The sequence below is a fragment of the Micromonospora sp. NPDC005254 genome, assembly GCF_042872525.1.
GTDB lineage: Bacteria > Actinomycetota > Actinomycetes > Mycobacteriales > Micromonosporaceae > Micromonospora.
On the sequence record NZ_JBIAKM010000006.1, the window covers coordinates 316,813 to 374,483 of the forward strand.

General features: G+C 70.2%; 40 protein-coding genes (2 of these 40 only partly in view). 20 read left to right on the plus strand and 20 right to left on the minus strand.

The annotated features are described in order from the left end of the window. Positions 1-70, plus strand: partial view of a hypothetical protein gene (locus tag ACFYPR_RS20495; RefSeq protein WP_354862326.1) — the final stretch only. It extends 275 nt beyond the left edge of the window; 70 of the gene's 345 nt are visible here — the last part of the coding sequence; its start codon lies off the left edge, out of view; the stop codon is at positions 68-70. A 75-nt stretch (positions 71-145) separates the two neighbouring features. On the opposite strand, the gene ACFYPR_RS20500 is transcribed toward ACFYPR_RS20495, so the two are convergent. From ACFYPR_RS20500 to ACFYPR_RS20515, 4 genes are all read right to left on the minus strand, one after another. Further along, on the minus strand, positions 146-1,471 hold the full coding sequence (locus ACFYPR_RS20500) for a glycoside hydrolase family 18 protein (protein WP_354862328.1): 1,326 nt from the start codon (positions 1,469-1,471) through the stop codon (positions 146-148). A gap of 120 nt (positions 1,472-1,591) precedes the next feature. Continuing rightward, complete coding sequence (locus ACFYPR_RS20505; protein ID WP_354862330.1) at positions 1,592-2,011, minus strand: PPOX class F420-dependent oxidoreductase; 420 nt, start codon at positions 2,009-2,011, stop codon at positions 1,592-1,594. A 101-nt stretch (positions 2,012-2,112) separates the two neighbouring features. Next, the gene (locus tag ACFYPR_RS20510) at positions 2,113-2,568 is read right to left on the minus strand and encodes a pyridoxamine 5'-phosphate oxidase family protein (RefSeq protein ID WP_354862331.1); all 456 of its coding nucleotides are present in this window, start codon (positions 2,566-2,568) and stop codon (positions 2,113-2,115) included. A gap of 148 nt (positions 2,569-2,716) precedes the next feature. Further along, positions 2,717-3,127, minus strand: coding sequence for a VOC family protein (locus ACFYPR_RS20515; protein WP_354862333.1), 411 nt, complete (start codon positions 3,125-3,127; stop codon positions 2,717-2,719). 120 nt (positions 3,128-3,247) lie between these two features. Between ACFYPR_RS20515 and ACFYPR_RS20520 the strand changes: the two genes are divergently transcribed. The 3 genes from ACFYPR_RS20520 (at position 3,248) to ACFYPR_RS20530 (ending at position 6,957) form a co-directional block, all read left to right on the plus strand. Beyond that, positions 3,248-4,141, plus strand: a complete 894-nt coding sequence (locus ACFYPR_RS20520; protein ID WP_354862334.1) for an NAD(P)-dependent oxidoreductase — start codon at positions 3,248-3,250, stop codon at positions 4,139-4,141. Between the two features lie 48 nt (positions 4,142-4,189). After that, positions 4,190-5,581, plus strand: coding sequence for a hypothetical protein (locus tag ACFYPR_RS20525; RefSeq protein WP_387261609.1), 1,392 nt, complete (start codon positions 4,190-4,192; stop codon positions 5,579-5,581). A gap of 479 nt (positions 5,582-6,060) precedes the next feature. Further along, positions 6,061-6,957 (plus strand): acetyltransferase, encoded by an 897-nt coding sequence (locus tag ACFYPR_RS20530; RefSeq protein WP_387261612.1) that lies wholly within the window; start codon positions 6,061-6,063, stop codon positions 6,955-6,957. Positions 6,958-7,041: 84 nt separating this feature from the next. Here the strand turns inward: ACFYPR_RS20530 and ACFYPR_RS20535 are convergent, their stop codons facing one another. The 5 genes from ACFYPR_RS20535 to ACFYPR_RS20555 form a co-directional block, all read right to left on the minus strand. After that, positions 7,042-7,740 (minus strand): DUF305 domain-containing protein, encoded by a 699-nt coding sequence (locus ACFYPR_RS20535; RefSeq protein ID WP_387261614.1) that lies wholly within the window; start codon positions 7,738-7,740, stop codon positions 7,042-7,044. 71 nt (positions 7,741-7,811) lie between these two features. Next, positions 7,812-8,705: a DUF1996 domain-containing protein gene (locus tag ACFYPR_RS20540; RefSeq protein WP_363939784.1), complete on the minus strand. Its 894-nt coding sequence runs from the start codon at positions 8,703-8,705 to the stop codon at positions 7,812-7,814. A gap of 235 nt (positions 8,706-8,940) precedes the next feature. After that, on the minus strand, positions 8,941-10,824 hold the full coding sequence (locus ACFYPR_RS20545) for a Xaa-Pro dipeptidyl-peptidase (RefSeq protein WP_387261617.1): 1,884 nt from the start codon (positions 10,822-10,824) through the stop codon (positions 8,941-8,943). A 125-nt stretch (positions 10,825-10,949) separates the two neighbouring features. Continuing rightward, a complete protein-coding gene (locus ACFYPR_RS20550) occupies positions 10,950-11,435 on the minus strand; it encodes a DUF2231 domain-containing protein (RefSeq protein WP_387261620.1) in 486 nt (161 codons plus the stop codon). An 87-nt stretch (positions 11,436-11,522) separates the two neighbouring features. Beyond that, entirely contained in the window at positions 11,523-12,539 is a 1,017-nt protein-coding gene (locus tag ACFYPR_RS20555) for an SEC-C metal-binding domain-containing protein (protein ID WP_387261622.1), read from the minus strand. A gap of 117 nt (positions 12,540-12,656) precedes the next feature. Here ACFYPR_RS20555 and ACFYPR_RS20560 point away from each other — a divergent pair, with 117 nt between their 5' ends. After that, positions 12,657-14,726, plus strand: coding sequence for a phosphocholine-specific phospholipase C (locus tag ACFYPR_RS20560; RefSeq protein ID WP_387261625.1), 2,070 nt, complete (start codon positions 12,657-12,659; stop codon positions 14,724-14,726). A 187-nt stretch (positions 14,727-14,913) separates the two neighbouring features. Here ACFYPR_RS20560 and ACFYPR_RS20565 read toward each other — a convergent pair whose 3' ends face one another. The 6 genes from ACFYPR_RS20565 to ACFYPR_RS20590 all read right to left on the minus strand — a co-directional run bounded on the left by ACFYPR_RS20565 (position 14,914) and on the right by ACFYPR_RS20590 (position 20,614). Further along, positions 14,914-15,405, minus strand: coding sequence for a DUF2231 domain-containing protein (locus ACFYPR_RS20565; RefSeq protein WP_387261627.1), 492 nt, complete (start codon positions 15,403-15,405; stop codon positions 14,914-14,916). 107 nt (positions 15,406-15,512) lie between these two features. Continuing rightward, the gene (locus tag ACFYPR_RS20570; RefSeq protein ID WP_354856917.1) at positions 15,513-16,703 is read right to left on the minus strand and encodes a HAMP domain-containing sensor histidine kinase; all 1,191 of its coding nucleotides are present in this window, start codon (positions 16,701-16,703) and stop codon (positions 15,513-15,515) included. A gap of 4 nt (positions 16,704-16,707) precedes the next feature. Continuing rightward, positions 16,708-17,376 carry a response regulator transcription factor gene (locus tag ACFYPR_RS20575; protein WP_355138632.1) on the minus strand — a complete coding sequence of 223 codons (669 nt, stop codon included), beginning with the start codon at positions 17,374-17,376 and terminating at the stop codon, positions 16,708-16,710. A gap of 41 nt (positions 17,377-17,417) precedes the next feature. Beyond that, on the minus strand, positions 17,418-18,254 hold the full coding sequence (locus ACFYPR_RS20580; RefSeq protein ID WP_387261631.1) for an aldo/keto reductase: 837 nt from the start codon (positions 18,252-18,254) through the stop codon (positions 17,418-17,420). Further along, positions 18,251-20,074: a glycoside hydrolase family 15 protein gene (locus tag ACFYPR_RS20585; RefSeq protein WP_387261634.1), complete on the minus strand. Its 1,824-nt coding sequence runs from the start codon at positions 20,072-20,074 to the stop codon at positions 18,251-18,253. The genes ACFYPR_RS20580 and ACFYPR_RS20585 overlap by 4 nt, the downstream gene beginning before the upstream one ends. Before the next feature lie 63 nt (positions 20,075-20,137). Next, the gene (locus ACFYPR_RS20590) at positions 20,138-20,614 is read right to left on the minus strand and encodes a hypothetical protein (protein WP_354856911.1); all 477 of its coding nucleotides are present in this window, start codon (positions 20,612-20,614) and stop codon (positions 20,138-20,140) included. A gap of 268 nt (positions 20,615-20,882) precedes the next feature. Here ACFYPR_RS20590 and ACFYPR_RS20595 point away from each other — a divergent pair, with 268 nt between their 5' ends. Both ACFYPR_RS20595 and ACFYPR_RS20600 read left to right on the plus strand, forming a co-directional pair. Continuing rightward, complete coding sequence (locus tag ACFYPR_RS20595) at positions 20,883-21,395, plus strand: sigma-70 family RNA polymerase sigma factor (protein ID WP_363940566.1); 513 nt, start codon at positions 20,883-20,885, stop codon at positions 21,393-21,395. Then, positions 21,382-22,149: a hypothetical protein gene (locus tag ACFYPR_RS20600; protein ID WP_387261638.1), complete on the plus strand. Its 768-nt coding sequence runs from the start codon at positions 21,382-21,384 to the stop codon at positions 22,147-22,149. Before ACFYPR_RS20595 ends, ACFYPR_RS20600 begins: the two co-directional genes overlap by 14 nt. 111 nt (positions 22,150-22,260) lie before the next feature. Here ACFYPR_RS20600 and ACFYPR_RS20605 read toward each other — a convergent pair whose 3' ends face one another. The 5 genes from ACFYPR_RS20605 to ACFYPR_RS20625 all read right to left on the minus strand — a co-directional run bounded on the left by ACFYPR_RS20605 (position 22,261) and on the right by ACFYPR_RS20625 (position 27,670). Beyond that, positions 22,261-22,668: a hypothetical protein gene (locus tag ACFYPR_RS20605; RefSeq protein WP_355138642.1), complete on the minus strand. Its 408-nt coding sequence runs from the start codon at positions 22,666-22,668 to the stop codon at positions 22,261-22,263. Then, on the minus strand, positions 22,665-25,115 hold the full coding sequence (locus ACFYPR_RS20610) for an AAA family ATPase (protein WP_387261642.1): 2,451 nt from the start codon (positions 25,113-25,115) through the stop codon (positions 22,665-22,667). The genes ACFYPR_RS20605 and ACFYPR_RS20610 overlap by 4 nt, the downstream gene beginning before the upstream one ends. Positions 25,116-25,204: 89 nt before the next feature. Further along, complete coding sequence (locus tag ACFYPR_RS20615) at positions 25,205-26,023, minus strand: ribonuclease HI (protein WP_387261643.1); 819 nt, start codon at positions 26,021-26,023, stop codon at positions 25,205-25,207. 91 nt (positions 26,024-26,114) lie between these two features. Beyond that, positions 26,115-27,059, minus strand: a complete 945-nt coding sequence (locus tag ACFYPR_RS20620; protein ID WP_387261646.1) for a hypothetical protein — start codon at positions 27,057-27,059, stop codon at positions 26,115-26,117. 86 nt (positions 27,060-27,145) lie between these two features. After that, a complete protein-coding gene (locus tag ACFYPR_RS20625) occupies positions 27,146-27,670 on the minus strand; it encodes a DUF4352 domain-containing protein (protein WP_387261649.1) in 525 nt (174 codons plus the stop codon). Positions 27,671-27,754: 84 nt separating this feature from the next. On the opposite strand from ACFYPR_RS20625, the gene ACFYPR_RS20630 reads away from it, so the two are divergent. From ACFYPR_RS20630 to ACFYPR_RS20690, 13 genes are all read left to right on the plus strand, one after another. Continuing rightward, positions 27,755-29,695: an N-6 DNA methylase gene (locus tag ACFYPR_RS20630; RefSeq protein ID WP_387261650.1), complete on the plus strand. Its 1,941-nt coding sequence runs from the start codon at positions 27,755-27,757 to the stop codon at positions 29,693-29,695. Then, the gene (locus ACFYPR_RS20635; RefSeq protein ID WP_387261653.1) at positions 29,692-30,585 is read left to right on the plus strand and encodes a hypothetical protein; all 894 of its coding nucleotides are present in this window, start codon (positions 29,692-29,694) and stop codon (positions 30,583-30,585) included. The genes ACFYPR_RS20630 and ACFYPR_RS20635 overlap by 4 nt, the downstream gene beginning before the upstream one ends. A 175-nt stretch (positions 30,586-30,760) precedes the next feature. Further along, a complete protein-coding gene (gene drmD / locus ACFYPR_RS20640) occupies positions 30,761-33,886 on the plus strand; it encodes a DISARM system SNF2-like helicase DrmD (RefSeq protein WP_387261655.1) in 3,126 nt (1,041 codons plus the stop codon). Then, positions 33,883-37,926 carry an Eco57I restriction-modification methylase domain-containing protein gene (locus ACFYPR_RS20645; protein WP_387261657.1) on the plus strand — a complete coding sequence of 1,348 codons (4,044 nt, stop codon included), beginning with the start codon at positions 33,883-33,885 and terminating at the stop codon, positions 37,924-37,926. Before drmD ends, ACFYPR_RS20645 begins: the two co-directional genes overlap by 4 nt. Continuing rightward, entirely contained in the window at positions 37,926-41,762 is a 3,837-nt protein-coding gene (gene drmA / locus ACFYPR_RS20650) for a DISARM system helicase DrmA (RefSeq protein ID WP_387261659.1), read from the plus strand. Before ACFYPR_RS20645 ends, drmA begins: the two co-directional genes overlap by 1 nt. Continuing rightward, positions 41,762-43,660, plus strand: a complete 1,899-nt coding sequence (gene drmB / locus ACFYPR_RS20655; protein WP_387261662.1) for a DrmB family protein — start codon at positions 41,762-41,764, stop codon at positions 43,658-43,660. Before drmA ends, drmB begins: the two co-directional genes overlap by 1 nt. After that, positions 43,657-44,439 (plus strand): DISARM system phospholipase D-like protein DrmC, encoded by a 783-nt coding sequence (gene drmC, locus ACFYPR_RS20660; protein ID WP_387261665.1) that lies wholly within the window; start codon positions 43,657-43,659, stop codon positions 44,437-44,439. The genes drmB and drmC overlap by 4 nt, the downstream gene beginning before the upstream one ends. Before the next feature lie 2 nt (positions 44,440-44,441). Further along, positions 44,442-46,409 (plus strand): N-6 DNA methylase, encoded by a 1,968-nt coding sequence (locus ACFYPR_RS20665; protein WP_387261668.1) that lies wholly within the window; start codon positions 44,442-44,444, stop codon positions 46,407-46,409. Positions 46,410-46,457: 48 nt separating this feature from the next. Beyond that, positions 46,458-48,044: a protein kinase gene (locus ACFYPR_RS20670; RefSeq protein ID WP_387261883.1), complete on the plus strand. Its 1,587-nt coding sequence runs from the start codon at positions 46,458-46,460 to the stop codon at positions 48,042-48,044. An 86-nt stretch (positions 48,045-48,130) separates the two neighbouring features. After that, positions 48,131-51,856, plus strand: coding sequence for an AAA family ATPase (locus tag ACFYPR_RS20675; RefSeq protein ID WP_387261671.1), 3,726 nt, complete (start codon positions 48,131-48,133; stop codon positions 51,854-51,856). A gap of 94 nt (positions 51,857-51,950) precedes the next feature. Beyond that, a complete protein-coding gene (locus tag ACFYPR_RS20680; protein ID WP_387261672.1) occupies positions 51,951-54,494 on the plus strand; it encodes a DUF262 domain-containing protein in 2,544 nt (847 codons plus the stop codon). A gap of 123 nt (positions 54,495-54,617) precedes the next feature. Then, positions 54,618-56,774, plus strand: coding sequence for a UvrD-helicase domain-containing protein (locus ACFYPR_RS20685; RefSeq protein ID WP_387261675.1), 2,157 nt, complete (start codon positions 54,618-54,620; stop codon positions 56,772-56,774). Positions 56,775-57,278: 504 nt separating this feature from the next. Continuing rightward, positions 57,279-57,671, plus strand: partial view of a hypothetical protein gene (locus ACFYPR_RS20690; RefSeq protein ID WP_387261678.1) — the 5' portion only. The gene runs 1,737 nt beyond the window's last position; only the first 393 of its 2,130 coding nucleotides appear in the window; the start codon lies at positions 57,279-57,281; its stop codon lies beyond the right edge, outside the window.

Genomic DNA, 57,671 nt, shown 5'->3' on the forward strand with positions numbered 1-57,671 from the left:
CATGGCTCAGGTGACCGCTCTCATCGAGGCCGCGGTGCGGTCGGTGACGCCCCAGGAGCAGCGCCCGTGATCACGTGATGCTCAGCAGTTGTCGGTGACCCGATTCAACTGGTGGCCATCACGTGATCACGGGCGTCGGGTACGCCTACCGGGTGGTCAGGCCGAGGCCGATCGTCTTGGTCAGCGTGGCGTTGTCGTCGTCGCCGTCGAGTGACCAGACCATCGCGCCGGCCAGGCCGGCCCGCCGGATGTAGAGCATCTTCTGCAGTACGACGCCCGGGTCGTCGTACGTCCAGAAGGTCGTACCGTCGAAGAGCCAGGCGTGCCCGGCGCGCAGGTCGCGGTGCACGGTGTAGCCGTTGCCGGCCAGGGTCTTGAGCTGCTTGTAGTCCTCGTACCCGGCCTCGAAGGTCGCCGGTGCGGGCCCGGCGGCCGGCTGGAACAGCCCGTTGCCGCCGCCGGTGACGCCGGCCCAGCCGCGACCGTAGTAGGGGATGCCCAGGACCAGCTTGCCGCGCGGCGCCCCACGGTCGAGCCAGCCGTCGATGGCCACCTCGACGGAGAAGTCCGGGTTGTCCGGCGAGCCTGCCGGCACGCGCAGCGCGGACTGCTGGTTGGTCACCGCGTCCCAGCCGCCGTGGAAGTCGTACCCCTGCACGGTGGCGAAGTCCAGGTACTTGAAGATCTTGCGGCCCTCGTAGCCGGCGTCCATCGTGGCCGGGTTGGCCGGCAGGAAGGCGGTCAGCGGGTGGTGCGCGCGGGTCGTGCGGCCGTACGCGTCGAGCTGCCGGCGGAACTCGGCCAGCAGCTTGGTGAAGTTCTCCCGGTCCTGGGGGCGGATGACGTTGCCGGGCTCGCCGTCCCAGTTCGGCCACTCCCAGTCGAGGTCGACGCCGTCGAAGACGCCCGCCGCGGCACCCGGGCTGCCCGGGAGGTTGCCCTTGAGGTACAGGTCGATGCAGGACGCGACAAACGCCTTGCGGGAGGCGTCGGTGCGGGCGGCGTTGGAGAAGTACGTCGACCAGCTCCACCCGCCCAGCGAGATCAGCACCTGGAGACCGGGGTGCTTGGCCTTCAGCTTGGCGAGCTGGCCGAAGTTGCCGTTGAGCGCCTGGCCGGGGGCGTCGGCGACGCCGTCGACGCTCTCCTGCGCGGACACCGGCCGTTGGTAGTCGGCCCAGGCGTCGCCCTCGCCCGGCCCGCCGTCCACATAGCAGCGGCCGTCCTCGCTGACGTTGCCGAAGGCGTAGTTGAGGTGGGTGAGGCGGCTCGCCGCACCGGAGGCGTCGAGCTTCTTGACCGTGAAGGCCCGGCCGTAGATGCCCCACTGGGTGAAGTAGCCGACCCGGTGGTAGCCGGGCTGGCGGTCGGGCCTGGCGCCGGCGCTCGCCGCGGCGGGCGGGGCGGCGGTGAGCAGCAGGGTCGCCAGGGCGACGACGGCGGTGAGGCGGCGGTGACGCAATTGTCGCATCGGCACTCCCACGAGGGATCAAGCAGAATTAGTAAAGACACTTATCTGATTGATGAAGTTAAGCCGATCACGCTCTGCGGTCAAGAGCCGTCCGTCCGCCGCCGTCCCCGCGGCGGACGGTCAGCCGACCTGGCTGTTGTCCTTGAGCGACCCCCAGCCGTGCCAGCGGTCGATCTCGATCAGGGCGCTGACCCGACCACGATCACGCCGGGGATAGGGATTGCCCGTGTAGTGCCGGGACAGCCGGTCGATGTCCGTGAAATCCTCGTCGGCGCGCAACTCGGCGACGTGCCCGATGATGCTGACGTGGGTGTACCAGCCGGCCTCGTCCAGCACCGTGAGGGAGACCCGAGGATCGTTGCGGACGTGCTCCAACCGGCGGCGGCTCTCGTCCATGTTGACCAGGATCCGGCCGTCCTCCCAGAGGTACCAGGTCGCGGCGGACACCGGCTGACCATCACTGCGAAGCGTGGTGATGACGGCCGGGTTCGGCTTCTGCAGCATCTCGACCGCGGCCTCGGGAAGCGGTGGCTTGGACATGAATGCTCCTTTTCGCATGAGCGGTTACCCCTGCACGGTACGCACCCGCCCGGCCCCCGCACGGCAGGACGCGGATCGCGGCGTGCGGGAGGCCGAGGGGCTCAGTCGAGCCAACGGCCGTCGCGCATGAGGAGGCGTCCCCGCAGCTCGTTGGCCTCCCGCCAGGCCAGGATGCGCCGCGGCCGGATCACGAAGTACTGGTAGGGCTCGGCGATTCCGCTCGGGTCGAAGCCGGTCCTGGTGGCGAACGCCGTACGCCTGTCGTGGCCGAGGTCGGCGGTGTCCACCGGCTCGGCGGCACCCTCGACGATGACGACGTCGCGCGTCGTGCCCAGGCTGAGTCGCACCCGGCCATCCCCCACCAGGTTGCGGCCGGTGACCGAGGCGCGCGGCGTCGAGATGAGAAACACGCTGCCGTCCCAGAGGTAGGAGAGCGGGACGAGGTGCACGCCGTCCGGGGAGCCCGACGTGGCGACCCAGAGGTCGACGTCGTTCTCCAGTCTCCTGCGCGTGTCTCTCAGCCGCTCCTCACGCCCCCGCGGTGGCGTGCTCGCCATATCTTCCCCCGTCCACCTCGTGACCTCTGATCGGTTCGGTCGCCCCCGCCGCGACCAACGGCACGTCCGGCGCGTGACGTAGTCGGGCGAGGTCGTCCAGGCGCTGCTCCTCGGCGCGTGCGCGTCCCCAGGCGGCGAGACACATGGCTCAGCGCAGTTCCTGGATGCGGACCATGTTGCCGGCCGGATCGCGGAAGGCGCAGTCGCGGATGCCGTACGGCTGCTCGGTCGGCTCCTGGACGACCTCGGCGTCGCGGGCCTGTACCTTCTCGAAGGTGCCGTCCAGGTCCCGGGTGGCCAGCAGGATCCACCCGTAGGTGCCCTTGGCCATCATCTCGGCGATGGTGCGCCGCTCGTCCTCGGTGATGCCGGGGTCCGCGGCCGGCGGGGCCAGCAGGATGGACGTGCCGGGCTGGTCGACAGGGCCGACGGTGATCCACCGCATGGTCCCCTGACCGACGTCGCTGCGGACCTCGAAGCCGAGGACGTCGCGGTAGAAGGCCACGGAGGCGTCCGGGTCGACGTGCGGAAGAACTGTCGTGTGAATGGTGATGTCCATGCTGGCCATGCTAAGTAGGGCCCTCGGCCGGTACTTCTCGATTCCTGATCGATGCGGCGGGTGGCGGGCGCGGGCGCACCCGCGTGTGGGGTGTCCCGGCCGGCCGGAGAGGATGGGGCCATGACCGATCCCGTACTGCCCGGACGCGTTGTCGTCACCGGCGCCACCGGCAAGCTCGGCCGTGCCGTGGTCGCCCACCTGCGCGGCGTGGGCGTCGACGTGCTGGCGGTGGACCGCGTGGGCGGGCGCGATCCCCGCGACGTCGACGGCGAGTTCCTCCTCGTCGACCTGACCGACTACGGGCAGGTGGTGGAGGCGTTCACCGGAGGCGCCGACGAGCACCCCGGCGGCGTCGAGGCGGTCGTGCACCTGGCCGCGGTCCCGGCGCCCGGGCTGATGCCCAACGCGACGACGTTCGCGAACAACTCCGCCGCGACGTACAACGTCTTCGCCGCCGCCCGGGCGGCCGGCATCAAGCGGGTGGTGTGGGCGTCCAGCGAGACCGTGCTCGGGCTGCCGTTCGACACCCCGCCGCCGTACGCGCCGGTCGACGAGGAGTACGCGCCGCGACCGGAGTCGACGTACTCGCTGAACAAGGCCCTCGAGGAGGAGATGGCGCGGCACTTCTGCCGGTGGGACCCGGAGCTGGTCATGGTGGGTCTGCGGTTCTCCAACGTGATGGACGTCGAGGACTACCTGCCGTTCCCCTCCTTCGACGCCGATCCGCGGTCGCGGCGCTGGAACCTGTGGGGCTACATCGACGCCCGCGACGGCGCCCAGGCGGTCGAGCGGGCGCTCGCGTACGACCGGCCCGGCGCGGACGTGTTCATCATCGCCAACGCCGACACCGTCATGAGCAGGTCGAGCGCCAGCCTGATGGCCGAGGTCTACCCGGGTGTCGAGATCCGCAAGGAGCTCGGCGAGCACGAAACCCTGCTCAGCATCGACAAGGCGCGGCGGGTGCTGGGCTACGAGCCCCGGCATTCGTGGCGCGACCACGTCGACCAGTTGTAGGCCGCCTCGGAGCGAAACCAGGTTGTGCCGTACGCCCAGAATGTATGCGTGACCCTCGATATTGATCACGTGTACGTGCCGGTCAAGTTCGACCTCGGCGGCACGGTGCAGGACGTGGAACCGGCGCTCCCGCTGCTGGCCGCACTGGGCGCCACCTCGGTCGACGTCGTCCAGCACGAGGAGACCCGGGCCTACAACATCTCCTACCTGGCCACCCACCCGCCGGTGCTGCAGATCTCCCTCGGCACGTCGGCGGTGCGCATCGGCCGTACGACGTGGGCGACCAGCACCCAGATCGTGATCTACCCGGCGCTCGGCGTGATCTCGGTGGATCTGCGGTTCGCCGCGCCGGAGCCGGCGGTCAGCACCGAGGACATCTGCCGGTTCTACGACGACCTCGTGCGCGAGAACACCCTCGACTACTTCCGGCACCTGCGCGACCTGGACACCTTCCCGCCGAACCTGGCCGGGCACCTCAGCATGATCGAGGCCGAGCCCCGGGAGCACGGTGGGCTGACGGTGTCCGCCCACGTCCAGGCGGTCCGCGCCATCCTGCGCGAGTCGGCCGGCTTCGAGCCCCGGGAACGCCGCTACCCGTTCCAGAACATGCGCCAGTTCTTCGTCCTGCGCGGTTCCGAGCGGGCCGAGAACGAACCGCTCGTGGAGTCGCTGCTGCGGCTCTCCGCCCTGCCGGTGACCCCGGGCACGGCTGCCGACGACGGGCCGCTGCGCCTGCCCGGCCTGCTGGTCCGCACCACCGGCTGGTCCACCGTGGCGGTCCTGCACGACGGGGTGGAGGGCGCGTCGGCGGCGGCCCGCATGGTCCAGGACATGTACGGCCAGATCCACGCCCAGTGGTTCTTCTGCCAACTGTGGGTGGGGGTGGACCCGAACGACCGCGACGAACTCGTCGGGCCGGGTCACTCGCTCGGCGCGCGCATCACCCAACTGGCGCGGGTGCAGTTGCAACTGAGCCGAGGGCTGGCCGAGGTCGGCAACGTCGACCTCATGTACCGCGATCCCATGCGCATCGCGGTGGCCACGTTCCTCATCGACGGGCTGCGGGTTCCCCGGCATCTCCAGGCCGCCCGGCAGCGTCTCGAACTGCTGCGCAGCAATCTGAGCCAGCTCTTCGGGTTGCAGACGGCGCTGTTCCAGCAGCGCCTCCAGTGGCTGTTCTCGGTCACCGCGGTCGCCGGCGTCGCGGCGCTGCTGCCGGAGATGCTCCAGATCGACAGCATGCGCTGGCGGATCGTGACCATCGCCCTGTTCGGCGCGTTGGCGCTGTTCTGCTGGCTGCTGATCCGGCTGCTCGGCCGTGCGGGCCTCCGCACGGACCGGCGGGCCCGGACGACCCGGACGAGGCGGCGGACCGCCCGACCGAGGCGGTGGAGGCCCTGGGGGCGCGGCGTCGACCGCCCTCCGGGCGATCTGGCATAACCATCGGGCGTACCGACAGACCGGGATAAAGTCCCCTCAGCGGGTACGAGACGGGACCGGCTCGGCGAGGGGGTGCGGCCATGGCCGTGGTGTCCTCTGGTCGCTCGCGCTCGCCGTTGAGCTCGTCGGCGCGGCCTCCCACTGGCCGGTGCCGCGTATCGGCCGTGCGCCGCTCGCCAACCTGGTCACGGTCTCCGAGCGTCCTTCTCCCGCCGGTCGCCGTGACCGCCGTGGCGGCACTGATCCTGGCCGGGATCGCCGTCGCCGACGGGCGGGTCCACCAACGCGGCGCGGAGACCAACCCGACGCTGTGAGCCGGGCCCGAAGAACGTTGTGCGGCTGCTGGCGCTTCGCGTATGTTGGCGGGCACGCCGTCGAGCCGAGAGGAGGTCAGAACAATGTCCGATGTTCTGCGCCCCCTCCGCGTATCGGCGTCCACGCGGATCTGACCCGGGGCGCTCGCTTTCCGGAGGTTCGCCATGACCAGTCTGGTCATCCGCCCGCTCGTCGCGGGCGAGGAAAACCTGTTCGACTCCATGACCGATCCGCTGCCCCAACTGCGGCAGATCGGGTACGCCGACGGCATCACCGGCGGCGGCTACCGGCCCGAGAACACCTGGATCGCCCTGCGCGACGGCCGGGTGGTCGGGCGGGCGGCCTGGCTCCTCCCGCCCGGGGCGGTGGGCGCTCCCTGGCTGGAGCGGTTCGACCTGGCCGCCGAGCCGGAGGTCGGCGCCGCGTTGCTGCACGCTGCCCACGAGGCGCTGGGCGGCCCCGGTCGGTACTACGCGGCTCTGCCCGCGCACTGGCGGCGTCGACCCGAGGTGCTGGCCGTGGTCACCGCGCCGATGGACGCGGCCCGACTCGCCGGCCTGGTCGAGGTGGGTGAGCGGCTGCGGTGCTCGTGGACGAGCACGCCGCTGCCGGCGACCTCCGGCCGGTACACGTTCCGGCCGCCCGTCGACGCTGCTGAGATCAACGCCCTGGTCGCCCGGGTCGCCGTGCCGGACGTGCTGACCGGCGCGGAGATCGCGCGTGCCGTCGGCGGCGTCGACCTGGCCACCGATCCGCTGGCCTGGCTGGGGGAGTCGACCGACCAGTGGCGCGTCGGGGTGCAGGCCGGGCAGCCGGTGGGTCTGGTCGGCACGGCCGGCGACGCCTGCTACCCACTGCTGGCGTACCTCGGCCTGCTCGACGACGCGGCGCGCGGTGAGCTGCTGGCCGAGGCGGTCCGGGTGCTCGCCGCCGGAGGCGCCCGGGAGGTGATCGCCGACGTGGACGCCCACCGCGTCGCGGTGCTCGCGGAGTTGGAGCGCACCGGGTTCCGGCAGCTCCGCGCGCGCGTGCTGTTCGCGCCGCCGGCCGAGAAGGCGTAGCCACTCGGGGGTGCGCCCCGCGTCACCCGGGGCGCACCCCGCACCGGCGGCACCGTCGGGGCGGACCGGACCGAGACCGTGCCCTCACCGCACGCCCGCCGATCCACCGGTGATCAAGAGGTTCGCGTCACGACACGCCGGTGGAATGACGCGAACCTCTTGATCACCTAGGCGGGGCGGGGCGGGGGAGGAGGAGGCGGGGGTGAGGGTGTTCAGGTTTGTTTGGTGGGTGGTGTTGGACTGGATCACTGTGGTGGCCAGTGTGGTGGTGGCCGGGTGGACGCCGCCCTTCTGCTCGGCGGTGGCGACCCGGACCGTCTGCGTGAGGTACGCGCGCAGGTGCGCGGCCAGCAGGCGGTGGAACGTCTTCCCGGTGGCCGACCGCAGCGCGGCCAGCTCGTCGGCGGTGACCATGCCCGGCATGTCGTGGCCCTCGTGCGGGTTGGTCGTCGGCGCTCCCGCCTCGACGAGCAGTTGCCGGGACCGGGTCAGGTCGGCACGGTTGCTGGCCCGCACCTCGGCGGCCAGGCGTCGCCAGGCGGGGTCGGTGGTCCGGGTTGGCACCAGGTCCAGCACCGGGAGCAGCCGGTCCGTCAACGCCGCCGTCAGTTGCAGCCAGGCGATGTCGGTGGGGCTGAAGGAGCCTGCCGATCCGACGTTCGACGGTGTGGACGCGGCCGGCGCGACAGTGGGTGGCCCGGCGCTGTGCGCGGTGCCGGGAGACCCGCCGGCGCAGCCGGCGACGAGCACCGCCGCCGTGAGCAGAGCGGCGCGAGCCCGCATGCGGCCTCCTTTCGCCCGCGGCGGGCGGGCCCGGCGTGACCGGACCCGCCCCTCCGTACGACGGTGTCGGCTCAGATCGGCCGGCCGTCGTGCCCGCACTTGATGACCGGCCGGATGCAGTCCTGGACCCGGCGGGCCATCTCCGCGGTCGGCCAGGCGTTGAAGAAGTCGCCGTGCATGGTGTAGCCCGGCCCGGAGGCCAGCCGGAAGTGCGACGGGTCGCCGTTGACCGGGTACCGCAGCACCTGCCGCAACTTCGGCACGTGCACCGGGTGGGTGCTCGGGCAGGCCTGGTTCACCGGGTACGCCAGGTGGCTCTTGTGGTCCGGGGAGTCCAGGTCCCGACCGTTCCAGCACTGCGGGAAGTCCAGGTACGACTCCAGCATCGTGCCGGCCGGGCAGTTGACGAAGTCCTTCGACGGCGGCACCTGCCCGGCGTGCAGGCAGGACCAGCGGGCGATGCTGTCGTTCGGCCCGGTGGCCTTCGCGTTGCCCGCGACGAGTCGCAGGCCCTGCGGGATCGGTTGGGTGTTGGCGACGACGTCGGCGCGGACCCCTTCACCGAGGTAGTAGAACGTGGCGATGGCCGGCTCTACCGCCACGTTGTCCCGGTAGAGGGTCGGCACCCAGTACGACGAGACGTCCACCGCCGGGTTGCAGGTGCTGGTGGACTTGACCAGGTCGGGAAGCGTGGTGTTGCCGTTCGTCACCGTGCTGCCGAAGAAGCTGTGCATGTGTGAGGCCCCGGGCAGCCCGGGAAAGACGATCGGGTCGTCGGGCAGCCGGTGGCTGTACGCGCAGTCGGCGGGGAACTCGGCGACCCGGATGACGTTGGCGACCGGGGCGGCGTCGGCCCGGTCGGTGGTCCAGGCCAGGTACGTGCCGAGGAGCGTCAGCAGGGCGCCGATCGCCGTGGCGAGGCGTAGCCGGCGGGGGACGTGGGAGAGGGGTGCGGCCCTGTCCATCTCGTGACTCCTGTCGGGGACGGGTCAGGGACAGCTCCGACGCCGCCGCCGAAAGACGTCGGAGAGTGTCCTGGCCGAAAGGGGGTGGTGGCCCGTGAACCGGGGCGAGAGAGCGCTCTCACCACATCAGACTGTTCCCCACGTCGACGGTTGTCAATACGTGCGCAGTTGGTGGAAAACGCGGCGGGAGGGGCAGCCTGACACCTCGGACTGCCCCTCCCGTGGAACGAGGACGTCAGAAACCGAGGACGGCCCGCCCGCCGACCACGGGCAGCCGCACCTCACTGTCGTTCGGCGCGACCCGCAACTCGGTGCCGCCCAACGGCAGCAGCGTGTACTCCTGGTCGCTGGAGAAGACGACCACCCCGATCCGGTGGCCCGCCGGGAAGATGTAGTCCTTCGGCTCCATGGTCCAGCGGTAGTCGTACAGCTTGCCCTGCTTGACCGGCTCGGTGCGCGCGGCGCTCTTGCGGTTCTGCGGGTCCATCCAGCCGCGGGTCACCACGGTCGGCGCGGCGGTCGACCCGGCCGGGCCGTAGTCCACCAGGTACGCGGTGAGGTTCGCGTCCGGCTTGTTGTCGATCGCCATCCGCAGCCGCATCTCCGGGCGCCCCGAGATGCGCACGTTCTGCGTCAGCGCGGGGGAGCGGTACGCGAGCCGGTTGGCGCTGGCCGTGTCCGGATCGGCCACCAGGGTGTCCGGGTGGATGGTCCGTCCCTCGTCGACGAAGCTCTGCTCGACCTTGGCCTTCGGCGGCTTGCCCGTGGTCAGAGCGCCCGGCGCGGTGGCGTCGGTCGCCGCGAACCGCAACCCGACCTCACGCGCGGCGGGGTCGGGCCAGTTGGCGTACGTGGTGTAGGCCCGGTCCTCGCGCTGGAGCACCGCGGTCGGCTCGTCCATGATGCCGTTGCGCACGTTCCACAGCCAGAAGTCGAACCAGCGGTTCTCGGTCTGCTTGTAGGTCCAGGTGTGGCCGTCCGGCAGGGTCACCGAGGCGCTGCTACCCGGACCGCCGTGCCCACCCTGGTGCAGCCAGATCTTGCGCGGCACGTCGCGCTTCGCGAGCTCGTCCCACCAGCCGGCGAAGTGCTCGGTCTTCACGTTCCAGTCGTTGAGGCCGTGCACGACGAAGACGCTGGCCCTGACGTCGCGGGCGTCCAGGTAGTCGCGGTCCTGCCAGAACTTGGAGTAGTCACCGGTGACCCGGTCCTGCTCGGCGGTGATCGTCGCGAGCTCGTCGGCGCAGGGCCCCTCGGCGCGCGCCTGCCCGGCGGTGTACTGGGCCAGGATGTCGAGGTCCTCGCCCTGGAACGTGCCGGGCGCGACCACCAGACCGTTGGCCCGGTAGTAGTCGTACCAGCTGCTGATCGCCGAGACCGGCACGATGGTCTTCAGGCCCTTGACCCCGGTGGTGGCCACCTGGTTGGGCAGCGTCCCGTTGTAGGAGACGCCGGTCATGCCGACCGCGCCGGTGGTCCACCCGGCGGTGACCGGTGCGCCGTTCACGTCGTACGCCTTGGCCCGCCCGTTGAGCCAGTCGATGACGGCCTTGGTGCCGAGCGTCTCGGCCTGGTCGCCGCTGGTCGGGCAGCCGTCCGAGTCGCCGGTGCCGACACTCTGGCCGAGCACCACCGCGTACCCACGCGGCACGTAGTAGTCGTCCAGCGAACCGGGCAGGTTGGCCTTCGCCTGCGCCCGCTGGGCTTCCACCTCGAGCACCCGCCGCCCCGAGCGGTCGGTCACGCCGTTCTGCGGCAGGTCGTCGACCAGCACGCTCGGGTACGGCACGTCACCCCAGGTGCCCTTGCGGTACGGGCTGTGCTCGAAGATGACCGGCACCTTGAAGCCCTGGGTGGCGGTCTCCCGGGGGCGGGAAATGTCGATCGCCACCCGGTCGGCACGGCCGTCGTGGTCGGTGTCCACCGGGGTCTGGACGAACACCCGCTCCTCAATGGCGTCCGCGAGCGAGAACACCGGTTGGGTCATGCCGTCGGCCACCACGATGCCGGTGGGCGCGGAAGGCGTGGGCGGAGCGGCCGCCGCGGTCGGGGCTGTGCTCAGCACCAGGGCGCCGGACACGCCGACGCTGAGCAGTGCGAGATGGCGGGGTCGACGCATGCGCGTCTCCCTTCGGTCGGGCTGGCTGCCGGGTCTCGGCACGGACCAATCACGAAGATCCATTCGTCGCCATGCTAGGTGCGAGTGGGCGTCGCGTCGATCCCCTCGGGCCGCGCCCGCGCTCGTTACTGGCCCTCCCAGACCGCCTTCGCGCCTGAGTCGCCGGTACGGACCACGTAGTACACGGCGATGGCGGCGGCCACCACCGACAGCACCTGCAACACCAGCGTCAGCGCCTTACCGGAGCGCGCGCCCTCGGCGCCGCGCGGCGCGGCGAACCAGATTAGCGCCAGCGCCACGACCCCCAGCCCGATCGCGGCGTAGAGAGTGAGGTCACCGAAATCCTGGTGCGCCTCCAGCTTCGGGACGAACTCGGGAGTGACGCGGTTGGCGGAGCGCAGGCGCGCGAAGAACGCGTCGCCGGTGAGCTTCGCCAACAGGGCGGCGACCGGCGCGCCCACGGCGAGCAGGCCCAGCACCCAGCGTGTGTGCGGCCGGATCGGCGCGACGAGCGCATACGCGACCGTCAGGAGGGCCAGCAGCGGCACGAACACGACCGCGGCGTGCAGCACGAGAGGGTGGGCGGGGATACCCATGAACTCCTCGAACATCGGCGTCTCCTCCGAAAGGGGTGGACGTCGATCGTCCGGGAAGGACGTTATCGGTCGCGCGCGGACGTGTCAGCCCTCGGGCTCGCCTCAACTGCGCGAGCGCGGCAGGCAGTCCTTCTTGTACTTCAGGCCCGAGCCGCACCAGCACGGGTCGTTGCGCTCCGGTGGCCAGGGGACTCGCGAGCTGGGTCGCGCCGACACCTCGACCGCGTAGCCGGCCCGGATCGCCGCGTCGGTCGGGTCGCCGTCGCGTCGACCGGCGAACGCGTCCAGGCCGGCCACTGTCGCTCTGAACACGCCCAGCCCGGTCCGGCCGGCACTCGTCAGCCGTACCAGCTCCTTCTCCAGCCGGGCCCGGTGCGCGTCCCAGTCCGGCCCGTACACGTCGGTCAGCTCGGGGTGCTCGGCGAGCAGACTGTCGAACTCGGCCCGGGGCCAGAGGAGCAGATCAGAATCAGCGCCCTGACGCTCTGCGGCCCGGCGGACGAGCTGGTTCTCCAGGCGGTCGGCCAGATCGTCCTGCCGGTCGTGCGGCAGGTTGAGATTCCGGCGTACGCGGTGGCGCTGTTGCAGCAGGAAGAAGAGCACACCGGGGGCGTCCGGCGGGCCGACCTCCGGGTCGGCCGCCGCCCCGGCCCGCTCACCCAGCAGGGTGTCGACCGCCTCGCTCAGCCAGGTCTCGGCGATCGCCGAACGGCCGGCCGCGTCCAGCGCCGCGCTGACGTAGGCGGGCGCGTCGGGCTGCGTGAGCAGCAACGGCCGCAGCGCGGTCAGCTCCGCCATCGCCTCGTCGTCCCGACCGCCGGCCTGGAACATCGCCCGGGCCCGCAGCGCGCGCACGACGCCGGCCCGGGGATCGTCGGCGGACGGGTACGCCGCGAGCGCCTCATCCGCGTACCGCAGCGCGGCGTCGGGCCTGGCCCGGACCTGGGCGATCTCGGCGGCCAGGGTCAGCGCGTCCCCGGCGTCGTCCGGATCCTCCAGGCGGCCCTGCCGGGCCGCCTCGGCGACGTCGGCGGCGACACCGAGCGGGTCGGCCGCCCCGAGCGCCGAACGGCGGAGTTCGGCGAGGTCAGCCTTGGTGAGTACGTCTCTCGTCGGCACGACCTCACGGTACGTCGGCGTGCTTCCGCCCGGCCGAATTATGGCCATCTGCCGTCAACCAGACCTCGATAGCGTCCGGTCGCCAGTTTCTCGACCAGATCGCACAAAGGCGGAGTTATGGGCACGGTGGATCGCCGTACGTTCCTCAAGGCAATGGGTGTTCCCGCGATCGGTGCGGCGCTCCCGCTGGATCTCAGCAAGGCGCTCGCCATCCCGGCGAACAACCGGACGGGCTCGATCAACGACGTCGAGCACGTGATCATCCTGATGCAGGAGAACCGGTCCTTCGACCACTACTTCGGCACCATGCGCGGTGTACGCGGCTTCGGCGACCCGCATCCGGCGACACTGCCGTCCGGCAAGGACGTGTGGCACCAGCCCAACGGCACCGACGAGCTGCTGCCCTTCCGCCCCGAGGTGAAGGACCTCGGCCAAACCTTCCTGCCGGACCCGCCGCACGGCTGGAACGACGGGCACGCCGCCTGGAACGACGGCCGGTTCGACGGGTGGGTGCCCAACAAGGGCGTCACGGCGATGACGTACCACACCCGCCAGGACCTGCCCTACCACTACGCGCTCGCCGACGCCTTCACCGTCTGCGACAGCTACCACTGTTCGCTGATGGGCCCGACCGACCCGAACCGCTATCACATGTGGAGCGGCTGGGTCGGCAACGACGGCAAGGGCGGCGGCCCGGTCATCACCAACGCGGAGGCCGGCTACGACTGGTCGACGTACCCGGAGCGGCTGGAGCGCAACGGCATCTCCTGGAAGATCTACCAGGACGTCGGCACCGGCCTCAACGCCGCCGGCTCCTGGGGCTGGACGAACGACCCGTACATCGGCAACTACGGCGACAACTCGCTGCTCTACTTCCACCAGTACCAGAACGCGCAGCCCGGAACGCCCCTCGCGGACAAGGCCAAGACCGGCACGGAGATCCGCACCCAGGGCCGCGACCCCGAGGCGCTGCTCGCCGACTTCCGGGCCGACGTCGAGGCGGGACGCCTGCCGCAGGTCTCCTGGATCACCGCGCCCGAGGCGTACACCGAGCACCCGAACTGGGAACCGGCGTACGGCTCCTGGTACATCTCCCAGGTCATCGACATCCTCGCGTCGAACCCCGAGGTGTGGAGCAGGATGGCGCTCTTCATCACGTACGACGAGGAGGGTGGCTTCTTCGACCACGTGGTCCCGCCGACGCCTCCGCAGACGCGCGAGCACGGGCAGTCGACCGTGCCGACCACCAACGAGATCTTCCCCGGCGACGCCGACCACCCGGCGGGCCCGTACGGTCTCGGCATCCGCGTACCGATGATCATCGTGTCGCCGTGGACCCGCGGCGGCTACGTCAACTCCCAGGTCTTCGACCACACCTCGCTGATCAAGTTCCTGGAGACGCGGTTCGGGCACGGCCGGCCGGACCTGGTCGAGAAGAACATCACCCCGTGGCGTCGGGCCGTCGTCGGTGACCTGACCACGGCCTTCGACTTCCGGCACCCGAACCGGTCGCGGGAGGTCACGCTGCCGGACACGGACGACTTCAAGCCCGACGACCTCGTCCGGCACCCCGACGAGGTGCCGGTTCCCCCGGCCGAGGGGCGGTTGCCGAAGCAGGAGCGCGGCGTACGCCCGGCACGGGCGATCCCGTACACCCTGCACGCCGACGGCCGCGTCGCCGACGGCGCGTTCCGGATCGACTTCCGCAACACCGGCGGCGCCGGCGCGGTCTTCCAGGTCCGCCTGGCCGGCAGCACGGCGGTGCCGCGCAGCTACACCGTCGAGCCGGGCAAGCGCCTCACTGACACCTGGGCGATCGAGTCCTCCTACGACCTGTCGGTGCACGGGCCGAACGGCTTCTACCGCCGGTTCGCGGGCGGCCGGTCGCAGCTCGACGTCACCGCCTCGTACGACGAGCACGACCACAAGGTCGTCCTCACGCTGGGCAACCGGGGCGCGAAGCGGGTCGAGGTGACCGTCCGCGACGGGTACCACTCCCGTCCGGTGACGCTGGCGCTGCGGCCCGGCCAGGCGGAGCGGGCGACGTGGGAGCTCACCCGCACCCATGGCTGGTACGACCTGACTCTCACCGTCGCGGGTGACGCCGGCTTCGTGTACCGCTACGCCGGTCACGTCGAGAACGGCAAGGACAGCATCAGCGACCCGGCCCTCGGCGGGCTGGTCTGATCGACGCCGCGGCACCCGGACCGCTGCTGGTCCGGGTGCCGCGGCAGGACGGATCCTCCGTTGAGCGGTATGACTCACCGGAATACTTATGACTCTGAGTCATACCGCTTGTCGCCACGTCCGTCCCCCGCACCCGGCACGCCCCGTGACACCCCGTGCCCGGGGTGGCCGAGCCCTCGGGCGGCGTTCAGTCGTCGGCGCCGTGCCCGACGGAGGCGGCCGGGGCGCTGCCCCAGACGGCCTTGGCCCCGGAGTCACCTACCCGGTAGACCTGCACCAGGTTCGCTACCGCCACGACCACGGCCAGCACCGCGACCACCACCGCGAGCGCCCTCGGCGTTCGGCGGAAGTCGCTCGACCGGGTGTCGCGGCGGTGTAGCCAGACCAGCGCGACGGCGGCGACCAGCAGGGGCAGGGCGAACCAGATCAGTGTGTCACCGAGTTCGGCGTGCTCGCCCGGGTCGCCGACCCGGTGCTCCAGGCTCTCCCCGCTGGAGGTGGCGAGCGGGATCGCGGCCGTCGCCAGCGCGGTGATCAGGACGACGAGCCCGCCGTAGCGGCCCCGCCACGACGGTCGGACGGCCAGCGCGGCGACACCGAGCGCGGCCAGCGGCAGGAGAACCACCACCGCGTGCACGACGAGTGGGTGCAGCGGCAGTCCGTTGACGGTGTCGGGCACGGGGTCTCCTCGGCGCTCGGGATGTCACTGCCCGTCACCATATTGCCGAATTCTTGCGAAATTCTTGCGCCCTCGAATCCGAACCAGCAGCGGCGTCGGTGGGTCCCTCAGGATGCCGGCAGCAGCAGCGTGAAGGTGGCACCCGCACCCGGAGCGCCGGCCACCGTGATCGAACCCCGGTGCGCGTGCGCGACCTGCTGCACGAGCGCCAGGCCCAGCCCGAACCGGCGACCCGCCCCGGCCGTGCCGTGCGCGAAGCGCTCGAAGAGCCGGTCCGCCTCGGCCGGGTCGAGGCCCACACCGTCGTCGCTGACCTCGACGGCCACCTGATCGGCGTGCCGTCGCACGGTCACGGCGACGTTCCCGCCAGCGGCGACGTGCCCGATCGCGTTGTCCACCAGGGCGGTCGTCGCTCGGCGCAGCGCCGTGCGCGCTCCGTGGACCAAGGCCTCGCCGGAGGTCTCCACGCGCAGCTCGACCGTCCGCTCCCGGGCGTACTCCTGCATGCTCGCGACCACCTCGCGGGCCACCTCGCTCAGATCGACGACCGCGGCCGGTGGCGGCTGATGCTCGGCAGCGGCGGACACCAGCAGGTCCTCGACCACGTCGCCGAGCGCCCGGGTGTCCGCCACGAGCTGGTCGAGCTGGTCGGTGAGTCGCGCCGCCGGCTGCGTCTGGGATCGTCGGGCCAGCATCTGTGCACGGGTGTGCAACACGGTGAGCGGGGCGCGCAACTCGTGCGAGGCGTCGGCGACGAAACGGCGTTGCAGAGTCAGCGCGGTGGCCAGGGGCGCGACCGCCCGCCGGGCGAGTAGCGTCGCGGCCACCAGCGCCCCCGTCAGGCCGGCCAGTTCGGCAACCAGCAGCGCGACGCCGAGCTGCCCCTGGCGTTGACGCAGCGGCGCGAGGTCGGCGGCGACGGCCCAGCGGCTGCCGTCCGCTCGGTCGGCGACCAACACCCGTACCGGATGGTCGTCTCCCGCATCCGTGTCGAATCGCCCCGGCTGCCGTCCCAGCGCGTCGCCGAGGACCCGGACCAGCTCCGGCGAGGCGCTTTCAGTCACCTCGACGGCGCCGGATCCGGCCGCCCTGTGGGCCAGGAATTCGCCGGGCGGCGGGTCGTCGGTGTCCTCGGCCATCGCGAGCACCTGAGCCAGCTCGGTGTTCAGCGCCCGCGATTCCTGCCGGCTGGTGAGGACGAACATCAGCGCGCCGACCAGCAGCAGCACCACGCCGATCGCCCCGGCGGTCTGCGCCACACTCCGCCGTCGGGCCTGGACCAGTCGGGCCTCGTCCACGCCGTCAGACCGCGCCGATCCGATAGCCGAGACCGTGCACCGTACGGATCGCCCCCCGGCCCAGTTTGCGACGCAGGTGATGCACGCAGGCGTCGACGCTGCCCGGTGCGTCGGCGTGGTCGAACGCGCTACTCAGCAGCTCGGCACGCGTGAAGACCTTCGTCGGCCGGCCGGCGAGGGCGCGCAGCACGGCGAACTCGCGGGCGGAGAGCGGAATCTCCTCGTCGTCGTCGAGCACTCGCCGGTTTCCGACGTCCAGCCACCGCCGCCGCCCCAGCGGCAGCCGGCCCGCCGCGTCCTGGTGTCGACGGCGCAGTGCCCGCAGTCTGGCCAGCAGTTCAGGGACCTCGAAGGGCTTGACGAGGTAGTCCTCGGCGCCCGCGTCGAGCCCTTCCACCCGGTCATCCAGGGCGCCCCGGGCGGTGAGCAGCAACACCGGGCACGCCACACCCCGCGCCCGCAACCGGGTGACCAACCCCAGCCCGTCCAACACGGGCAGCCCTCGGTCGACCACCAGCACGTCGTAGTCGCGGGCCAGGGCGCGGTGCAGGCCGCTCTGCCCGTCGCCGGCCACCTCGACCTCGTACCCCTCCTCGGTGAGCAGGTCGGTGAGCAGCGCGCTCAGCGCGCCGTCGTCCTCGACCAGCAGCAGGCGCGGGCGGGCAATCTCCACCCGGCCAGTATTCCCCCTGACCACGACCCCGCCCGGGATGCTCAGAACTCCTCGTACACCGCCGGGTCCTGGTCCGCGAGCCGCCCGTCCGGGCGGCCCAGCGCGGTGATGGCCTCGACCTGCGCGTCGGTGAGCTTGATGTCGAAGACGTCCAGGTTCTCGATCTGCCGCTGCGGCGACGCGGCCTTGGGCAGCGGGATCACCTGGCGGGCCACGTGCCAGGCGAGGATGGTCTGCGCCGGGCTGACGCCGTGGGCGTTCGCGATCTCGGTGATGACAGGATGCTGTCGCAGGTCGTTGCCGTGCCCGAGCGGGCTCCAACCCTGCACGAGGATCCCGTGCTCCCGGTGGTAGGCGATCGCCTCCTGCTGCGGGAAGTACGGATGCACCTCGATCTGGTTGACCACCGGGGCGACCCCGGTCTCGGCCACCAGCCGGTCGATGTGCTCCGGCAGGAAGTTGGAGAGACCGATGTGTTTCACCAGCCCGCGCTCCCGTGCCTCGATCAGCGCGCGCCAGGCCTGCACGTACAGGTCGACCTTCGGGTTCGGCCAGTGGATCAGGTACAGGTCGATCCGGTCGAGGCCCGTGCGGAACACACTCTCCTCGATCGTGGTCAGCGCCTCGTCGAAGCGGTGGTGCCGCCCCGGCAGCTTCGAGGTGACGACCAGCTCGTCGCGTACGTCGCCCGCCGCACGAGCGGCCCGACCCACCGCGCCTTCGTTCTCGTAGTTGACCGCGGAGTCGATCAACCGGTAACCCGCCCGGATCGCTCGCCCGATCGCGTCGACACCCGCCGAGCCGTTCAGCTGGTACGTGCCGAGCCCGATCGCGGGCAGCGCGGTGCCGTCGGCGGCCGTCAGGTGCGGAATCGTCATGCTGGGGACCCTACCGGTGCGTCTCGGATGGCGAGTGCGGCCTGGATGAGCGCGGCGTGGGTCAGCGTCTGGGGGTAGTTGCCGAGGTGGGCACCCGTCGCGGGGTTCACCTCCTCGGGGTAGAGGCCCAGTGGGCTGGCGTACTCAACCACGGCCTGGAACAGTTCGACCGCCGCGCGGCGACGCCCGGTGCGGGCAAGCGCCTGAACGAGCCAGAACGAGCAGGGCAGGAACGCGCCCTCGGTGCCGGGGAGGCCGTCACGTCCGGGCGGGTAGCGGTAGAGCAGTGGACCGCCGGCGGAGAGCCGGCCCTGGATGGCGTCGATGGTGCCCCGTACCCGAGGTGACTCGGTCCGATCCATACCGAGCAGCGGCAGCACGAGCAGAGCCGCGTCGAGGTCCTGGGATCCGTAGCTGCGGACGTAGCTGGCCGCCGTCGGGTCGAAGCCGCGCGTCCGGACCTCGGCGGCGATGGCATCTCGGGCTGTCTGCCAGCGTCGACGTTGGCGGTCGGGCAGGGGGTGCGTGTCGGCGATGGCCAGGGCGCGGTCCAGGGCGAGCCAGCCCATGAGCTTGGAATGGACGTGTTGCGCGGGCTCGCGTACCTCCCAGATGCCGGCGTCCGGCTCCTGCCAACAACCGGCGACCACGTCGGCGAAACCGCGCACCGCCCGCCACGTCTCGGGGAAGAGGCGGTGTCCGGCCCGAGCGAACGCCCAGGCAGCGTCGATCACCCAGCCGTAGCCGTCGAGCTGGTGTTGGCCGGCGGCGCCGTTGCCGATCCGCACCGGACGGCTGTCGAGGTAACCGGGCCAACCGGCCAGTTCCCTTTCCGCTGGCACGTGTCGGCCATGCAGAGTGAGCAGCGCCGGCAGGCGCGGTCGTTGCAACCGACTGGCGTGCAACAGCCACGCGAGGAAACCGCGGGCCTCGTCGGTCTTGCCGACGCTGAGGAAGGCGCTGACGCCGATGCTGGCGTCACGGGGCCAGACGTAGCGGTAGTCCCAGTTTCGTACCCCACCGGGATCCTCGGGCAGTGACGTGGTGGGCGCGGCCACCGGCGCTCCCGAGGGCGAGTAGGTCAACAGCCGCAAGGTGAGCAGGCTTCGTGCGACGTGTTCCCGGAAAGGCAGCCGCTCGTCGATCTCCGCGGTCCAGGCCCGCCACCGGGCCTCGTCCTCGATGAGCAGGTCCCAGGCGGCCGTCGGCTCGACGTGGATCACCGGTTCGCGGTGCGCCACGGCCAGCACGAGGGTGACCGGCCGGCCTGGCCGGACCGTGATCGAGGTGGGCCGACCGGGTTCGATTCTGAACCTGGGCGTGCTGTCCAGCGCGACCGCGAGCGGCCCCCACTCACACACGAGGGCCTGGCGTCGGTGGTGGACTCGGGGCCGGCGGCGCTGTGCGCCAAGGCGGGGAGCGAACTCCACCACCGCGTCGAGGGCTGCCTGCTCGGCCGACAGCCGTCGCACGATCAGTGTCGTGGGCAGCAGGCGACCGCTGACCTCGGCCACCATCGCCTCCGTGAGGCGGAGCCGGCCGCTGCCCACCGCCCAGGTGGTCTCCAGGGTGGCGGTGTGCTGCCGGTAACGCCGCTCGACGACCGTGGCCTGGCCGGCCGGGCCGACCCGGAACGTTCCGGCGTCCGGGCCTCCGACCAGTCTGCCGAACAGGGGATCGCCGTCGAAGCGTGGTACGCAGAGCCAGTCCATGCCGCCGTCACTCGCGACCAGGGCGGCGGTACGGGTGTCGCCCAGCAGGCCGTAGTCGCTGATCGGTGCCGAAGGCTGAGGACGCATCGGGTCGGGCCCATCAGTCATGGAGATCGCCCCGTGCCGAGCCGCGTTGGCAGGCGTCAGGCGCGGACGACAGCCCCGCGCGGGTCACCGGGCTTGCAGGAGCAGCCCGAGGAAAGCCCCGTAGACGACGTGGACGACAGCCGTGACCAGGGGAGTCTGGATGCCGTAGTTGACGGCGAACAGACCGGGCGGCTCCAACACCGCCGTGCTGGCCGGCCCCGCTCGCTGCGAGGCCATGCGCGGGTGGACCCCAGGAAGCAGCGGCAGAAGCACCGTCAGCGCGATCCCGACGTGCACAATCCCGAACAGCGCCCCAATCCACCAGGTGGCGCGGTGCAGCAGCGCGAACGCGGCCGCGTAACCGAGCGCGAAACCCTGACCGGCGCAAAGATGGAGGAAGAACCCGACGACACGCGCCCGATCGGGATCCTCGGTGACGAAGGCCCCGAGCACCAGGGGAAGGTCGAGCCGAGTGAGGCCGGCCAGTTGAGCTGTGATCATCGCCGCGGTGAGCGCCGCGGTGGCGACCAAGCCGAACAACGCCCATCCGGCCCAGTCCATCTCAGCAGTCGTCGACGTCGCGGGCGTTCTCGGTCATCGGTCCACCCTCCGGCTGAGCAGCGTGAATCCCACGGCCCCGACCGGACACCCGCCCACCGGGTGCCCGGTTTCTCACCATAAGCCACCGGAGGTGTCGCGCTGACCTGCTCGCCCAGACGTCCGTTGACGAGTTGGCAGCGAGACGGGGCAGTCGGTCAGTGCCTTGCCCCAACCGGGGTGGCCTCTGGTTCGTCCAAGATACTGAGGACAACACCGAGGGGACCCTGTTGTGGCCGGTTGGGAGCGGGTGCTGACGGATCTCGTCAGCACCAGAGGTGCGGCGCTGAAGCGCTACGCCTTCCTGCTGTGCGGCAACGACAGCGACGCCGAGGACCTGGTGCAAGATGCGCTGGTGCGGGTGTTCACCCGGCAACGACGCGACGAGATCGGCAACCCCGAGCAGTACGTTCGCAAGGCTGTACTCAACCTCTATCTCGACCGGGTCCGCCGGCGCGGTGTGTGGCGGCGGGTGCTGCCGTTCGCGCTGACGGCAGATCGGATCGACGACGCCTCAGACGCCGTCGACGCTCGCCACGACCTGCGCGCGGCGCTCTTGGCGCTCACCCCACAACAACGAGCGTGTGTCGTCCTCTACTACCACGTCGATCTACCGATTCCAGAGATCGCCGCGCAACTCGGCTGCGGCGCCGGCACGGTGAAACGCCACCTGTACGACGGGAGACATCGCCTGGCCGGCCTGCTGCACGACGACACCAGGGAGGACGACCGTGCCGTCCGATGATCGTCTTTGGCGGGACAGCCTGGCAGGCCTGGCAGACCGGGCCGCTCCGCCGTCGTTCGCCGCCGATCGCCTGCGCGCACGTGTCCGGCGACGCCGTGGTCTGCTGGCGGCGGGAGCCGGTGCGGCGTCGATCATGGTGGTCTCGCTGGTCGCGGTCGCCGCCGCCGGGATCGTCGGCGGCGGTGATGCAACCACCGGCACGGGCGCCACGCCGGGGCCGGTGACTTCCACCAGGCCTACCGCCACCGGGGAAGAGCATGCGGTGTACGTCTGCGGCGACCGCTACGACCACCCCGGTTCAACTCCGGGAGGCATCCTCAGGGCCGAAGTGTCCTCGCTAACCAAGGTGAATGGCGACTCCGGTCCCGCGATAACGGTGACATTCGCCGCCGCGCGGGCAGTCCATGTGGCCTCCAGTCCGCCATCGCTCCTTCAGGTGCTCTACCTGAAGGACGGCGTGATTGTCGGCGGAGGGCCGATGGTGAACCTGCCGGGGGACACCCGTGGCCAGGGCGTCGACGCGATCCGAGACGGGTTCGATCTCGCTCCCGGCACGCCTCACGAACAGCAGCTCGGTCCGCGAGAAACGTTGTGCCCGTCAGTGACCTGGTCTGAGATCTGGGCCACGCCGGACCGCTACGAGGTCGCGGTGGTGCTCGGCCCGGTCGAAGACCGCGGGAAGGAGCTGATTCTCGATGTTCCGCTCCCGCCCTCGGCCGCCGCGCTGGTGCTGAGAGCGGCACTGCCGGGCTGAAACACGATGCTCAGCTGGAGCGCCACCTCATCACGCATAGCAGTCCAGAGGCGAGTGGCCGAACAGACCGAGTGTGGGCGGGCGGGGCCGCAGCGCCACGGCGACGGGCAACTATTGGTTCGTGGTGCTGGCGGTCGGCTGGAGGTGCGTGAGCAGGGTGCTCACCTCGGTGTGCAGGCGTCGCAGCTCCGCCGCCGTCGGGGCCAGCTCATAGCAGTGATGGTGCGTGGCGGTGGAGAGCGTCGCCCAGGCGAACGCCACCCGGCGGGCGGTTTCAGTGCCCGGCCCGAGTCGGCCACGCAGCATCAACTGCTTCGCGCGGCCCTGCGGGCATACCGCCACGGCCGGCTTGACCCGCTGCCAGTAGCCGTCGACGCCGCCCTCCAGGGCGAGCCGGATCAGGCAGGCGCAGGCCCGCGGCCACCAACCGGCGCTGACCGCCGCGGCACCGAGCAGACCGGACCCGCGCAACAACTGGTCGGCCGCCGCCAGGCAGCGCTGCGGCGTCGGCGCGGTCACGACAGCGCCGCCGCGAGGAGGCGGGCGTCCGCGACCAGGCCGGGCAGATCCCCCAGGTTCGCACCGTGCACGCCCTCCCGGCACGCCTGGTACGCGTTCACCGCACGTCTTCCGTGCCGGCGGCCGAGCCAGCCGAGCACCTCGCCGCCCTTCTCGGCATCGTCGAACGCCGCCATCGCGACGATGGTGGCCAGCCGACGCGACGCGTCCACGATGGCCGCCTCGATGTCGGCGTGCGGAACACCCCGCACCACCCGGGTCCGCCAGACCGTCCGGTGGCAGGCAGCCTCCACCGCCGAGCGGCACAGCTCCGCGACCACCGGCCCGCGCACCTCGGCGGGGATCTCCTCGTTCCGCGACAACGCGTACGCGTCGTCCAGGTAGCGGGTCACCGGGTCGGAGCCGGGCCGCAGCGTCACCACCGACTTCTCCGCCCGGGTCACCTCGATGATGCGCGCCTTGCCGATGTCGAGCCGGCGCACCGCGTCCGGCAAGCGCGTGTCGTGGGTGAAGACCACCACCTGTCGCTGCTCGGCCAGCGCGGCCAGCACCCGGGCGAGCCCGTCCACCTTCGACGGGTCCATGCTCTGCACCGGGTCGTCGACCACGATGAACCGGAACGGGCTCTCCGGGGCGCAGCTACGCGGCAGGAAGGTCGCCAACCCGAGCGCCTGCATCTCACCCTGGCTCATCACCCCGAGGGCCGTGCCGTTGTCGGCGCCGTCCACGTTGACCGGGAAAACCACGCGCCGCCGGGTGTTCGCGCCTTCCAGCGTCATCGCACCCAACTCGACGTTGCTCTCCTGCCGCAGCTGCGCCCAGATCTGCTGGGAGTGCTCCGCGAACGGCGCGACCCGCTCGTTGCGGATCTGCGTACCGGCGTCCTTCAGCCAGGCGCGCGCGGCCTTCAACCGGGTCAGGGTCGCCTCCCGCGCCGGCAGCCCGCCGGCGGCGGCCACCCACTCGCGCACGTCGGCCGCCGCGGCCCGCCAACCGGTGTCGCGCTGCCGCAGGAACCCCTCGGCGTACGCGCGGGCCGCGTCCGCCGCGGTCACCACCGCCGGGTACCGCGCGGCCAGGTGGTCGGCCAGTTCGGCCGGCTCCCCAGGTACGCGCCGCAGCGCGGCCACGGCGTCACGCAGTGCCCCGACCGTCGGCTCCGACCCGGGGCCCTCGGGCACCACGAGGTCGTCGATCAGGTGGTGCGCCTGCCGCAGCAGAGCCGTCAGCCGGGTCGTCGCCGTCTGGGCGGCGACGCTGCGCTGCCGCAGCTCGGTGAGCGACTGCGCGGCGGCGGCACGCCACCCGCCGTCCAGGGTGCCGGTGGCGCACACCGGGCACGACCCGTCGCCCTCGTCGTCGTGGTGTTCGAGGGCGAGGCGGAGCAGCTCGGCGCTACGCAGCGCGGCCCGGGACCGGCCACCGTCGTAGCGCAGCGCCTCCGCCGCCGCCTCCCGCAGCTGGCCGGCAAGCCGGGTCACCTCGTCGACCGGCGGCGGGGCGAGGGCGGCGAGTTCCCGGCAGAGCAGCACTTCCCGGTCGGCGGTCGCCTCGTCCGGCTCGTCGAGGATCGCCGTCACCGCGCCGAGGTCGACCGCGCCCCGGCCACGCAGCAGCGCGGCGGTCCGCCGAGCCCGATCGTCGGCGATCCCCGCAAGCGCGTCAGCCAGGGCGGTGCGCTGCGCGCGTACCTCCTTGATGGTCGTGTCGTGCGGCCGGGCGGCGCGCAGCAGACGCTGGTCGGCGTCGGTGAGCGCGTCCAGGCCCAGGATCGCGAAGAGCGCGTCGAAGAGCTGGCTCTGCGTGCCGGCGGCGAGCTTGCCCAGCTCGGCGGCGGTGAGGAACGGCCGGTACAGCTCCAGCGGGCGGGCCAGACCCAGCTCGGAGAGGCCGATGTGCCGACCCTGGGCGCTGGTGACGGTCACCTCGGCGTCGGCCAGCTCGGCCCCGACCGGCCACGCACGGTTCACCCGCGTCGGCGTGGCCACCCCGTCGACCCGCAGCTCGACGTCGACCCAGCACGGGTCCGGGCTGTGCAGGTTGCGCCATCCCGTACGCCAGACGCTCGTCTTGTCGGCCCACCTGGCGCTGTCACCGGTCAGGGCGAGCTCGACGGCCTCGGCGAAGCTGGACTTGCCGGAGCCGTTGCGGCCCACGACCAGGGTGAGGCCCGGACCGGGGTCGATCTGGAGGGTCCGCTCCGGGCCGACGCCGCGGAACCCGGCGACGGTCACCGACTTCAGCCAGATCCGTTCGGTTGGGCCGTCGCCGGTGGGGGAGCGGGGGTCGAGCCGGGTGGGCGTGCCGGCGAGGGCTGCGGTCAGGTCGTCCTCGCTGGTGAGGGCGGCGAGGACCAGCTCGGCGGTCTCGGTCGGTACGTCAGCGGCGGCGAGCCGGTCGAAGATCAGCTCGATCAGGGGCGTGGTGGGCGGGGGAGGCTGGGTCATGGTCGTCTCCAGGCGTGTGGTGTCCGCGGACCGACGGGTCGTCGGTCCGCCCGGGTGAGCGGTGGATGTGCGTTACCGTGGTCGCGCGGTCAGAGCGTGACGTTCGCGTGCCAGTCGCGCAGGAACGCGTCGACCAGGGCGTGCGCCCGAGGACGCAGGTCGAAGGACTCCTCCTGCCGCCGGCGGGCCATGTGCGACAGGCCGTCGGCGGCCTCGTTGAGGGCGTGGCCGCTGTGTCCCTTGACGTGCGCGAACGTCAGATCGGGGCGGCGGGCCACCTGCTCGGCGAGCCGGACCAGGGTGGGCTGGTCCGACCAGCGGCGCTCCCGGAGGCTGTAGCCGGCCGGCATCGCGCCGGTCTCGCCGGCCTGCCAGCGGCGCAGATAGCGCAGGGCGGCGAGGCTGTCCAGCAGTACGGTCATGCCCGCTGGCACCCCGTCATACCCGGTGAGCAGGTAGTCGACCGCGCGTAGCTCGTTGATCAGCACCCGGGAGACGCCGGTCGGGTCGAGCCGACCGGTGCCCCGGCCGAGCAGGCCGTAATGGCCGTCGCTGACGACGTACCCGATGCCGCCGACGCGGCCCTTCCAGCTGGCGTCGGTCGCGGCGACCAGCGGCGCGGACGTCGCCGCCCAGCGGACCACCCGGCCGCGGCCGCGCTGCTGGTCGTCGCCGGACCGGCGGTGGATGCCGTGGTCGGCGGCCAGCCGCTCGGCGGTGTCGAGCAGCTCACCGGTGGAGGTCAGCTCGTCGTAGTGGGCGGCGGTGAGGGCCAGGCGGAGGGCGTCGCCGATGCGCTGGCAGTCGTCGCAGCGGGTAGGGCGGGTGAAGGCGCGCAGGGTGAGTGCACGGTCGTGCAGGGGAGGGGGGAGCAGGGCCAGGGTGCGGAGGAACTCATCGGGACGCACGACGCCTCCTGACGTCTCGGGAGAGGATGGTCGAGGCGCCGGCTGTGGCCGTCTTCCGCCTCGACGCTATGGAGCTGATGTCGTCAACGGATCAGGCGGGCGTGATGGTCCAGTTGCCGTCCGCCGTCACCTGAACGAGGGCGGGCGCCTGCAGGGGACGCACGCCGGAGTAGCCGCCGATCTCGTTGACGAGCAGGCCACCTTCGCCGGTCTCCATCGAGTAGGCGTGTACGACGAAGTTCGAGCTGCCCCTGGAGTGCGTGATCTTCGCGGCGGCGGCATCGCCGCCGAGTACCAGCACGTCGTCACCCTTGCCCGCAGCCTTTCCGGTGAGCGCCTTCGTGGCCATCTGCTCCACGCTGCCGATCGTCAACGTCCACGACCCGGACGCCTCCACCTCGAACTGGGTGGTCAGTGAACCGTCTTCAAGGTTGATCCACCGCTTACCGCTGTAGGAGCCGATCTCGTTCACCAGCAGGCCGTCCCCGTCGCTCTTCAGGGTGGTGTTGCTGGAGCACTTGCAGGTGAACTTGATGACCGACAGATCGGTCAGTTCCTTGATCCGTACGACGTCGTCGCCTCGTCCCTTGAGCACCTTCGGCTTGGGGGTCGGCGGGGCCGTGGTCGGCTCGGCGGCGGTGGTCGTGGGCGCGGTCGTGGTGGGCGCAGCCGTCGTGGCGGTGGCCGTCGGCGCAGCAGTGGTCGGCGTGGCACTGCTCGGAGCGGTAGACGTGGAGCTGCTCGCACTGGCAGCCGGCTCGGCGTCGTCGCCGGCGACCGCGCCGACGACGGCGCCCCCGCAGCAGAGGGCGATGACGAGGGCCAAGCCGCCGGCGGCCCAGGCCTTGGCGGCAGATCGCTTGGTCGGGACGGCGACACCGGCCGGAACGCCAGCGAGCCGGACCGTCGGGCCCTCAGGCGGTACGGCGGCACCGGCCGGCGGCGCATCGCCAGCCGCCGCGTTGCGCGGCTCTTCAGACGCCTCGGGCAGGCGGGTCGGCTCGTCGGGCGAGGTCGGGGTGGTCGGATTGGTCACGACGGTTCCTCCAGTGAACTGACGATGGCGGGGGACAGCGGGGCGGGCGGGACGCCCGCCCCGCTGTTGCAAGGGGATGGCGCTCGTCAGCCGAGGGCGACGTCGACGCCGCCGGAGAACATCGAGTCGTGCAGCTCGAGCTTGGCGAGCTTGACGTTCTTCGGGATGTCGAAGACCACGACGCCGTTGACCTGGTTGCCGGGGTTGATGTCGTTGAGGAACGTCTCGGCGTTCTTGTTGGCGTAGATCGCCGCGCCGGTGTCGGCGGAGTACTCGGTGCCGTCGGCCGCGTACGCCTTCTGGCTGCTGCCGTCGAACATCTGCGCTTCCTTACCGATGTTCTTCACGTTGACCGTGACCAGGCAGAACTGGCCCTGCGCCTTCGCGCCGATCACGTCAGTGCCGATCTTGGCGACGCCGCACTTGGACGACTTCACCGTGAACTCGAACTTCCCGTCCCGGGCCGGCTGACCGATCTTCGCCGTCTTCGCCGGGGCGTCCTCGCCCTTGCCGCCGTCGCCGGAGCTCTTGGACGTGTCGGTGGCGCCGGAGCCGCAGCCCAGGGCGACGAGGCCGGTGGCGATCAGGGCGAGAGTGGTGGTCTTGCGCATCGTTGTCCTCCTGATGTGAACGTTGCGGCGTCAATAAGAGCATCGTCCGAGAACGGTGTCAACAGACAATCTCGTGCTTGACAGATGTGCGAGACTTTCGACGTGCAGGAGAACCCGACCATCACGGCAGCGGAGATCGCCCGGCTCGCCGGTGTCGGTCGCGCTGCGGTCAGCAACTGGCGTAAACGGCACCCCGACTTCCCCGCCCCGGTCGGCGGGACGACGGCGAGCCCCGAGTTCGACCTGCTCCAGGTCGAGCAGTGGTTACGCGCCCAGGGCAAGCTCCCCGAGCTGGCCACCGCCGACCGGCTCTGGCGACACCTCGCCGCGGCCAGCGACACCCCGGCCGCCGGCCTCGCCGCCGTCGGCGCCCTCCTCCTGGCCCGCCAGCGCGGCTCCCGAACCGGTCACCCCGACGCGCAACTCGCGCCGCTGCTGCCCGACGTCGACGCCCTCGCCGACGAACTGGGCCCGCAGGGCGCGTTCGACGAGCTGTGGCAGCGGTTCTCCGCACCCGGGCCCGGCCGCCCCTTCGCCACCCCCGACGACCTCGCCGACCTGATGATCGGGCTCGCCAGCGTCGGCGGCGGCTCAGTGCTCGACCCGGCCGCCGGCTCCGGCGCCATCCTGCGAGCCGCCGTCCGCGCCGGCAGCACCTCGGTCTACGGGCAGGAACTCGACGACGACCTCGCCCGACTTGCCGGCCTGTGGCTGGCCCTGCACGACGTACCCGGTGAAGTCAGCACCGGTGACTCGCTGCGCGCCGACGCCTTCGCCGGCCGCGCCGTCGACGCCGTCGTCTGCCACCCACCGTTCGGCGCCACCAACTGGGGCGACGAGGAACTCGGCCACGACCCCCGCTGGATCGTCGGCACCACACCCCGCACCGAACCCGAGCTGGCCTGGGTGCAGCACGCGCTGGCCCATCTGCGGGTCGGCGGGCACGCCGTGCTGCTGATGCCACCCACGGTCGCCAGCCGCCGCGCCGGCAAACGGATTCGCGGTGAACTGCTGCGCCGCGGTCACCTGCGCGCCGTCATCGCGCTTCCGCCGGGCGTGGCAGCGCCGCACGGCGTACCCCTGCACCTGTGGGTGCTGCGACGCGCCGCGACGGACGCGCCGCCACCAGCGCGGGCGCTGCTTATCGACGCCGCCGGCGGCGACCTGGCCGACACGGCGCCGCGCGTGCTGGCCGCGTGGCGGGCCTTCGCCGCCGCCCCGGACGGCGACGTCGAGGAGGCCGGGTTCGCCCGCGCGGTCCCGGTCATCGAGCTACTCGACGAGGAGGTCGACCTCACCCCCGCGCGCCGGCAACCGGCCGTCGTGGGCGAGGCTTCAGGCGAGCATCTGGTACGCACCAGAGAACGACTGGCCGCCATCGTCGGCGAGTTGCCGGCGCTGCTGCCGCAGGTCACACCAGCGCCCGACGGTCCGGTGTCCGGCACTCTGTCGGTCGCCGAGCTGGCCCGCACCGGTGCCCTACAGGTGATTGGCCCCATCCGTGCCGCACCCGGCCGGGGAGAGGCTGACTCCACAGCTCACGGCCAGGCCTCGCTCGTCCTCACCGGCAGCGATGTCCTCGCGGGTGCCGACGCGTCCGGGCTCGACGACGGCACACTGCTGGAACGCGTGCCGCTGATGGTGGGGGACGTGGTCGTTCCGGCAGCGGCGCGGCAACTGATCTCGCGGGTGATCACATCCGACGGGATGCTCCTTGGTGCTCACCTTTACCTGTTGCGACCCAACCCTGCTGCGCTGGATCCATGGTTCATGGCCGGGCAGCTGCGTAACTCGGCCAACGACAAGCAAACGACGAGCCTGTCTGGTTCACGGGTCGACGTCCGCCGGGCACAAATCCGGCGGCTGCCGCTGGACGAGCAACTGGCGTACGGGAAGGCGTTCCAGCGGCTCCTCGCGTTCGAATCCGCTTTCGCGGAGGTGAGTGCACTTAGTGCCGACCTGGTGCGACTCACCGCGGACGGCCTGGCCGCCGGCACCCTTCGCCCCGAAGGTGGCGCGAAATGACCGCAGACCCGAACGACTCCGCGGGGGAGCAGCCCTGCGATTACCGGACGTTGCTCCCCGACGACGCATCGGACCACGACAAAGGTGTGGTCGAAGGCGGCCTCACCGCCGAAGAGCAGGATTGGCTCAGACAGCAGCGCCGTGAGTGGGAACTCAGGTCTGGTGGTGAGCGCCGCAGCGCGGAAGACCTGGTCAGCGGTCACTCGATTGACGTTGTGCCGGCGCGGTGGGTGAATTTCGATCGATGTCCGCCCTTCGATGCCGATGCCTCGTCTCGTCTGTCGCTGAGCCGTGGGGCGGTAACGGACGTGGCGCGACAGTGCCGTGAGCGCGAGCTGTGGCTGCCGCTCCTTGTCACGTCCTTTGCCTGGGGTTGGGGAAGCCGTGGTTTTGGGCCGGCCCGGCTGCGCTGGGTTCTGAATGGCAAGGCAGGCTTGCCGGGACTGCCGACGAGTGAGATTGAGAAGCGGCTCGCCGCCGCAGTCGACGCCCTCGACCGGCGAGGCGCCGGTGCTGCCTACCAGCTGCTGTTCGGCACGGGCCGGATCTCTGCGTTCGGGCCGGCCTTCTTCACGAAGTTTCTCTACTTCGCCGGCAGGACGGACAAGGCTCGGTGCCCAGCTCTGATCCTGGATGCGCGGCTGGCGCGGCAGATGCGGGGTTTCTGGCAGGGCCGGGCCTACGAGCCGTACGCGTTGAACGGCCGCTCCGCCCGCTGGCTCTGGCAGGGACCGCGCTGGTCGCCTCGCCGCTATCAGATCTACCTGGCCTTCATGTCTCGCGCGGCGGCGCAGCTGTCGGTGTCGGGTGAGCGGTGGACGTCGGAGTTGGTGGAGCTACTGCTTTTCAGGAGAAATCTAGGCGACCGACCTGGCGATGTCGTTACCTGACTAGCTAGGCAGTCCCGTCGACGGGACGTTGAGGGAATGATCGTTTGGCCGCCCTCGCTGTCCTGTGAAGTGAACAAACAAGCCTTTTGGCTGAGTGTTACCCCATGAGTACCGGGCGTACGGTGCGGGTCGGATCGAGTGGGGGCGAACCAACAATGGGGGGACTATGCCGAGCGTGACGACGGCGAAGCCGGAAATCGGCAACCTGGTCGCGGTACGCGGCCAGCGGTGGGTGGTCAGCGACGTGCAGCAGGGCGAGCACAGCAGCCTGGTCAGCCTGCAGAGTGTCGAGGACGGCCGCTACGGCCACACACTCGATGTCATCTGGGAGGTCGAACCGGGACGCCAGGTGCTGCCCAGCGGCTCGCTGCCCGACGTCACCGAGGGCAAGTTCGACTCGCCGCAGCGGTTAGCCGCCTTCCTCGACGCCGTCCGCTGGTCGGCGGTCACCTCCGCCGACGTGAAGACGTTGCAGTCGCCGTTCCGCTCCGGTGTCGCGATCGAGGACTACCAGCTGGAGCCGGTGGCCCGTGCGGTCGACGCGCCCCGGGTCAACCTGCTGCTCGCCGACGACGTCGGCCTGGGTAAGACCATCGAGGCTGGCCTGGTCGCCCAGGAACTGCTGCTGCGCCAGCGGGCCCGGCGCATCATGGTCGTCTGCCCGGCCGGTCTGACCCTCAAGTGGCGCGACGAAATGGCGGAGAAATTCGGTCTCGACTTCGCCATCATCGACGCCGAGCGTTGCGCCACGGTCCGTCGAACCCATGGCTCGGCGGCGAACCCGTTCGAGGTCTACCCGCTGAGCATCATCAGCCTGCCGTGGCTGCGGGGGCAGAAGGCGCAACGCCTGCTCGACGAGGTGCTGCCCGCCGACGGTCCCACCTACCCGCGTACGTTCGACCTGCTGATCCTCGACGAGGCGCACCACGTCGCCCCGGCCGCCCCCAAGCAGGTCTACGCGGTCGACTCGCAGCAGACCAAGCTGATCCGTCGGCTCGCACCGCACTTCACACACCGGCTGTTCCTGTCCGCCACCCCGCACAACGGCTACCAGGCGTCCTTCACCGCGCTGCTGGAGATCCTCGACAACCAGCGGTTCGCCCGCGGTGTCGACCCGGACCCCTCAGCCGTGAAGGACACCGTCGTCCGGCGGCTCAAGCGTGACGTCACGGACGCCGACGGGAAGCCCCGCTTCGTGGAGCGGGTCGCCACCGCGATCCCGGTCACCTACCCGGAGAGCGAGCGGCAGATCCACGCCCTGCTCACCGAGTTCGCCGAGCTGCGACGTAAGCGGCTGCACTCCCAGCGGGGACGCAAGGCCACCGACCTGGTGACGCTGCTGCTCAAGAAGCGGCTCTTCTCCAGCCCTGCCGCCTTCGCGCACACCGTCGGCGTCTACCTGGAGACCCTGCGCAGCCGCAAGGCACCCGCCGTCCTGCCGGCCGACGACGACGTGCCGGAGTGGATGGAGGACTTCTTCGACGACGTCGCCACCTACGCCGACGACCAGCTCGCCGAGGCCGAGGACGATGCGCTCGGCCGGACCAGGGCCATGCAGCCCGACGCCACCGCCGACGAGATGGCCCTGCTGGAGAAGATGTACCAGTGGGCCGAGGGGAAGGCGGCGCTGCCGGACGCCAAGGCCAAGGAGCTGATCACCTACCTCGGCGCGGTCTGCAAGCCGGACGGCCGGCACTGGACCAACGAGCGCGTCGTGGTCTTCACCGAATACCGCGACACCCAGATCTGGCTGGCCGAGCTGCTCCGCCAGGAGGGCCTGGCCGGGCAGGAGCTCGTACTGCTGCACGGCGGTACGCCCGCCGATGAGCGCGAGCAACTGCGGCTGGCTTTCCAGGCCGACCCGACGAAGCAGCCGGTGCGCATCCTGCTCGCCACCGACGCCGCCAGCGAGGGCATCGACCTGCAGAAGTACTGCCACCGACTGGTCAACTACGACATCCCGTTCAACCCCAACAAGCTGGAGCAGCGCATCGGCCGGGTCGACCGGTACGGCCAGACGACCGCCCCCGAGATCAAGCACTTCGTGGGCAGCGGCTTCGGCAAGTCCGTCGACTCCTATGAGGCGGACCTGGAGTTCCTGTCCCGGATCGCGACCAAGGTGGCGCGGATGGAGGCCGACCTCGGTTCGGTCAACGCGGTGCTCGCCGACGCCGTGCAGCGCCGGATGCTCGGCCAGCAGGTCGACGTGGACATCGACAAGGCGGGCAAGGCCAAGAGCACCCGTAGCCTGCCCACCGAGGCCAACCTGCGGGAGCAGGTCGTCAGGCTTCGGGCGGAGTTGGACAAGACCGTCGAGGAACTGGGCATCACGCCGCCGGCCGTCAAGCGGGTCGTCGACACGGCCCTCGAACTGGCCCGCCAGCAGCCGCTGAAACGGCACATCGACGACCAGCACCTCGTTGACGGCCTCTACACCGTCCCGCCGCTGACTGGATCGTGGCAGCGAGCCGCCGCCGGGCTGACCGCGAAACTGCAGCGCGACGACGAGCCGCCCCGACAACTGCCGGTCACCTTCGAGCCGGCGGTGGCGAAGGGGCAGGACGAGATCGTGCTCGCCCACCTGAACCACCCACTGGTAGCCATGTCGACCCGGCTGCTGCGCGCCGCCGTCTCCAACCCGGACATCGGGCTGCACCGGGTCACCGCGGTGGTCAGCGACGACCCGGCGCTGGAGGACGTGCTGGTCGGGGCGTACTCCCGGTTCGTGCTGGTCGGCGCCGACGGGGTGCGGCTGCACGAGGAGGTCCTCTACGCCGGCGGCTGGGCGCCCGAGCACGGCCGGTTCCGTCGGCTGGACAATCTCGGGACCCTCGGCGGCATCCTCGACCGGGCGATCACCACCGGCAGCGCCGCCTCCGGCCTGGTCGAGGCCCGGCTCGCCGAGCGCTGGCCCCGCGTCGCCGACGGCCTGCTCGCCGCCATCGACTGGCGCACCGCCACCCGCCACGAATCCCTGAAGCGCAAGCTCGACCAGCGGCAGGCAGCCGAGCAGCAGCGCATCATCGACAACCTCGACCAGTTCGCCACCACCCTGCGCGGCGCGCTCGCCGACGACGACGCCGAGGATGCGCTGTTCAGCGTCGCCGTCGCTGCGAAGAGCAAGGAAGAACTGGCGCAGTACCGCAAGGACCGTCAATGCTGGGAGGAACGCTTGTCGGCCCTGGAAGTCGAGCGCGACCGCGAACTCGCGGCCGTCGCGGCCCGCTACCGAGACCCGAAGCCGCACCGGTTCCCGGTGGCCGTGGTCTTCGTCGTACCGAAGCGGGAGGCCATCCGATGAGCCGCACCTTCCGACGTCCCGCCGCACCCGACGGCGCCGAGCAGCACCGCAACTGGCTGAGCCTGGTCGAGGTCAGTGGGCCGTTCCTCAGCCTGCCGGTGCTCCGCGGCACCTGGCCGACCCTGGACGCCCTCGACAAGAAGACCCGCGAACGACTGCGTCAGGAGCACGCCACCTGGCAGGCCGACACCGCCGCGGCCCAGCAGCCGTGGATCGGGTACGTCCTGCGCGAGCTGCTCGGCTGGGGCGAAACCCTGCACACCGACGGCCTCGACACGCTCGCACACACCGTCGCCGAGCACGACACCGAGCTGCGCCCGTCGTTCGCGCTCGTCGAGCCGGGCGAGGAGATCAAGCCCGACAGCGTACGAATGCTGGGGTTGATCTGCCCGGCCGGCAGCCAGCCGACCGCCCGGATTCGTGATTCGGCGTGGGCGGCGACCCCGGTCGACCGGCTGGCCCACCTGTGCCGACACCACAACATCGAACTGGGTCTGGTCACTGACGGCCGCTGGTGGACGGTGGTGTGGGCACCGCGCGGCGGCGTCACCACCACGGCCGTCTTCGATGCCGTGGCGTGGCCCGAGGCGGCCGAGCGCGACGTGGTCCGCGCGTTCGTCTCGCTGCTGTCCCGGCACCGGTTTTTCGGCGTCCTCGACGCCGAGCGGCTGGTGCCGCTGCTGCGGGCCAGCCTCGGCAGCCAGGAGGAGATCACCGAGGCGCTCGGCGTCCAGGTCCGCCAGGCCGTCGAGCTGCTCGTCGCCGCCATGGGTCGCACCGACGTCCGGGACCGCGAACTCGGCGGGCGCGGCCTCCAGGACGTTGACGCGCACGACGTCTACCGGGGCGCGGTCTCGGTGATGATGCGCATCGTCTTCCTGCTCTTCGCCGAGGAGCGCAAGCTGCTCCCCGCCGACAACGAGCTGTATGTGAAGGCGTACTCGGCGGGGCGGCTCTGCGCCGAGCTGGAGCAGCGAGTCATCGAGGGCAGCGAGGAGGACCTGGAGCACAGCTCCGCCGCCTGGCACCGGCTGCTCGCCCTCTTCAACGCCGTCTACCGCGGCGTCGACCACCCCCGGCTCACCATGCACGGCCATGACGGGTCGCTCTTCGACCCGGAGGCCACCCCATGGCTGCCGCTGACCATCGACGACCGGACCGTCCTGCACATGCTCCGGGCCGTGCAGTACGTCGAGATCGGCACCGGCCGGTCCCGGGAGCGCCGCACCCTCAGCTTCCGCGCCCTCGACGTCGAGCAGATCGGGTACGTCTACGAGGGCCTGCTCTCATTCGAGGGCTTCCGGGCCAAGGACGTGACCGTTGGGCTGATCGGCAAGGAAGGGCTGGAGGAGGAGGTCGCCCTCGCCGATCTTGAGGCTCTGAGCGAGCGGGTATCCGACTTGCCCGCGCTGGCCCAGGCGCTCGCCGAGAAATACAAGGACTCGAAGATCGGCTCGGTCGCGGCGCTGACCAAGCGGCTGGCGCCGCTCGACGGGGTGGAGCGCGAGGAGGCCCGCAAGATGTTGCTCGCCGTCACCGGCGGCGACTACCCGCTCTCCGAGCGGCTGCTGCCCTTCGTCGGGGCCATCCGCGAGGACCTGCGGGGACTGCCCGTGGTGATCCTGCCCGGTGCGCTCTTCGTCACCGAGTCGGCGCTGCGCCGCAACACCGGCACCCACTACACACCGCGATTCCTGGCAGAAGAGGTGGTGGAGGGGGCGCTGGAGCCGCTGGTCTACGAGCCGGGACCGTTGCAGACGGCCGACAAGTCACAGTGGGAGCCAAAGTCTAGCGAGGAGATTTTGGCGCTCAAGGTCGCCGACATCGCCATGGGGTCTGCGGCGTTCCTAGTCGCCGCAGCTCGCTACCTCGCCGGTCACCTGATCGAGGCGTGGTCGCGGGAAGGGCACGAGCGCGCGCTCGCCTACCAGCAGCGTGAGGTTGACCGACCGGTGGACGCCGACGAGGACCCGCTGGTGGTGGAGGCGCGGCGGCAGATCATCGAGCACTGCCTGTACGGAGTGGACATCAACCCGATGGCAGTGGAGATGGCGAAGCTGTCGCTCTGGCTGGTCTCCATGGACCCGCGGCGCCCCTTCACCTTCCTCGACGATCGTTTGGTGGCAGGCGACTCCCTTCTTGGTCTCGCGACTGTGGAGCAACTTGAGTACATGCACGTGAAGCCCAAAGAGGGCCGCGTGATCCATGAGGACCTCTTTGGGTGGGCCCATGGCGTGCGTGCCGTGGTCCGCGACACGGCAGATAGCCGTCGTGCGATCTCTCAGGTGAGCGGCGGTGATGATTCGCTCGCTGGGCTAACCAGAAAACGCGATTTGTTGAGAGCGGCCGAGCTGACTTCGCGTCGTCTCCGCCTCTTTGCGGATTTGGCAGTCGGCGCAGCGCTTGCCTTCGCTGTGAAGGGCGATCGCGGACTAAACACCGGATCAGTTCAAGCGGCCAAGCTGGCCGATGATCTGACTGCCGGACGCGCCGAGGAGGCCGTGCTCGCGCAACAGCGGAAGCAGTGGCTGGCTGCAGATCGAGTGCCTGGCTCATTCGAGCGCAAACCGCTTCACTGGCCACTTGTTTTCCCCGAGGTTTTTGAGGCTTCGGGGTTCGATGCGGTTATTGGGAATCCCCCATTCTTGGGTGGACAACGTCTTACAGGCGCTTTCGGAGACGCCTATCGAGAGTATCTCGTTAACGTGCTAGGACGCGGCGTCCGAGGAACCGCTGACCTCGTCTCCTACTTCTTGCTCCAAGCGCATGCGCTCCTCAACCGGCGAGGGCAGACCGGCTTGATTGCCACTAACACGCTCGCACAAGGGGATAGTCGTGAAGTCGGACTCGACCAGCTGCTTCAGGATGGCGTGCAAATCCGTAAAGCCGTGAAGAGTGAGCGTTGGCCGTCGCGCTCTGCGATGTTGGAGTATTGTGCAGTATGGACTAGTCGGACAGCGTTGGGTCCAGAGGCTCATCGAATCCTAGATGGCTCCACAGTCGTAGGGGTTACCTCTTCACTCGAGCCGTCTTCTAGGACGATTGGTAAAGCGGAGCGATTGGTCGAGGGGAACGGCGCCTTTATCGGTTCCTACATTCTCGGTCTTGGCTTTACTATGTCACCACAAGAAGCGCAATCATTGATCGAGAAGGACCCGCGGAATGCTGAAGTATTGTTCCCGTACCTCAATGGCGAGGATCTAAATCAGCGGCCTGACTGCTCCGCGCGGCGGTGGGTAATCAACTTCCATGACTGGACTGAAGAGCGGGCCAAGTCTTATCCGGAATGCTATGACAGAGTTTTGCGTCTCGTTAAGCCCGAGCGGGCTAAGAAGAACGATAGGCAGCGGCGTGAAATATGGTGGCGATTCACGCGCCCGGCGCCAGAATTGTATGCAGCCATAAAAGCTATGGAGAGGGTTATTGCCGTTGCTCAAGTAAGCAGGACGGTGATGCCTGTCATGGTTCCAACCGGGCAGGTCCTCTCTAACATGCTTGTCGTCTTCGCCAGTGACGATTTCGGTATGTTGGCGCTGCTTAGCAGCGCTCCTCATTACTGGTGGACGGTAAAGCAGGCGTCGACAATGAAGGGGGATCAGCGTTACACGCCTTCCGACGTCTATGAAACCTTTGCTCGTCCGGCCCTCAACTCTGAAACTCGGCTACTGGGGGAGCGGCTTGACAAGCGGCGACGGGATGTGATGCTCGCTCGCAATGCCGGATTGACCGGTACCTACAACCTGGTTCACGCTCCGGACTGCAAAGACTATGACATTGCCGAGCTTCGTGAAATTCATCGTCTCATTGACGAGTCGATCGTGCGGGCATACGGCTGGAATGATCTGCTTTCCAACTTAGAGCACGGCTTCTACAGCACGCGTCAAGGTGTGCGTTTTACTGTTGGTCTGGCTGCACGCCAAGAGATCGTTGACCGGCTGCTGGAGTTGAACCACCAGCGCTATGCCGAGGAACTGGCGAAGGGTCTGCACGACAAGAAGAGTGGTCGCAGGGCGAAGATCACCGAAGGTGGGCTGTGGTGATGGTCGACGTACAGGGCGGGCTTTTCCCGAACCCTCGTGGCGAGCAGCAGGCGCTCTCCCTGTCCGGCAAGGACGACGCTGGCCAGCCCGCGCTGGTCCCGCCGCTCGACGTGCCGCAGACGTTCCCCGAGGCGACGTCCTACCAGGTGCGGGATGAGCTGGAAAAGCTGATCGGGCGGGACTTGCTCGGCCCGTGGGACGGCGAGCGCGAGGAGTTCCGCCCCGGGGCGATGGGCCCGCGCGAGCGCTACCTCGTCGGCATGCTCGGCCCGAAGCAGCGCCCGCGGTCCGACCGTCGTGAGGCGGCCGAGGTGGCGGACGTGGACGCTGCCGTCCAGGGTGACGGCGCGGAGGCCGAGCTGCCCGAGGTCGTCACCCCGCAGAACCTGGGCAAGATGTGGGCCTCGTCCATGGGGCTGTCGTTTGCGGTGCCCGGTGACGTCGACGTCCTCACCGTGACCGCCGACTGGGGCCGCTACGACCTGCGCGAGTCCGAGGACGAGAAGGGCAAGAAGCGCCGGGTCTGGTACCGCGAGCCGGTGTCGTACCGCAAGGAGGTTCGCCTCGACAGCGAGTCGTCCTACCGGATGCCGCTGACGGTGTCGGACGAGGACGAGCCGGGCGTGCACCTGGCCGTCGAGGTCCGGCCTCGCGACGGCCGTCGGGTGGTGCAGCTTGCCCTGATCAACACGCAGATGGAGGCGACCAGCAATGGTGACACGGCTTGGCTGTTCCAGGCCGCCCTCACCGTGACCGCGCTGGACGGCAACGCCGCCGTCTTCCTGCCGATCGACGACCCGCTGGACGGGGTGCAGGGCGTCGGTGACGACCTGGAGGAGACGCACCTGCAGCTGCTCTACCGGTCGCAGCGCCGCTACGCCTCCGGCCGCAACGTGGCCGTTCACCCGTCGGTGCGCGAGGACGAGCGGTGCGCGTACCAGCTCGCCACCACCTGGCTGCCCACCCACAACGTGCCGGCGACCGTCGCCCAGGTCGGCGCGGACAGCGGCCTGGCCGGCGTGGAACTGTCCATGGACGCCCTCGCCAGCGTCGACATCGACCGGCTCCGCACCCGACTCGCGCCACTGGCCGACGGGTACGAGGACTGGCTCGACGACGAGGAGACCAAGATTTCAGGCCTGCCGGAGCCGCTGCGCCCGGCCGCTGTGACGGCCGTCTTCAACGCGCGCCGCGCTGCCCAGCGGATCCGTGCCGGCGTTGCGCTGCTCACCGATCCGGACAATGAGAAGCACGCCGACGCCATTGCCGCGTTCCGCTTCGCCAACGAGGCGATGGCGTTGCAACGTCGACACAGCGAGGTCGCCCGGCTCCGCGAGGAGCAGGGCCTGTCGTACGCCGCAGCCAGGGCCACCATCGACGCGCGCGGAGCCGCGGCTGCCTCCTGGCGCCCGTTCCAGCTCGCGTTCGTCCTGCTGAATCTGCCGTCGATCACCGACCCGGCGCATCCGGAGCGGGCCGCCGACCGCGATGCCACCGTCGACCTGCTCTTCTTCCCCACCGGTGGTGGCAAGACCGAGGCCTACCTCGGGCTGACCGCCTTCACCTTCGCCATCCGCCGCCTCCAGGGCGTGGTCGGCACCGGCGCGGACGCCCGCAGCGGCGCGGGCGGTGTTGCAGTGCTGATGCGCTACACGCTGCGGCTGCTCACCGCGCAGCAGTTCCAGCGGGCCGCCGCCCTGGTCTGCGCCGCCGAGGTGCTGCGCCGACGGGCGGAGAGCACCTGGGGTGCGGAGCCGTTCCGGATCGGGCTCTGGGTCGGTGGCGGGGTGTCCCCCAACTGGTTCACCGAAGCCTCGGAGCAGATCGCGGAGGCGCGCGAGGTCGGCAACGGCAAGTTCACCAACGTGCTGCAGACGTTGAGCTGCCCGTGGTGCGGGTCGAAGCTGCGCGCCGAGCGTGACCTGACCGTCCGCGAGGACGAGCGACGGGTCCTGGTCTTCTGCCCGGAGGCCGAAGGTGCGGATGCCTGCCCGTTCTCCCGGACCCGCTCCGCCGAGGGCCTGCCGATCCTCACCATCGACGAGGAGATCTACCGGTACGCCCCCAGCCTGGTCATCGCCACCGTCGACAAGCTCGCCCAGCTGCCCTGGCGGGGCTTCGCCGGAATGCTCTTCGGCCGGGTGCGGGAGCGCTGCCCCCGGCACGGCTACCGTCACGACGACCTGGATGCGAAGACCGGCTGCGGGGCCCGGCACAACAAGAAGGGCAAGCTGCCGGCCGTCACCAGTGAGCCTGTCGTCCGGCTGCGCCCGCCGGACCTGATCATTCAGGACGAGCTGCACCTCATCTCCGGTGCGCTCGGCACCATTGTCGGCCTCTTCGAGGCGGCCGTCGACCAGCTCTGCACCTGGCCGCTGCCGGGCGGCCGCGAGGCCGGGCCGAAGATCGTGGCGTCCACGGCGACCACCAAGCGGGCCCGGGAGCAGGTGCTCGGCGTTTTCGGCCGACAGCTCGCCGTCTTCCCGCCGCCGGTCATCGACATCACCGACACGTTCTTCAGCCGGCAGGTCAAGGTCACCGTGCAGAACCCCGGCCGCCGCTACCTGGGCGTCTGTGCGCACGGAGTCCGGATGAAGTCGGCGGAGATCCGCCTCTCGGAGATCCTGCTCATCGCCGGGCAGACCCTCTTCGACACGTACGGGCAGCCGGCCGATCCGTACATGACCACCGTCGGCTACTTCAGCGCCACCCGTGAGCTGGCCGGCATGCGCCGTCTGCTCGACGACCAGGTCACCACCCGCGTCCGCAGCCACGGCCGGCGCAAGGGACTCTCCGACCGGATCGCCGGCACGCAGATGCTCAACGTGCAGGAACTCACCTCCCGGGTCTCCTCCGCCGACATCAGCGAGGTGCTCAAGCGGCTGGAGAACGGCTTCGACCCGGAGCTCGACACGACTGCCCGACGTCGGGCCGTCCTGGAGGACATTCGGGACGGGTTCAAGGCCAAGACCGCGTCGAATCCTAAGCCGTCCCGGCACCCGGTCACCCATAGCTTCTACCAACGGCAAGACGAGAACCGGGTGCCAGTCGACGCGGTGCTCGCCACCTCGATGCTCCAGGTCGGTGTGGACGTGTCCCGCTTCGGTCTGATGGTCGTCACCGGGCAGCCGAAGAACACCGCCGAATACATCCAGGCGTCTTCCCGGGTCGGCCGTGACGCGAAGCGACCCGGCCTGGTGGTCACCCTCTACAACTGGACCAGGCCGCGGGACCTGGCCCACTATGAGGACTTCGAGTACTACCACGCGACCTTCTACCGCCAGGTGGAGGCGCTCTCCGTCACCCCGTACACCCGGCGGGCGCTGGACCGGGGCACCACCGCCACCCTCGTCGCGGCCGTGCGCAACGGCGAGGACAGCTTCTCCCGCAACACCGACGCCCACGACGTGCCGCTCGACGGGCCGGAGGTGCAGCGGGTCATCGACCGGTTGCTGGCCCGCGCCGAGGCGATCAGCGGGACGCGCGGGCGCGACTACCTCCACGAGCGGATCAATACGCTCCGGGACGAGTGGAACAAGAAGAAGACCGGCTCGTCCCGTCTCGGCTACTCCGAGGGAACGTTCAAACAGCAGAAGCTCGCGGGCCTGCTGACCGTGGCCGGTGGCGGGCGGTGGACCGGGCTGACGGTCGGGCAGTCCATGCGGGAGACCGAGAACGAGATCAACCTCGTGCTGCCCGCCGGCGGGGAGATCTTCAACCCGCAGTACGGGACGCCGGAATGGTCCTTCGGCCCAGCCAGCGACACCAAACGGGACGAGGACCTGCCCGACGGGGATGAGCTGGGCGAATCGACGCTGACCGGGAAGGGCAACTGATGGCCGCCAACTACTTCCGGCGGGTCGGTGCCGTCCGCCCCAGCCACCTGATGTTCACCACCGGCGTCGGCGCGATCGTCGACCTGCCCAACTTCTCCGTCCTGGTCCGGGGGCTCGACGACTGGAACTACTCCGTCGTGCCCAACTGGGAGGAGATCGTGGAGCCTCGGCTGCTCGCCGCCGTGCGAGCGTTGGGGGAGCGCTCGGTCAAGGAACTGCGTCCGGCGCCGTGGCTGGACGGTACCGACCGGGAGCCCGCTGGCCCGGCCGGTCGCGTCGGAGTGCCCATCACGCCGTTTCCCGGGTGGCTGCGCTGCACCGCCTGCGACGACCTGGCGCCGATCGACTCGAACGTCTTCGGCTTCGAGAACTCCAAGCCGCGCAAGCCACACGAGGCCCGCTTCTTCCACACCGTGTGCAGCCGCAAGAAGTCGGGGCGTAAACCGATGGCGGTGGGCGCGCGGTTCGTGCTCGCCTGCACCGCCGGCCACCTCGACGACTTCCCGTACGCCCACTTCGTCCACCAGGGCGGCGCGTGCCCGAACGCCAGCCATCCCAAGCTGAAGATGGATGACCGCGGCGGCAACCTGGGCGCCAACGTCGAAATCAAGTGCGCCCCCTGCGGTGCCCGTCGCAACATGAAGGAGGTCCTCGGTCCGCGGGGCGCAGACAAGCTGCCCCGCTGCCGTGGCCGTCGGCCGCACCTGGGCGACTTCGACCCGAAGGGCTGCGGCGGTGCCGAGCTGAAGCTCCTGGTCGTCGGCGCGTCCAACCAGTGGTTCGCGCAGACCCTCTCCGCCCTGGCCGTGCCGCGCACAGGCGCCAGCGAACTCCAGGCCAAGGTGGAACAGCACTGGGCCGCCCTGGAGGGTGTTCCCAACGTGGACATGCTGCCGTACCTGCGGACGGTCGTGCCGGCGTTCCGTGAGCTGGAAAGGTGGAGCGACCAGGAGATCTGGGCGGCGATCGAGCGGCACCGCACCGGCGCCAAGGGCGGCGAGGAGGAGAAGGGCTACCCCGACCTGCGTACGCCGGAATGGGAGATCTTCTCTGCCGGGCAGCTGCCGCCGGCCACGGACGACTTCACTCTCCGCCGCGACCCCGACGGCGTGCCCGGCGAGCTGAAGAACGTCTACGCCGACGTCATCCAGGCCGAACGGCTGCGGGAGGTCCGCGCGCTGGTCGGCTTCACCCGACTCGACTCGCCCGACCCGGAGGATCCCGACCTCGTCACGCGCGCGTCGTTGTGGAAGGGGGCGGCCACCTGGGTGCCGGCCAGCGAGGTACGGGGGGAGGGGATCTTCCTGCGCCTGCCCGAGGACCTGCTTGCCGCCTGGGAGCAGCGGATCGAATACACCCAGGTCATGCAGGAGCACCGGGACGCGTACGCGCGGTTCCGCAAGAATCGCTACTCCGGCCGGATCGCCGGACCGTTTGACCCGATGCACCTCTGGCCAGGCGAGCGTTACATCGCTCTGCACACCCTGTCGCACCTGCTGATCCGCACCATCGCGCTGGAATGCGGCTACAGCTCAGCGAGTCTCTCCGAACGGATCTACTCCGGCACCGGGGCCGACCCGCAGCGCGCGGGCATCCTCATCTACACCGCCGTTCCCGATGCCGAAGGCACGCTCGGCGGGCTGGTGTCTCTAGCCGAACACGACTCGCTGGTCCGGCTCACGCGACGGGCGCTGGCCGACGCCATGCACTGCTCGTCGGACCCGCTCTGCGCCGAACGGCTGCCCCAGGACCCGGCGGACTTCCTGCACGGTGCCGCCTGCCACGTCTGCCTCTTCGTCTCCGAGACGACCTGCGAACGCGGCAACCGGTTCCTGGACCGGCGGTTCGTCGTACCGATCGACAAGCCGGACCTGGCGCTCTTCCCCGAGCTGCCATGAGCTGGCACCCGGCGTTCGAGGCGGCGGCCGAGGCCGCGGTGCACCGGCTCGGTCCGGGACACCTGCGGGTACTCGCCGACCGCCTCGGCGACGGCTCGCCCGAGCAGGCCGTCCGGCACGCCGTCCCGGTGCCCGGCTTCGCCGAGGCGGCCGGGGCGGTCCTGGCGGCGCAGCGCGCCTCGGAGCTGCCGGGCGTGGAGGCGGCGGCCTACCTGCGCGGGCTGGCTGCCGGCCACGCGCAGCGGTCGGCGGCGGTACGGATCGAGTCGGTGTGGAGCGGGCCGAGCACCCACCCGGTGCCGGTCCGCGCCACCGCCCAGGTGCTGGTGGATCTGGTGGCAGAGGCACACGCCGAGCTGCTGCTGATGACGTACTCCGCGAAGCCCTACCCGCCGCTGCTGACGGCTCTGGCGGCGGCGGTCGCGCGCGGTGTGACCGTGACCGTCGTGGTCGAGACACTGGCCGGGGCCGGCGGAGCGTTGAACGGCACGGAACCCGGCGCCGCCTTCGCGTACCTGTCCGGCGTCCAGGTATGGCACTGGCCGGTCGAGCGGCGGGCCGAGGAGCACGCCAAGATGCACGCGAAGATCGCCGTCGCGGACCGGCGGGTGCTGCTGGTGTCCAGCGCCAACCTGACCCAGTCCGGGGTCAACCGGAACATCGAGGCGGGGCTGCTGGTGCGCGGCGGCACGGCACCCCAGCGGGCGGCGGAGCACATCGCGGAGCTTCAGAGCCGCGGGGTGCTGGTCAGGCTTCAGACGTCCGGGCAGGGGTGGTGACCATGCTGGGTTCGGACGGTTCCACCGTCGCCACAGGTGACATCGCGCGCCTGGCTGGCGTCGGGCGGGCGGCGGTCAGCAACTGGCGGCGGCGCTTCCCCGACTTTCCGCAGCCCGTCGGCGGCAGCTCCGCGAGCCCTCTGTTCGCGCTGGTGGACGTCGAGGCCTGGCTGTGCACACACGACAAGCCGTTCCGACTCACCCCCGTCGACCGGGTCTGGCAGTCGCTGCGGGGCTCCGCTGTCGATCTGGAGTTGGGCGATCGAATCGGCTACCTCGGTGGCTTCCTGGTCTTCCTCGAGCGGGATCCGGCCGGTTGGAAGGCACTCGCCGACCAGTCGGACGCCGTGGTGGTGGATCGGCTGGTCGAGGCCATGCGCACGGCCGTCCCGGAGTTCGGGCACCTCATCACCGACCTGCCGGACCGGGATGCGGCGATCATCGTGCGCCTGGCCGCCGAAGCGGCCGACCATGAGGGATCCCGGGCCGTCTTCGACTTCCTCTGCCAGCGCTATCTCGAGGTCCACTCCCGTCGCCACACTGTCACGCCCGCCGCGTTCGCCGTCCTCATGGTCGCTCTTGCCGCGTCGGAGGCGGAGACGATTCTCGACCCGGCCTGCGGGATCGGCACCCTGCTGCTCGCCGCTGCTGGGAGCCGGGCTCAGGAGTTCCGCGGCCAGGAGGTAAACCGGACGGCAGCCCGCATCGCCGCCGCCCGGCTCCTGCTGCACGCCGGGGATGCCCGAGTCGCCGTGTCCGACTCGCTGCGATCCGATGCGTACGCCGGGGACCTGTTCGACGCGGTGGTGTGCAACCCGCCCTTCGCGGACCGGTCCTGGGGCCAGGACGAACTGGCCGGCGACGCACGCTGGGAGTACGGCCTGCCGCCCCGGGGGGAACCGGAACTCGCCTGGGCGCAGCACTGCCTCCGGCACGTCAAGCCGGGAAGGCGGGTCGCGATCCTCATGCCGGGCGCTGCCGCCAGCAGGCGCTCGGGCCGACGCATCCGGGGGAACCTGCTCCGTGCCGGGGCGCTTCGCGCGGTGATCTGTCTGCCGGCGAGCGGATCGGCCGGGACGGTGGCGCCGGATGTGTGGCTGATGCAGCGCCCCGACGGAACGCCGCGTCCCGACGAGGTGCTGATGGTTGACGCCTGCTCCGAACCGGCAGGTGCCGTAGCGGCATGGGCTGCTTTCTGTGTCGGGTCCGAGCTGCCGGCCGGTAGCCGGGCGGTGCCGATCATCGATCTGTTGGACGACGATGTCGACCTTTCTCCGGCACGGCACCTCGCTGCCGCCGGCACGCCATCGTCCGCCTTTCCCACCGGTCTGTCGGCGTTGAGCGCTGCCGTCGGTGCCCTCGTGCCGACACTGCCGGATCTGACTGACATCCCGTCGCCCGACGTCCCGGTGATGACCACAGTCGGCGAGCTGGTCAAAACGGGCGCGGTCACGATCCGGCAGGCTCCGATGAAGATGGGTACGGCCGAGGACGGACCCGCGCCGGTGCTCACCGCCCGGGACGTACGGCTCGGGCGTCCGGCATCCGGGACAGCCGTGCCCCTACCCGGTGCGGTCACTCTCAAGGCGGGCGACGTGGTGACACCCCTCGCACCACGAACGTCCGCTGTCCATGTCGTCACCGAAGGCGGCCCGCTGCTCGGCCCTCGGCTCTACCTGCTCCGGGTCGACCCGGAGCAGTTGGATCCGTACTTCCTGGCCGGCTTCCTGAGGGCCGCTCAGCCTGCTCCGGGTTCCGGCGGTTCGTCCCTCGCGGGCCGCCTCGACATCCGTCGTGCCCGCCTGCCCCGGCCGCCCCTGTCGGAGCAGCGCCGGATCGGAGCGGCGTTTCGTCGGTTGATGGCGTTCGAGGCGCAGTTGCGGGAGGCGACGGCTCTGGGGGAGGAGCTCGTCGAGCGGGGATTCGCCGGTCTCAACGACGGAACCCTGCGCCCGACGGTGGCGGACTAGCCTGCGCATGCTGGTGGATCGAGAACGGGAAGGGCTGTCGCGGTGGGGATGCTGATCAATGGCCGGTACGAGCTGGACGACCTGCCCATCGGCCGTGGCGGCATGGGCGAGGTGTGGCTGGGACACGACACCAAACTGGACCGGCACGTAGCGGTGAAGTTCATCCGCTTCCCGAACGGTGAGCAGGACAAGGACTACATCCGCCGGTTCGTCCGCGAGTCGCGGATCACCGCCCGGCTCGAGCACCCCGGTGTCCCGGCCGTGTACGACGTCGGGTCGCACGAGGGTCGCCCCTACCTGGTCATGCAGCGCATCCAGGGGATCAGCGTCGCCGACCTGGTCGCCGAGCAGGGTGCGCTGCCCATCGGTTGGGCGGCCGGGATCGCCGCCCAGGTCTGTGCCGTCCTCACCGCCGCACACCAGGCCTCGCTCGTGCACCGCGACCTCAAGCCGAGCAATCTCATGCTCCAGCCCGACGGTGCGGTCAAGGTGCTCGATTTCGGACTCGCGGCGGCGCCTACCCTCTCGGACTTCTCGAAGATCACCGCCACCGGGCTGCCACCCGGCACGCCGGCCTACATGGCGCCCGAGCAGATCGAGACCAACATCAGCGGCCCCGCCACCGACCTCTACGCGCTGGGTTGCACCCTGCACGAGATGTTGACCGGGGAGCGGCTCTTCACCGGGTCCACCTCCTACGACGTGTGGAGCAAGCAGGTCAGTCACAAGCCGCTGCCGGTGCGCGGCGTGCGGGACGACGTACCCGCCGGCCTGGAGGAACTGCTGCTGCATCTGCTGCAGAAGAAGCCCGAGGACCGGCCGGAGAGCGCCCAGGCCGTCTACGACCGTCTGCTTCCCTTCGCCACCAACCTCGGCCCGATCCCGGGGATCCTCGACGGAGTGTCGGAGTTGAGCCCCACCCGGATGTACGGCTCGATGCTGGGGCGGGTGTTCGCCACGGCCCCCGCGACTCCGCACGCCGGGCGGATCCTGCCCTCGACGCCCTCGACTGAGCCGACCAAAACGCCGGCACCGCCCCTGCGGCGGCCAGACGAGACGTCGGGGGTCGGGCGTTCAGGCCTGCGGCGTGCCCGAGCGGAAGCCAGTCGGCTGGTCGGGTCGTCCCGCTACGGCCAGGCCGCGGAAGTCCTCGCTGCCGCAGTCACGCCCGCGATGACCGCCCTCGGCGGCGCCGACGAGGACGTGGTGCGGGCCCGGCTCGAACTGGCCGACGCGCTGTTTGAAGAAGGCGACTACCGGCGGGCTGCCCCGGCGTACGAGAGCCTCGCCCAGGATGTCGCCCGCGAGCAGAGCCCGCGTGTTGAACTTGCGCTGCAATGCCGACTGAGGGGCGCCACCTGCCGCGCGCTCCTCGGCGAGACCAGCGAGGCGTTGCGGCAGCTCGATGCACTCGTGCGGGACGAGACCGAGGCGTTCGGCGCGGACGACTCACGCACGTTGGAGCTGCGCCGCCAGATCGGCCTGCTTCAGCTCGGCGCTGGTCAGCGGCACGCCGCCGAGCAGACCCTGACCCGCCTCCTAGCGGACCTTACCCGGCTGCACAGCGCCACCCATCCCAGCGCTCGGGAGATTACCGACCTGCTCTCCGGGCTGCGCCGGCCCGACTCCCGATGAACACACCGCCGATCGGCGGACCGCACCGCAGCACCGAACCGTTCACGTGACCGCCGCCGGGGGCGGCGTCGACTGAGGAGAGCGTCATGGGTGAGACCGCGGCACAGATCGAGCACATCTCCATTCGCGTGCCCTGGCACGACAGTGGCTGGAGGGGAACGGTCTGCGCCGACCCGCACGGCAACGGCACCTGCGTGCTGCTCAAGAACATCGGCCAGAACCGCCGTGACGACCACGAGCAGCGGAACGCCGGGCGGGACATCGCCGAACTGCCGCTCGCCGACGCTCCGCCCTGCGTGGCGGAACGGGCCACCTTCATGTCGCCCCGGGTGATCCCGTTCCAGCGCACGCACCCCTTCACGCAGAAGTCGCCGGCCTTCGCGACGTTCCAGCCCACTGCGCAGACGATGCCGCCGTACTCCGCCCAGGCGGTGCCCTTTCGCTGGATGTCCCGCGAGGGAGCCAAGGCGGTGAACGAGGAGCGCCGGCTCGGTCTGCTGCCCGAGCTGGAGGAGCGGGTGGACACCATCACCGGCTGGGGAAACACCACATGGACGATGCACGGCGACAACCAGCGGGCGATCCTGGACGCTTTCTTCAGCTCTGTGCAGCCGGAGCGCAGCATCGTCTTCTTCTACGCCAAGCACAGTCCGCTCACCGACGACTCCCGCCGGCTGCTCGTTGGTGCAGCGATGGTCACCGCTGTCACGCCGACCGGGGCCTACCGCAGCAGCGGTGGGGAGCCCTTCCCGGCACAGATGTGGGAGACCACCATCGGGCACTCACTGCGCCCCGACCAGCAGCGCGGGTTCCTGATGCCGTATCAGGCGCTGCTTGAGGCCCGCGACCGGAAGGGCATCGACATCAGCGATGCCCTGGCTTTCGCGCCCGAGGGCGGCTGGGAGGCGTTCTCCTACGTCACCGAGCACGTCAGTCACGACCTCGCCATCGACGGACTGCTCGCGTTGATGGCGGCGGGACGCGCCGCCAGACGGATCCTCGGGGACGATGCGGGTGCGCTCGGCTTCGACTGGCTGGAAGAGCAGCTCAACCGGTTGTGGAAGCTGCGCGGCCCGCGTCCCGGCCTCGCCAGCGTCCTGGCCGCCCTCGGCGTCCCGCAGTACGTGACGTTCGCCCACATGGTGGCCGCGGCGACCGGCTCCGGTACCGATCCATGGCAGACGCTCGAGGCGGCGATGGTGGACCCGGACCGACTCGGTCTGACTGCGAAGACACACCTGACGCCCACCCTGCGCGCCATCTGGAAGGCCCTCAGGCCTGAGCGGAGGCAACTGCTGCAACTGCTGAGCCGCTTCTCGCTGACCAGGGACCAGGCCGAGAGGTTCTTCGTTGTCGAGCGACGTGACCCCGCGCTTCACGACGACGACATCATCGCCAACCCGTACCGGCTGTATGAGGCCGACCGGGACCAGCCCGAAGGCGTACCTCTCGCCGTCATTGACCGGGGGTGTTTCCCGGACGCTGCCCTTGCTTCCGTGTTCCCGCTGCCCAAGCCCAGTGCCATGGACGACGGCCTCGACGCGCGCCGGGTACGCGCTTTCATCATCGACGAGCTGCAACGGGCGAAGGCGGCCGGGCATACGCTCCGGCCTCAGCTCGACGTGGTCAACAGCATCCGAGAACGGACGCTCAGTGCGCCGTGCCCGGTCACGGCGGACGTCCTCGACGCCCATCACCTGTCCGCGGCGAGCCTGCCTGCGGATGCGCCGTTGACCGGGGTGACCCTGCCCAACGGTGCGCCGGCCCTGCAGCTCGCCGAACTGACCCGGGTCGGGGACGTCATCCGCGAGCAGACCGAGCGCCGTCTCAAGGCGGCTCCCATCGCTGGCGCACCCGACTTCGCGGTACGCCTCGACGAGCTGCTGGGCGCCATGGACGACACCCTCCCACAGGACGAACTGGACGCCGAGGAGCGTGCCCGGGCCGAGAAGGTGGCAGCCCTCAACACGCTCTACTCATCGCGGATCAGCGTCCTCATCGGCTCGGCGGGGACGGGAAAGACCACCCTGCTCCAGGTGCTGCGGCACACCGAGTCGGTGGCCGCCGGGGGAGTGCTCCTGGTCGCCCCCACCGGCAAGGCCCGGGTGCAGCTGGCACAGCGGGTCGACGCCCCGGCGGTCACTCTGGCGCAGTTCCTCATCTCGACCAAGCGGTACGACCCATGGACCGAGCGCTACCTGGTGACCGGCGACGTGCAGACCCGGTCCAAGAACTACAAGACCGTCGTGGTCGACGAGGCTTCCATGCTCACCGAGGAGCAACTCGCAGCACTGCTCGACGCGGTCACCGGGGTGCAGCGGTTGGTTCTGGTCGGTGACCCGCGGCAACTCCCGCCGATCGGGGCCGGTCGCCCCTTCGTCGACATCGTGCGTCGACTCGCACCCGACGACATCGCGACCCGCACGCCACGATGCGGGCCCGGCTACGCCGAACTCACCATCCCCCGCCGGCAGGTCGGCCGGGAACGGGATGACCTGGTCCTGGCCAGCTGGTTCGCCGACGGGGAGCTGTCCCCGGCGGCCGACCTGATTTGGGAACGGCTGCGAGCGGGCGAGCAGCTGCCGACCCTGCGCGCCGTCCGGTACGGCCGTGGCGAACTGTTCCCGACCCTGCTCGCCGTCCTGCGGGAGGAGGTCGAGGAGATGAGGACGGCGTCCGACGAGGAACTGGCGACGGCGTTCGGCCGCAGCTACGGCGGCATGGTGTCCGCCAAGGGAAATCTCTACTTTCCGCCCGGCGCGGGAGGCCGCGCCGACGCGTGGCAGATCCTGTCACCGGTCCGTAGCCGGGGCTGGGGCACCGTCGAGATCAACCGCGCGTTGAAGGACGCCTTCGGCACTGGCGCCCTCGAGCAGGCGGTCGGGCCAAAGCGGTGGAACGCCAAGCCGATCGGCCCGGAACGCATCGTCGTCGGCGACAAGGTGATCAATATCCGCAACCACCAGTTCAAGCAGTCCCGGATCTACCCCAGGGACGCGGAGCGCTTCGTCGCCAACGGTGAGCTGGGTGTGGTGGTCGGTCAGACCCGCTCCAAGTGGGTCACCTGGCCGCCGAACAAGACCGAGATCGAGTTCAGCGGCCGCGAGAAGGTCAAGTACGACTTCTACGACTGGTCCGACGATGCCCGCGCGCCGATGCTCGAACTCGCCTGGGCGATCACCATTCACAAGTCGCAGGGCAGCGAATTCGGAATCACCGTTGTTGTGCTGCCTGCGGAGGCCGCCGGGCTGAGTCGGGAACTGATCTACACCGCCCTGACCCGACAGAAGGGCAAGGTGATTCTGCTGCACGAGGCCGACCTCGACGAGGTCGCCAAGCGCGGCTCCGCAGTCTACTCCGACACCGCAGGTCGGCTGACGAACCTCTTCGTGCCGTCGGAACCCATTCAGGTCGGTGACGCCGTGGTCGACCGCGGACTGGTGCACCGCACCGAGCGGGGTGAACTGGTCCGCAGCAAGAGCGAGCTGCTGATCGCGAATCTGCTGCACCAGCTCGGTCTGTTCTACGACTATGAAACCCCGTTCACCGGCGCCGATGGCAGGACCGTTCGACCCGACTTCACCATCGACACGGACCTGGGGGAGAAGGTGATCTGGGAACACCTCGGGATGCTCTCCGACCCAAGGTACGCCGCGAAGTGGGCGCTCAAGAAGGACTGGTACGCCCGCAACGGAATCCGGCCGGCGGAGGATGGCGGCGGGGACCAGGGCATGTTGGTCGTGACAGACGATCGGGGTGGGGTGGACTTCCCGGCCTGGCGGAACCTCGCCCAGAAGGTCTTCGGTCTCTAGCTCCGTGGGCTGCGGCTTACGCCGGTTGCTTTGTCGAACGTTGAATTGTTTCCTTGCCGGCTCGGGTGCCGGTCCGAAGTAGAGGGGGTCGAGGATGGTCGCGGCAGCGGAGACCACGCTCCAAGGTCTGTTGGAGGGGACGAAGCAGTATCAAGTGCCGTTGTATCAGCGCACCTACTCGTGGACGAAGGCGCAGTTGGCGCGACTGTGGGAGGACGTGCGCAAACTCGCCGAGGACCGGGTGGACAGCCCAGGCGCCACGCACTTCATCGGCTCGCTGGTGCTCGCGCCCAGCCCTGCGAACGGTCCAGCGGGCCTCGCCGAGTTTCTGGTGGTCGACGGCCAGCAGCGGCTGACAAGCCTGACCATCCTGCTCTGCGCCATTCGCGACCATCGGGCGCAGCACGAGGACCCGAAGCACCGCGACCGTCTCAACCAGCAGTACCTGACGAACCCGTGGGAACAGGGCCAGCGCCGGTGGAAGCTGGTTCCCACCCAGGCCGACCGGGACGCATACGTTGCCTGCCTGGAATCCACCCCGCAGGCCGGAGGGCTCGACCCCGTGGGTGTCGCCTATCAGTTCTTCGCCACCCAACTCGCTGCGGCCGACGACCCGGACGACCCGCTGGACATCGAACGCATCGAGAGCGCCGTCATCACAGGCCTGGCGCTGGTGTCGGTCATCGCGCAGCCGGGCGACAACGTCTACCGGATCTTCGAGTCGCTGAACAACACCGGCTTGAAGCTCACCCAGGGCGACCTGCTGCGTAACTACCTGTTCATGCGGCTGCCGAGCCGAGGGGAGACGGTCTACCAGGCCCTGTGGCTGCCGCTGCAGAATCGGCTGACGTCGGCGGAGCTGGAGCTGCTCTTCTGGCTCGATCTGGTGCACCGCGACGCGCGCGTCAAGCAGACCGACATCTACGCGGCGCAGCAGACCCGGCTTGAGCGGCTGCGCTCCGAAGAGGAGATCGAGGCGGAGGTGCAGCGGTTCAGTCGTCTCGGGGCCCTGCTCCGGGTGATCCTTCATCCTGGTGAGGAGGAGGACCCGGAGGTACGGCGGCGGCTGAAGCGGTTGAGCGCTTGGGGTACGACCACGGTCTACCCGCTGCTGCTGCACCTGCTGGACCGCCGGGAGCACGGCACTGCGACGTCCGCCGAGGTCGCTTCGGCGATGCTGTACGTGGAAAGCTTCTTCGTCCGTCGCCTGGTGATCGGCCGGGCCACCGCGAACATCAATCGGATCCTGCTGTCCGTTGTCACCGAGATGAACCGGGACCTGCCGGTGGACCAGGCGGTGCACGCCTACCTGTCGGTGGGCCGGAAGTACTACGCACCCGACGACAGTGTGCGGGCCTCCGTCCGGTCGATCCCCTACTACCTCAACGGCCGTCCGCACCAGCGCAACCTGGTGCTGCGGTGGCTGGAGGAGTCGTACGGCAGCAAGGAGCCGGTGGCGCTGGACTCGCTGACCATCGAGCACGTGCTGCCGCAAACCCCCACCAGCGAATGGCGGCAGATGCTGGCCGCTGACCTCGGGCCAGAGGAAAACCTCGGTGAGGCGCACGAAGCCCTGGTCCACACGTTGGGGAACCTGACCCTCACCGGCTACAACTCGGAGCTGAGCAACAGCTCCTTCCCGGTCAAGCGCCTCCAGCTCGGCCAGAGCGGGATCGTGCTCAACCAGGAGATCGCCGCCCGAGACCGCTGGGGCCGGCCCGAGATCCACGCTCGTGCCGATGCGCTCGCCGAGCGCATCGTCTCCCTCTGGCCGGGCCCCACAGAGCAGTCGGTCGACCAGTCGGTGGTGCCATGGGACGTGATGAACAAGGCCCTCGCCGAGTTGCCCGCAGGCTCATGGACCACATACGGCGACCTGGCCGCCCTTATCGGCACCGCTCCAGTGCCCGTCGGTGCCCGGCTTGCCAACCACCCTGTCCCGAACGCCCATCGGGTCCTGCAGGTAGAGGGTACGGTCTCCCCGGGCTTCCGCTGGCTCGATCCGAACCGCACCGACGACCCGCGCGACCTGCTGCGCGCCGAGGGCGTGCATTTCGACCAGTACGACCGCGCGGACCAGGCCCAGCGGATCGGCACCGAGGAGCTGGCGCAACTGGCCGGGGTGACGCCGGATGATCTTCCCGAGCGCCTGCCCCGGCCGCGCGCCGACCAGGACGTCGACTACGCCGCACGCTTCCTCGAGCAGTTGACCGCCCTCCAGGGACCGGCGGTCGCCACCGCTACCCAGGTAGTGCTCGAGGCCTGGACCGCGATCGGCGGCACGCTCCTCTACGGCACCCGCGGCGAAACCTCCTGCTTTCTGATGGCCCGCGATCGCAGGCACGAACTCGGCGACATCTGGCCGGCCACGATCTACCCGAGCGGGAAGTTCGAGGTCGTGTTCCAGCACCTGAGCGTCCGGCCCCCGTTCGGGGATTTCGCCCTACGGGAGGAACTGCGCCAGCGGCTGAATCAGTTGCCGGGCGTGGACATCGCCGCCGCCAAGATCGCGCTTCGGCCCGGGTTCCCGCTGACCGTCCTCACCGACTCCGACGCCCGGGACGCTCTGCTCGACCACCTGCGGTGGTTCTACGACCAGGCCCAGTTGCCCGCCTCGGACGAGCTGATCATGGTCTAAGCTCCGGCACCGACCCTTGCGGTCCGCAGCGCCCCGTACCCGGGCCTCTGCGGAAACTGGCTCGCCTGCCGTGCCGTTTAGTGCCGCCGCCGTCGACCCCCCTCACCCCTTGGAGGTCCGCTCGTGCCTCAGCTCGCCTTCGCCAACACCTTCTGGGAGAGCTTCGACGTCCTAGAGAAGCCGGTCAAGGCCGGTGTACGCAAGGCGATGGCGAAGTTCCAGCAACTCACCATCGCCGAACTGCACGCAGACAAGGGCCTGCACCTGGAGTCGGTAAACAACGCCCGCGACCCGCGGATGCGGACCATCAGAATCAACGACTTTTGGCGTGGGGTTGTGCTGGCACCTGACGACGGCAGCGACACATTCCTCCTGCTGAACGTCGTTCCGCATGACGGCGCGTACACGTGGGCAGCGAAGCGCCTCTACACCGTCAACACGGCGACTCGGGCACTGGAGGTCCGCAACGTCGTCGCTCTCGAGCAGCTCACGCCGGCGCTGGAGAAAGCGGCGGCTCAGGCGCCGGCGCTGCTGTTCGCCCGCCACTCCGACACGGTGCTGCGCCACCTCGGCATCGACGATCAGGTGCTGCGAGCCGTCCGGACGATCATCGACAAGCCCCAGCTCGAAGCGTTCGGCACGCTGCTCCCGGAGGACCAGTTCGAGGTTTTGCAGTACCTCGCCGAGGGCTTCTCCCCGGATGACGTCTACCGCGACCTCGTCGCCGAACGCCAGCCGGCTGCCGCGACGCCGGAGCCGAGCGGGAGCCTGGCCGCAGCGATCGCCAACACCACCAGCCGCATCATGCTCGTGAGCCGGCCCGACGAGTTGGCCGAGATCCTCGACAAGCCGTTCGCCGCTTGGCGGGTGTTCCTCCACCCATCGCAGCGACGGCTGGCGTACCGGGTCTCGTACAAGGGGCCGGCGCAGGTGACGGGTGGTCCGGGAACGGGCAAGACGGTGGTCGCCCTGCACCGGGTCAAGCACCTGCTGTCCCGCTCAGCCGACAGCAGGGTGCTGCTCACCACGTACACGAACGCCCTGGCCGCCAACCTCCGGGAGAGCCTGGCGCTGCTCCTCGGCGACGAGAAGCGCATGGCGCGGGTGGAGGTGACCACGGTGAACGCCCTCGCCAACCGCACGGTGCGCACTCTCGCCGGGCGCGTGCCCACCCCGATCGGGGACGCGGACGAACGGCAGGTCTGGCGCCGGGTGTGCCGAAGGCTGACACTGCCCTGGACCGAGCAGTTCCTCGTTCAGGAGTACCGGCACGTTATCCTCGCCCACGACGTGCGCAGCCGCGAGGAGTACCGCGAGGTCAGCCGGCGGGGGAGAGGGTCGGCGCTGGGCCCGCGACAGCGTGACCGGGTGTGGGAGGCGGTGGAGATGTTTTCGGCCGAGCTAGCGGCGGCCGGCACCATCACCCACCTACAGGTGTGCGCGCGAGCTGCTCAACTGCTCGGTGAAGCCGACCTCGGCGTCCACGGCTTCGACCATTTGGTGGTCGACGAGGCACAGGACCTGCACCCGGCACAGTGGCGAGTCCTGCGCGCCGCGGTGGCGCCTGGCCCCGACGACCTGTTCATCACCGGTGACCCGCACCAACGGATATATGACTCCCGGGTGTCGCTCGGCGCCCTCGGTATCTCCGTCGCGGGGCGCAGCAGCCGGCTGCGAATCAACTACCGCAGCACCGAGGAGATCCTTTCCTGGTCTACGGGCGTGTTGGTCGGGTCGCGGGTCGACGACCTCGCCGGTGAGGGCGAGGACAGCCTTACCGGCTACCGCTCACTGCTGCACGGCAAGCGGCCGCAGGCGAAGGGCTACCCGACAAGCCAGGCCGAGGTCGCCGGGCTCGTGGCTCGAGTGCGGGAGTGGATGGCGCAGGACGTGCAGCCGAGTGAAATCGCAGTCTGTGCGCGCTTCAACACGACCCTAGGCACCGTGCGCGACGAGCTGGCGGCGGCCGGGATTCCGTCGGTGTGGGTGCGGGATCATCCCGGGGCGGAGATCGACGGGGTGCGGCTCGCCACCATGCATGCGATGAAGGGCCTGGAGTTCCGAGCAGTCGCCGTCGTCGGCGCCACGGCACGGGCCGTGCCTTTCGCGAAGGAGGTCACGCCGCCCGAGGTGGACTTGTTGCAGCACGAGAGCGACATGCTCAGAGAGCGCTGCCTTCTCTTTGTCGCCAGCACGCGGGCGCGAGAGGCGCTATGGGTGTCGTGGAGCGGAGCGCCGAGCCCCTTCCTGGATTTCGCCGCCGGCATTCCGCCCAGGTGACGGCTCCCCTCTAGAGCCAGTGGTGTGTTGCACTACGCCGCACGCCCGGTGTGATCCCGGCCTATCCCGCGTTCGCGGGCCGGCGGCGTCAGCCGACAGATGGCTGAAGCTTCGCCCGTCGAGCACGTTAGTCAGCTCGTCGTCGCGGGTCACCTCGTACCCCGCTCGCGCAGTTCGGCATCAGTTCCACTCTGCGGTCGAGCGAGATCCTGAATGTCGCCGTTGAAAGCTGTTCCCGAGGAGGCTCTGAAGGGGTCTCGCAGATCCTGCGGCAGCAGCCGGAACCCCCGATTGTCGACCTCGGGGCCAGTCACCGTCCTGGACGGACCCACCTCGTTGACCTCGATCGCAAAGTCGTCGACGGGGTCGTCCGCGGGATTTGCCGGGCCCGGCCACAGCTGCTTGCTCCTGCGAGCCGACCAGGAGGGGCACCTGCTCCCGCCTATTGCGTCGGTGATTCCACCGGCGCTTCAACGGCTGTAGAGGGCGACTACAGTCTCAGCCGTGGATCAGGTGGAGATGGTCGTGGTGCAGGAGTCGGAGCTACCCGGCGGACCAGTGCGGGTCGGCGCGGTGTTGTCGAGATACCGCAGCAGCTATCAGGTCCGCTGGGAGGACGACGGCACTGAGGTGACGCTCACGATCGGCGGCCGGAACAATTTCGCTCCACGCGGCTCGCTGCGTCACCAGTTTCTTCTTGACCCAGCATCGGTGACGACCATGTTCGACAGGGATCCGGTTGGGATCGTCTTTCGACTCCTGCGGGAGCACGAGTCAGCCATGGCCCGGAGCACAAGCGTGGAAAAGCGCCAGTCAGGCATGACCCGGAGCAAGATCAGAGAGAAGCTGGCGTCGGTCGGCCTTGACCCTGACCAGGTTCGTGCCCACTGGAAGCTC

Excerpts from the sequence above, each read along its gene's own strand:
- ACFYPR_RS20505 (WP_354862330.1), bottom strand. The coding sequence starts at position 2,011 with ATGTCCAAGCCACCGCTTCCCGAGGCCGCGGTCGAGATGCTGCAGAAG.
- ACFYPR_RS20630 (WP_387261650.1), top strand. The coding sequence starts at position 27,755 with ATGTGCGAGACTTTCGACGTGCAGGAGAACCCGACCATCACGGCAGCG.
- ACFYPR_RS20535 (WP_387261614.1), bottom strand. The coding sequence starts at position 7,740 with ATGCGGGCTCGCGCCGCTCTGCTCACGGCGGCGGTGCTCGTCGCCGGC.
- ACFYPR_RS20610 (WP_387261642.1), bottom strand. The coding sequence starts at position 25,115 with ATGACCCAGCCTCCCCCGCCCACCACGCCCCTGATCGAGCTGATCTTC.
- ACFYPR_RS20625 (WP_387261649.1), bottom strand. The coding sequence starts at position 27,670 with ATGCGCAAGACCACCACTCTCGCCCTGATCGCCACCGGCCTCGTCGCC.
- ACFYPR_RS20550 (WP_387261620.1), bottom strand. The coding sequence starts at position 11,435 with ATGTTCGAGGAGTTCATGGGTATCCCCGCCCACCCTCTCGTGCTGCAC.
- ACFYPR_RS20520 (WP_354862334.1), top strand. The coding sequence starts at position 3,248 with ATGACCGATCCCGTACTGCCCGGACGCGTTGTCGTCACCGGCGCCACC.
- ACFYPR_RS20510 (WP_354862331.1), bottom strand. The coding sequence starts at position 2,568 with ATGGCGAGCACGCCACCGCGGGGGCGTGAGGAGCGGCTGAGAGACACG.
- ACFYPR_RS20580 (WP_387261631.1), bottom strand. The coding sequence starts at position 18,254 with ATGACGATTCCGCACCTGACGGCCGCCGACGGCACCGCGCTGCCCGCG.
- ACFYPR_RS20670 (WP_387261883.1), top strand. The coding sequence starts at position 46,458 with ATGCTGATCAATGGCCGGTACGAGCTGGACGACCTGCCCATCGGCCGT.
- ACFYPR_RS20635 (WP_387261653.1), top strand. The coding sequence starts at position 29,692 with ATGACCGCAGACCCGAACGACTCCGCGGGGGAGCAGCCCTGCGATTAC.
- ACFYPR_RS20545 (WP_387261617.1), bottom strand. The coding sequence starts at position 10,824 with ATGCGTCGACCCCGCCATCTCGCACTGCTCAGCGTCGGCGTGTCCGGC.
- ACFYPR_RS20500 (WP_354862328.1), bottom strand. The coding sequence starts at position 1,471 with ATGCGACAATTGCGTCACCGCCGCCTCACCGCCGTCGTCGCCCTGGCG.
- ACFYPR_RS20665 (WP_387261668.1), top strand. The coding sequence starts at position 44,442 with ATGCTGGGTTCGGACGGTTCCACCGTCGCCACAGGTGACATCGCGCGC.
- ACFYPR_RS20645 (WP_387261657.1), top strand. The coding sequence starts at position 33,883 with ATGAGCCGCACCTTCCGACGTCCCGCCGCACCCGACGGCGCCGAGCAG.
- drmC (WP_387261665.1), top strand. The coding sequence starts at position 43,657 with ATGAGCTGGCACCCGGCGTTCGAGGCGGCGGCCGAGGCCGCGGTGCAC.
- ACFYPR_RS20540 (WP_363939784.1), bottom strand. The coding sequence starts at position 8,705 with ATGGACAGGGCCGCACCCCTCTCCCACGTCCCCCGCCGGCTACGCCTC.
- drmB (WP_387261662.1), top strand. The coding sequence starts at position 41,762 with ATGGCCGCCAACTACTTCCGGCGGGTCGGTGCCGTCCGCCCCAGCCAC.
- ACFYPR_RS20590 (WP_354856911.1), bottom strand. The coding sequence starts at position 20,614 with ATGGACTGGGCCGGATGGGCGTTGTTCGGCTTGGTCGCCACCGCGGCG.
- ACFYPR_RS20560 (WP_387261625.1), top strand. The coding sequence starts at position 12,657 with ATGGGCACGGTGGATCGCCGTACGTTCCTCAAGGCAATGGGTGTTCCC.
- ACFYPR_RS20515 (WP_354862333.1), bottom strand. The coding sequence starts at position 3,127 with ATGGACATCACCATTCACACGACAGTTCTTCCGCACGTCGACCCGGAC.
- ACFYPR_RS20585 (WP_387261634.1), bottom strand. The coding sequence starts at position 20,074 with ATGACTGATGGGCCCGACCCGATGCGTCCTCAGCCTTCGGCACCGATC.
- ACFYPR_RS20675 (WP_387261671.1), top strand. The coding sequence starts at position 48,131 with ATGGGTGAGACCGCGGCACAGATCGAGCACATCTCCATTCGCGTGCCC.
- ACFYPR_RS20530 (WP_387261612.1), top strand. The coding sequence starts at position 6,061 with ATGACCAGTCTGGTCATCCGCCCGCTCGTCGCGGGCGAGGAAAACCTG.
- drmA (WP_387261659.1), top strand. The coding sequence starts at position 37,926 with ATGGTCGACGTACAGGGCGGGCTTTTCCCGAACCCTCGTGGCGAGCAG.
- ACFYPR_RS20680 (WP_387261672.1), top strand. The coding sequence starts at position 51,951 with ATGGTCGCGGCAGCGGAGACCACGCTCCAAGGTCTGTTGGAGGGGACG.